This is a genomic window from Zwartia sp., from assembly GCF_049655405.1.
Classification (GTDB): Bacteria; Pseudomonadota; Gammaproteobacteria; order Burkholderiales; family Burkholderiaceae_B; genus Zwartia.
In genome coordinates this window covers 173,015-230,685 of sequence record NZ_JBASJR010000013.1, presented here as the reverse complement: position 1 = coordinate 230,685, position 57,671 = coordinate 173,015, and the positions used below count along the sequence as shown (strand labels likewise).

Below are 57,671 nucleotides of genomic sequence, written 5' to 3'. Positions count from 1 at the left end.
AGCAGGACGCAACACTATGCTGCCAGATATTCATTCCTACGAAGATCAAACCACACTCATTATGGGTAGCGGTGTTCAATTTCTGGACTTTGCTGCAACGTTTGTGGTGAAGGGTCAGTCCGGTGAGTTTGCAAAAATGGGCGAAGCAGGTCCGCTCGGTCGACTCGAAGAGGATGTCAGAACAGGCAAGCTCCACTTTTCCTTTGATGACAAAAAGGCACCTGTGCAGTCGCGGTTTGATGTCAGTCTAGATCAGTCGCTCAAGTTGTTTGCAGAGACATGGGTGCCGGTCCCTTATTTCCGCTTTAGCCCGCCCGCAAGGTTCGAAGAAGGTCCATCAAATTGGGCGCGCCTGCGGGTCACGGAGGTCAAGCCTGGTTCTGATCCGGATGGCAATACTCACCGCATTACGTTTGCTTTTGACACCAAGGTGTTACCGGGTCGAACAGATACCTCATATATGGGACCATCTGTCGATGACGTTAAGGCAGGTACGAGTTTTGCCTTTGCACACCGCTCACATGAGATGGGTTGGTTTCTCGATCAGCAATGGATTGATAGCTGGTTGAAAGAGCTTTATACAGAGCTTGCACGACCCAGGTTAAAAAAGGATGCAGAAGATATTCGCCTTGAGCTCGCAGATTTGCATCATCAGGCTCATTATTTGAATCTCTTACATTTGGTGGGGACTCAGCTGTCCTTGCCTGAGATCAAGGTGATTTCCAATGCACCGAATGATCTTTACAAGCCTATTCCTGTTGATCTTGTATTGGATATTGGTAATTCCCGCAGCTGCGGTATTTTGATCGAAGATCACCCCCAAGAAAGCGATGGTCTTCGCAGACGTTATGAACTTGAGCTTCGTGATCTGACAAAACCTGAGAATGTGTATAGCGAGCCTTTCGAAAGCCGGATCGAGTTTTCACAGGCCTCTTTTGGTAAGGATCATTTTTCAGTTCAGAGCGGCCGAAGCGATGCATTTTTATGGCCAACCATCGCAAGAATTGGTCATGAAGCAGGTCGTCTTGCCAGTCTGCGAAGAGGGACTGAGGGAGCAACAGGGCTATCGAGTCCCAAGCGTTATTTATGGGACCAGGAAAGTTTTGAGCCTGGCTGGAGATTCAATACGTCCTATGTCAAGACAGAGACAGAACCGCATGCAACGGCAGCGCCTGTGTCTCGTCTGATTAATGAAATGGGTGAAGCGCTTTACACGCTCGAGCCCGATGATCGGATGCCTGTGTTTCATCCGCATTATTCGCGCAGCTCTCTGATGACTTTTATGTTGAGCGAAGTATTGGCGCAAGCGCTCGCACAAATCAATAGTCCTGCACAGCGCTTGCGTCAAAGTCATGCGCGTGTTCCCCGACACTTGCGTTCGATTATTTTGACCGTGCCTCCTGCGATGCCGCAGCCTGAGCGAAAGATTTTCGAAACCAGGATGAAACAAGCCATCGGTTTGATTTGGAAAAGCTTAGGTTGGCATCCAGAAGATGCTGGCATGGATACTGAAGAGGATCGCGCCCTGGCGTTTCCTGCTTTTCCGGACGTGCACGTTCAGTGGGATGAGGCAACTTGCGGCCAAGTGGTCTATGTGTTTAGTGAAACCCACAACAATTTTGGCGGCCGTCCCGAGGAGTTTTTTGCCGCGCTGGCCAGACCCGATCAGCCGCCGAGAAATGGATCGACGGATCCTTATGTCTCGATTGCTACCATCGACATTGGTGGTGGAACGACAGACCTGGTCATCAATGAATACTCTTTGGATAAGGGTGTCGATAATTCGGGGCGCGAGGTAGGCGGAAGTGCCTACATTATTCCTGAGCAACGCTTTCGTGATGGTTTCAAAATCGCTGGTGACGATATTGTTCTCGATGTGATCCGTCTCGTGGTGCTGCCATCACTTTCGGCTGCGTTCAAAACGGCTGGTATTACTGAACCTGATGCGCTCGTGTCCAAACTCATGGGTAGCGAGTCTCTAGATGCGCATGTTGCCGTACTGAGACAGCAACTCACGTTGCAAGTGCTGTATCCAGCGGCGCTACATGTCATTAAGGATTATGAAAAGTACGACCCGCTTGATCCCGGCAATCTGGGTGTGATTACATTAGCGGAGTTGTTGAGCGATGCGGGTCAGCCCACAGCGGATGTGTTGGAGTACGTCAATACGGCAGTGCAGCGTTTAGGCGGACCGGCGGCCATTGGGTTTAGTCTGATGGATGTCGGTATCAACATTAATCTGCGTCGTTTGCATGAACAGTTTATTCGGGGTGAGCTCAATATTTGCAAGACACTGAAAGCGCTTTCCGAAGTCGTTTATGCCTACCAGCCAGATGTATTGTTGTTGACGGGACGCCCCTCACGCATGCCAGGTGTTTTGGCGTATGTCCGATCATTATTGGCGGTACCTTCCGCCAGAATCTTGCCAATGCATCAGTATCGAACAGGTCCGTGGTATCCATTTCACAAGAATGGACGCATCGATGATCCAAAGAGCACGGCTGCTGTTGGTGCCATGCTTTGTTTGTTGAGTCGTAGTTTGCGTTTACCGAATTTCTTTTTCCGTTCGGCGGCCTTCAAACCCTACTCGACGCTACGCTTTATTGGCATGATTGATAACAACAATGCGATCAAGGATTCCAACGTCTTTTATCGAGATATCGACCTCGATCACGATGACTATGCGTTCCCTGACACCACGTTCGAGATGCGTGGCTCAATGCGTTTAGGTTTCAGGCAGCTTGAAACGGATCGTTGGCCAGCTTCGCCCCTCTACACACTCACAGTCGATGATCGTGATCTGCGAGAAAAACTGGCCTCTAAGGGCGTAGTGCTTAAAGTGTCTTTGCGTCGCAGCGAGCGTGCAGGCGCGGAAAGCTTTGAACTTGCTTCGGTAGAAGGGGGCTCAAAGAGCAAAGTTAAATTCAGACTCAACACGATGATTGATGCGGGCTTGGGTGATTCTCAGTATTGGCTCGATAGCGGCAGCGTGAGGTAAGCACCATGACAGATTTAACAGAGAAATTATCCCAGGGCTGGCAGACGATTCGTGACGAGTCTGGACAAGCGATCGATTGGATTGGGCGAGTGCGTGGTAACGCCAGAAGCGTCGATAACGAAGCCGACAGCCTGATTACGAAGTTACGGCGTGTGCGCAATCAGGCTAAGAGTCTGGCGATTGCCTCGCGCCTGCCATCGACAGTCGGATTTTTTGGTCTTTCACAAGCCGGTAAGTCTTATTTGATCTCCGCTTTGGCAGCGGGTGGGGATGGCAAGCTTGAAACAGAGGTTGATGGCAAACGTCTTGATTTTCTCAGTCACATCAATCCACCAGGCGGCGGCAAGGAAGCGACTGGTTTAGTCACGCGTTTTAGTTTTAAAGCAAAGCAAGGACCTGCCGGCTTTCCTTTAGAACTCAAATTATTCGATGAAATTGAACTGGTCAAAATTATGTCCAATTCATATTTCAACGACTTTAATTTTGAAAAGATTGGCGACCCCATTGATCTGACTGGGGCAAGACAGCAGTTGACTGAGCTTGAGGCTAGACGGCTTGCGCAGCGTGTTCCAGGTGTCACCGAAGACGACATGGTGTCTCTGTGGGATTATTTGCGAGAAAGCTATGCGTCTTCGATTCGAGGGCTTGAAGCGGATTTTTTACCGCGTGCCGTTGGGCTCGCACCCTATCTCTCCCTCGGTGATCGTGCGCTTCTATTTTCTTGTTTGTGGCGTCAATCGCCAGCTTTAACTCAAACATTTTTGATGCTGTCCCAGACCTTGGCAGCGCTGGGCTATCCGACGCGCGTCTACGCCCCTATTGAGGCAGTGGTTCGCCCAACAGGTCCGGGTGGCTCGCTTTCGCAAGCCGATAGCATCATGAACGTTGATATGTTGGAACGTTTGGGTCGCACAGAAGATTTGCCGATTGATGTGTTGCCGTTATGTGAGGGAAAAATCGGTGTCGCACAGCGCTTAACGATGGCACAGTTGGCTGCGCTGACAGCTGAGTTGATCTTTCCTCTGATTAATGTCCCGCATCAAAAGATTTTTGAAGAAGTCGATCTGCTTGATTTTCCGGGTTATCGCGGACGTTTGGGGTTGGATAATCTGGTTGATATCTCGTCTGCGCAGGGCAAGGAAAAGTCAGGTAATCCTGTGGCGCAATTGTTATTGCGCGGCAAAGTTGCTTATCTGTTTGAACGCTATACCGACACGCAGGAAATGAATGTGTTGGTCGTGTGCACGGCCTCACACAAACAGTCGGATGTCACAGAGGTTGGACCCGTCCTGACTGAGTGGATCCGCAAAACTCAAGGTGCGACGTCCTCAGAGCGCGCAAAGCGTTTGCCTGGATTGATTTGGGCCGTCACGATGTTTGACATCAAGATTGCTGACTCGCTCACGAAAGACGAGGATATGTTGCACACCGTTTGGAATAATCTCGTCAAAATGACGATGCTAGAGCGTTTCGGCAGTTTTGACTGGATGCAAGATTGGGCCAATGGTAGCGCTTTTAATAATACGTTCTTAGTCCGTAAGCCACGTATGCCCGTCGCGTTTTTAGAAATGGAAAACGGACAGGAAAAGGCGGCGAATGCCTCCTCTGCGAGCCAATTGGCCTTAATGGAACGTATTTTTAGTCATGCTGAGTTGATTCAAAGTCATGTGTCCGAGCCTGCAGCAGCATGGCAGGCAATGATGGCACTCAATGATGGTGGTGTAGAGCGTTTGAGCGAATACCTGGCTAAAGTATCTGTGCGTCAGGTCAAGTTGGAGCGTATCGCTGAGCAAATGGATGCGGTGCTGCATGACTTGATGAGTAATCGCCTGGGTCGTTGGTTTCACCAGGATGGCATGGGTGAGATCGAGGCAAAGCGAAAAATTGCCCAGCAGGTCGTGACGGCTTTAAAACCGCGTATTCCGCTTCTTGCTGAGTTGCAAGAAAAATTACGACTGCCAGATTCCGTGTTGCAAGGCTTGTATATGGGCGCCGAAAATTCCTCTCAGCCCACCGAGTCAACAGAAAACATCGACGTGCCTGGTGCTCTTAATCTAGGCGATGATATTTTTGGATTAGACGATGCACTCGATATTTTTGGTGACCAGAAAAAATCTGTCACTGCCTCGAGCATGCAAACAAAATCTTCGTTAAGTAGTGATGCGCGCTTTGCTCAGACTGTTTTGCGAGAGTGGATTGAGCACTTACGAAACATGCCAAGCGAAACGACGATGCTGAGTTATTTTGGCTTGTCAAAAGAGGCCACTGAGATGCTGTGCGACGAAATGATCACGGCTGCCACGCGCCTGGATGTGCAAAAACAGCTGTTGGGAGCGTTAAGCGGAGCAGATCAGGTCGGCACAAAACGGGAACGCCTGGTCGATCGGCAAGTGATGGCTGCAAAAACTCTGTTGGGTGACTTTGTGGCGTGGTTAGGCTACATCAATGTGCCTCTTGCTGAGCGCCCAGACAGTCGCATTCATTCAGGACATAAGCTCTTTGAGCATCCTGTTTTGATTCCAAGAGGAAAACTGCCAGCCATAGGAAACGAGGCGATTGACCATACGCGTATTTACATGGGTGATTGGCTCGTAGGCTTTGCACAATTGGTTTTAGACAACGCAGGCCATGATGGAGGTCGTGAAATCAAGCCCGAACAAAATGCTGAGCTAGGTGCCATCATCGCTAAATTAAATGCAGCAAAAGTGAATCCTGAATAATGAAAAAGATTAGACCTGAATTAAAACCAGCTGCCAGTGGTCGCCCGGGTGTGGGAGTATTGGTTCTGACAAGCTGGGATCGTGAGAGTCTAGAGTTTGGTGCAGGTGCTGAGGTGTGTGTGCAGCGCAATCAAGATCACCGATATTTAGGTGAGCACGGACAATGGACTGCCACGCAGACGTGGCATCAGGTGAGTTTGTCCGAAGAGCTTATTGATACTTCAGTGGTGTTGGCACTTGATGCGCGCTTGGTTGACCCGCTTGTTGAAAATCCTCAGATGACCTATCAGCTGCAGGTGCGCATAGGCTCCGAGGAAGCAATAGGCGTTCTGCGTTTGCGCGATGGCGTGTTGTCTTCTCGCGCTGCGGGTCAGAGTGCGGATCCTGTTAACCATGTTGCGGATGCGCAGAGGGTGGCGGCCGCGGATAGTCTTGTGTCGCCATTGCCAGAGGTCGCTGAGCCTGCGCCAGAACCAATTATTCAGCCTAGTCAGAAACAATCAAAAATTGGCTTGTGGGTCGCGCTGATTGCTTTATTGATATTAGTGGTCGCAGGCTATTTTGCCTGGAAATATTTTGGCTCAACTGCTCAGCCTGTTATCACATCAAGCACAGTGAATCCTGCACTCACGAGTCCTCCAGTGGCACCTGCAGAGCCTGCTCCCTGCAGTACGGAAGCATTGACTGCCACAAAGGATGATTTGCTGTTTATCCAGGCTTGCCTAAAAACCAATCCTGACTCGAATCAAGTTTTAACTGTTATTGCGACAGCCAAAGAAGCTAAACGTTGTGATGTTGTTCAGCGTCTCTACGCATTTAAAGGACAGTCTGGCGATGCCAAGGTGGCGCTTGCGTATGCCCGCGAGTTCGATCCTGCGACTTTCGTGGCTGGCTGTTTGAGTGCTGCGGATAAAGACACGGCCATCTACTGGTATGAGTTGGTGCTGTCCAAAGAGCCCGAAAATACTGATGCGAAAACGCGTCTTGAAGCCCTAAGGAAATAAGATGCAGATCAAAAATATTTTGTCATTTTTCTTCTGTGTGTCGAGTGTATTGTTGACGCCGCTGAGCTACGGTCAAGCGGCAAACAATAAGCCACTCTTGCAGGAAGGAAAAAAAACGCTTTATCAGCGTGTGCTGACCACACCGACCTGCAAACTCTATGCCAAGCCCGGTGATCAGAGCGGGGCTGCACAAGAAGCCTTCAGTCGTTACTACGTTTATCAGCGCACGGAAAGCGCAGGTAAAACATGGCTTGAAGTTGGCGTTGACACGGTTGGTAAGAAAATCGGTTGGTTAGATGCTGCTTGTTCTGTTGAATGGAAAATGCAGATGTCTTTGGCCTTTACCAATCCAGCCAATCGCACACTTGCACTCTTTTTTAAAGATCGTGAGAGTATCGAAAAAATTATCGACGCTGCCGATCCTGCCTTAACCTATGCCCCTATCTTGGATAGCATGGCTAAGGTCGGACGTAATCCGCAAGTCCTTGCACGTGAGCCTGAGCTATACGTAGACTTCCGAAAAAACTTTTACTTGCTGCCAATTTTGCAAGCTGAAGAGGTCATGAGTGATGCGGGTTTTAATGTTCGCTTGCTTCAAGTGGCTTCGGTGAGTCGTCAGGATCCCAATGCCAATCCTGCTGTAAGTCCGCAAGCTGTTCAAAGCTCAATCAAGGCTTTCAGTGCAGGCGTTGTGTTCGTGATGGACTCGACCTTGTCGATGGATCCCTATATTGAGCGGATGCGCGCAGTCATGAAAAATATCTATGCGCGTATGGAAAAGGAAAAAATTGACGATAAGGTCAAATTTGGTTTGGTGGCATTTCGTTCCGCACTCTCAGCCGTACCGGCGATTGAATACAACACACGCATTTATGCGGATCCCACACAAGTCAAAAATGGTGCAGATTTCTTTGAAAAAATTAAAGATTTAAAAGCAACGAAAATCTCAACACCGAAGTTTGATGAAGATCCTTATGCAGGCGTCAAAGAAGCCTTAGAAAAGATCAATTGGAATGAGTTTGGTGCACGCTACATTGTTCTTGTGACGGATGCCGGTGCGCTGGACGCCAACGATCCGCTTTCAGCAACAGGGTTAGATGCACAAGCTGTGCGTGAGTTGGCGAAAGAGAAAGGCGTGGCGCTTTATGTCATGCACCTCAAAACACCAGAGGGAGCCAAGAATCACCAGTCTGCTCAACGTCAATACGATACGCTTGCCTTTAATTCGATTGCCAATCGTCCCCTTTACTACTCGGTTGACGCAGGACGTGTGAACGTTTTTGGTGAAACGATTGAAAGTCTCGGGCAGTCACTCGTGACACAAATCAAGCAAGCCTCCATGGGGGAGGTGGTGGCGGGCAGTGCATTGACAGCGACCCAATCTACGCCTGCAACGCCTCCTGCTCCAGCTGGATCGACAGCTGCTGCGATTGCACGTGATTCGGCGTTGCTCGGTCGTGCCATGCAGCTTGCTTATCTTGGTGGTGCAACCAACACTAAAGCGCCACCATTTTTTAAAGCATGGATTAGTGACCGTGATCTGGTCAAACAAAATATTCCAACGACTGAAGTACGTGTGCTGTTGACAAAATCTCAGCTGAGCGACCTGAGTTCAGTCGTGACGCAAATTGTTGAGGCGGCGAATGCTTCGCTGGTGTCGCCTACCGACATGTTTGACCGGTTGCGCTCTGTCGCGGCGACCATGGGACGCGATCCTAATGATTTGCGTCAGGGTAATGCTCAAAAACTTGGTCAGATGGGTTTGTTGGGTGAATACCTCGAGGGTTTGCCTTACAAAAGCGATGTGATGGGTTTGGATGAAGAGGGCTGGAAAGCGATGTCTGTTGCGGCGCAGACCCAATTCATGATGCGCCTCAACACAAAGCTGAGGCAGTATCAGAGTTTTAATGCTGATACAGGTTCTTGGGTTTCTCTTGCTAAAGGAAGCGATCCAAGTGAAGCTGTTTATCCAGTGCCTTTAGAGTCTTTACCTTAGCGTGACTGAGCCTATTCTCGATGTGAGCGATATGGAAGTCTCGCGTGGACGTGAAGGTGAGTCCTATGCAGTGGCCCTATCTGCATGTCGACTCAATGCTGGAGATGTTGCGGCCATTGTTGGACCCAGCGGGTGTGGGAAAAGCACCTTGCTAGAGGCCCTTGGTTTAATACTGGAGCCAAAGTCAGTTACGCATCATCGTTTGGGTGCTGTGGACTTGACGGGGGATTTGCACCTGAGTGCTTCAGAACGTGAGACGCGTTGGGCCAGATTACGTCAGCATTACCTGGGTTTTGTGCCACAAAGTGGTGGCTTACTCCCGTTTTTAAACGTCAAGCAAAACATTGAATTACCAAGGAAACTGGTTGGACTGCAGGGTAGGGATTCCTTTCTCGAACAAGTCATTGAGCGATTGCGTTTAGAGCCGTTACTCGGGCGCATGCCTGCGCAACTGTCAATTGGAGAGCGTCAGCGCGTTTCTTTTGTTCGCTCCATTGCGCATCGTCCCGGCTTGTTGTTGGCGGATGAACCGACTGCCGCGCTTGATCCAATATTAGCCAAGGAGTTGTTCACATTAATCGTCGAGATTGCCCGTGAATTTAGTATTGGTGCATTGATCGTGACGCACGAGTGGTCTTTAGTGGAGGATGTAGGGATCAGGCAGATTGTAGGAACTGTGAGCGCACAACGAAGGACTGTTTTTAATGAGCGCCTCTAAACAGTCTTCAACTTTTTCCGCACCTCCACTCAAGGTGCTGTTGTCGCTTGGTTTAAGTGACCTGCTGCACGATCGCAAAGTTTCGATTTGTATTATGGCCTCGATTGTGGCTGTTGTGGCGCCTTTATTGTTGTTATTTGGGTTGAAGTTTGGAATTGTGAGTCAGATGCGTGCGGAGTTGCTTTCTGATCCTCGTAATCTTGAAATTCGCATGCTCGCAAGTGCAAAGCTTGAGCCCACTTGGTTTGAAAAAATGCGCAACTTAGAGGGCGTGGGTTTTGTGATGCCTTTGACGCGGTCTCTCAATACGATTGCAGATCTCTTTGTGGATAGTCGACGTTTTGCAGAAAATGTCGAGTTGATTCCAACAGCTATCAACGATCCTGTCCTGGATGGGATCTCAATTCCTCAAGGTAGGAACGATGTCGTACTGTCGTCTTCGGCCGCCTCTCGGCTCGCGGTTAAGCCAGGAGAGAGGATTCAACTTAGAGTGACCCGTTTGCACGAAAGTCGCACAGAGCGTGCGCAGATTGAGGTGCGTGTTTTAGCTATTTTGCCCCCCGAGTCTTTTTCTCGCCCCGCTGTTTTTTTGACATTGCCTCTTCTCATTGAAGTGGAAGACTTTCGTGATGGCTTCTACGTTCCCGGCTCTGGTGTAGAAACAGGTTCGGCCCTTCAGCCTCGCACCCATTTTGCTCGAGCGAGAATATATGCCGACAAAATAGAGAATGTTGAGGCTTTGGCAAACCGTCTGTTGAAGGAGGGCATCGAGACGTCTAGTCGACTGGCTGAAATTAAATCCGTACAGTCCATTGATAAGGTGCTGGGAATTGTTTTTGGCGTCATTGCCTGGATTGCAGTGCTGGGCTGTGCCGCATCGCTGATCGGTGCATTCATGGCCAATATTGACCGTAAGCGTAAGGATCTTGCGCTATTGAGATTGATGGGTTATGGACGACTGGCCATGCAAGGGTATGTGGTGATGCAGTCCGCTGTGTTGACGGTGACGGGGTTTACCGTGGGCTGCTTGATGTATTTGTTGGGGAGTCAATTGTTTAATCAAATGCTGGGCGAATATATGAAAGCGGATCGTTTCGTCTGCCGACTTGAGCCCATACATTTTGTGATGGCGCTTGCAGGCGCTCTAATGTTGGCCCTAGTCGTGGCGGGTGTAGGAGGTGTTGTGGTGACAAAAATTGAACCAGCGGAGAGTTTGCGTGATCTTTAGAAGCCTATTTAATTTGTCCTGTGTTCTTGGCTTGTCGCTGTGTAGCGCGTTGGCTGTTTCTGCCCCTTGGGAAGCACGTTTTTTTAATCCAAAGCCAACGGAGGACGATGTGGTCTTGCCCATGCCTTGCGAGGGCTCCATGGTTTTTCGTCGTGTGCATGTTCCTCTCAGTAAGCCGCTCGAAGATTTTGGCGTGACGCTCGGTTCTGAGGGTGCAGCATTGCGTTATCTCGAACAAGCGCATCCTGCTCACATTGCCGGTAGCTTTACAACTGACAAGCCCAATCCTGGTCGCTACTATTTGATGGCAAAGTATGAGGTCACCCAGCTTCAATACCAATCGGTGATGCAGGAGACTTGCCCAAGACCTTCAGTCAAGCTGATGCTGCCTAAAGTTGAGCTGAGTTGGTTTGAAGCGATGCAATTTGGTGACACACTCAACATCTGGTTGCGTGCGAATGCACTCAAGAGTTTGCCTGTTGAGGACAATGTTGCCGGGTTTGTGCGCTTGCCGACTGAAGTGGAGTGGGAGTTTGCAGCACGTGGTGGCAACAGCGTATCGAGCACCGAGTTTCGTGAAGCAACGTTTCCGATGCCCGACGGGATGAATAAATATGTTTGGTTTGCAGGATCACAATCTGCAAACGGCAAACTTCAACTGGCTGGTTTGCTACAACCTAATCCTCTAGGTTTGCATGATATGTTGGGCAATGCAGATGAAATGATGTTTGAGTCGTTTCGTCTAAACAAACTTGATCGATTTCACGGGCAAGCGGGTGGCTTTATCGTTCGAGGTGCCAACTATATGACGCCTGAGAGTGACATTCGTACGTCTTGGCGCCAAGAGCAAACCTATTACCGAGAGGCTGCACCCAACAAACAGAAGACCTCAGGATTTAGGCTTGTCGTGGTGGCACCCTCCTTAACATCGGCAAATCGTAGTAAGGAAATTGAGCAGGGGTGGGCTGAGCTCGGTACGCGTGAGAATGCACCCAATGCAAGTGCGAATGCGCAAGGCCCAGCCGCGACGAGCACAGTCGAGCGTCTTAGCAATCTGATGTCAGGTTTAAAAGACGACAAGCTAAAAAAGGAACTTGAAGCATTGCGCACTGAGTTGCGAAGTAGCAACCAAACACGTGATGAGCAACGAGGGATTGCAATTCGTTCTGCGCTCCAACAGGGCGCTTTTATGTGCGTTTTGTTGAATCGAGAAGGTCGTTTTTATGACGGGCTTAAAAAGAATTATGACGAAGGGTGTTCCAAGGTTGAGACTCTCGCAAAAGAAGACCAAGCACGTTGTTCGCTGATCAAGCGAAATGTGGATACTCGCAAAGTAGCACAGGAGCTTGCCTTGGGTCTCTATTCGGACAGTATTGTCGAGGCAGGTGCCATCTATACCGCTCCGATGGTGTCGCCAGAGGTTGCCATTAAGCGTCAGCAGTTATTGGCAAGAAAAAGCAGCAACCTCGATGCATATGTCGATACGTATTGGTCACATTTAGGTCAGTATCTGAAAGATAGGAAGATCACTCAGTCTGAGTGGCTATCCGCATGTAAAAAAGTCTCAGTTAACTAAGGAGTCGTCACGTGTTTTCACAATCAAGCCTTAAATTACGCTCAGCATTTATTGCATTAGTCAGTTGTTTGTTCTTGGCAGGTTGCCAAAACATGGGTGGAGGTGATGTTGATCCGCGCCTGACAGAGGGCGAAGAAGCGAAGTTTTTTAGTAAGTCAGGTGCACAAGCTTGTGCGGCGGGTGCTTTGACGGGTGTACTGGCTTGTGCGCTGAGCAACTCTGGTAATAAGGCTGCCTGTATGGCGATTGCTGCTGTTGCAGGTTGTGGTGTCGGTGCTGGCGCCAATTATTTGCTTGATCAACGTCGTGCAAAATATGCCAATAACGAGCAGCGGATTAATTCGTTCATTCAGGATGTGCAGGCTGACAATCAAAAATTGCAGACCCGTATGAAAAATATCAATGTTGTATTGCAAGAAAATCAGCGAACCTTAAAGACGCTGAATGCACAAGTTGCTGCCAAGCAGGTTGACCAAAAAAAGGCCAAGGCTGAGCTTGACCGTATCAATGCAAACAAGGCATTCCTTGAAAAGGAGTTAGCCAACATCAATACCCGTGTGGATGAGTATCAGGACATCATTGAAAAGGAGCGGGCAGTCGGTGCAGATGTGCGTCAATTGCAAGGTCAGCTTGATCAGCTCAGCCGGACACGCGATGCGATGAAAGGTCAACTTGATGTGGCTTATGGTTTGGCCTCTTCGATTAAAGTAACTGGTTAATGGTGAAATGATGAAACAAGTTTCTAAAGTAATCACTGTTCTTGGGCTCACGACCTTGTTGGCGGCCTGTACGATGGACAAGGCTGGGTGCGATCCTAAAGCGATGCGAGACGCAGGTTTATTGACCAAAATGAACTGCGATTTTTCTGGTTCATACGATGCACGTGCGCAGGACAAGGAAGCACAGCTTGCAGCTGAAAGACAAAATAATGTCTTGTTGCGTCAGGCAGTCGCTGACATGGAAAAGAAAAATTCTTTAGTCGCAGCTGATGTGGTCAAGCGTCGTGCTGACGTGACAAACATCACGCGCAGCGTCGGTGCTTATCTTCGATCCGTCCAGGCAAGCAATCCTTCCAACCAAGCCTTGACTGAGCAGATCAAGGTTGCGCGTGCACGTTTGGATGCACTACAAAAAACGCCTGTAACTTCTGGTACGACCAACGCTCAAGAGTTACAGACGCGCATTCAAGCGGTTGAGGTTGAGGTGGAAAAACTGCGCAAGCAATCTGCCATTCTGGAGTAGGTCAATGAATCGAATTGTGCAGCGTCGCTTTGCTTTCACGTCCGTTCAAGGCTTGGAGACGCTGCATGATTCTTTTATACGGGTATTAGGTGCTTCTGTGCCACCAAGTGTGGTGGCACTGTATGCCGCGCCTCGCGTGTCAACAGATGGTACGGTGCAGTGGCACACATCTTTTGCGGGCCAGCCCATTCCATACGCGGAGTTGCCTGAAGCCGCTGCTTTGCATTTGCGCATCGCGTTATTCGAGCGCTTGCGAGCGATTGGACAGTTCGCAGAATCATATGCTGCTCAGCCTACTCATGATCCATCTCTATTAAGTCTGTTGCGCGATGCGAGTGCAGATCCTCCAATTGATGCGATTTACTCAGTCGGTGGGCAGCCAGTTTTGCTGTATTGGAATCGAGCGATTGCGGCCGAATCTCCCCGAAAAATTTTAGCGGCACCGGTTGTTCCACTCATCGCATCACCGATTGCGTCCAGTCAGCTTTGGAAGTGGCTTCTGGGTGCATTGCTTTTATTATTGTTTGTATTTTTACTATGGTGGTTTTGGTGTCCGCGTTCACCCTTTAATAAAGTTGAACTGCCTATTCAAGTGCCTGTGACTGAGCCTGTTGCTGTGGTGACGCCTGAGCCCGAACCACCTCAGCCTGTTGTGGTACCTGAGCCACCAGAGCCCATTCATGTGCCCAAGCCAGCTGACTTGCCCGTGGTGGATCCTGAGCCTGTCTCCGAGCCTGAGCCAACACCTGAACCGGAACCTGAACCTATTCCTGTGCCAGAGCCTGTCAAGCCACCTAAACCTGTGCCACCACCACCTCCAAAGCCTAAGCCGGTAGTCAAGCCTCCTGCCACCATTACAACGGCTAAAAATCTTTGCCCAGAAGATCGTCCTGCTGCTCTCGCACCTGAAATGGTGGTGGTGTTTGATTCTTCTGGATCAATGATGGTCAATATCAATGCTTCGCGTCAGGACGAGCAATGGGTGTTTGCAAATTTAAATCGTGGGCCTCTGGCGATGCAGTTTATGAGCGGCCAAGACCGACAAAAACTTGAGTATTTGACCCGTCAGCCGACTCGTATGGTGACCGCTCAACAAGCGACAGTGGATGTTTTACAGCGCTTGCCCTCTGACGTGGGGACAGGGCTGGTCGTGGTCGACGCCTGTCCTGCCGCCCGTAATATGGGCCGATTCGCACCCTCGCAGCGAGGACAGATGATCAATCAGTTGAGAAGCTTACGTCCCCACCAAGGTACACCGCTTGCCGATGGCATTTTGGAAGCGGGCAGGTTAGTGGATGGGGTAAATAAAGAAAGTACGATTTTATTGGTCTCTGACGGTGGCGAGTCGTGCGGCGGAGATCCTTGTGCGGTCGCCCGAAATCTCGCCAGGCAAAAACCGCATCTTAAAATTAACGTGGTCGATATCGGTGGCTCGGGTGCCGCCGCGTGTGTGGCAGAGGCGACGGGCGGCAAGATGTATCGCGTTTCTAACATTGCCGAGCTCAATGCTGGCATCAATCGGGCAGCTCAGGACGCCTTGGGTCCTTCGACCTGTAAAAAATAGTAAGATTCAGATAACTTTAATCAAGGGGATTAGCGCATGAGTCGCCCATTTCGTATTGCAGTACTGCCTGGTGATGGTATTGGTAAAGAAGTGATGCCCGAGGGTTTGCGGGTATTGAAGACTGCCTCAGAGAAGTTTGGCCTCAATCTTGAATACCGTCATTTTGACTGGGCGTCTTGTGATTACTACGCCAAAACTGGCGAAATGATGCCTGCAGATTGGAAGAGCCACCTCCAAGATTGTGATGCGATTTATTTCGGTGCAGTCGGGATGCCTTCAATTGTGCCGGACCATACTTCTTTGTACGGTTCCCTGCTCAAGTTCCGTCGCGAATTCGACCAGTACATCAACTTGCGCCCAGTCCGCTTGTTTGACGGCGTACCTTGTCCCTTGGCCAATCGCAAGGCAGGCGACATCGACTTTTTTGTCGTCCGCGAAAACACCGAAGGCGAATATTCCGCTGTGGGCGGAAAGATGTTCGAAGGCACTGACCGCGAAATCGTTCTTCAAGAGTCAATCTTTACCCGCATCGGTTGCGATCGTGTGTTGCGTTTTGCTTTTGAAATGGCCTCACGTCGTGCGCGTAAACATTTGACGATTGCGACCAAGTCAAACGGCATCGCGATCAGTATGCCCTATTGGGATGAGCGCGCTGCAGAGGTCGGTAAAGATTATCCAACAGTGACCACCGATAAACAGCATATCGACATTTTGTCCGCACGCTTTGTCTTGCAACCAGATCGTTTTGATGTGGTGGTAGCTTCTAACTTGTTTGGCGATATTCTTTCTGACTTGGGTCCTGCTTGTACCGGCACGATCGGTTTGGCGCCTTCGGCTAACCTGAACCCAGATCGCAAGTTCCCTTCATTGTTTGAGCCTGTCCACGGTTCTGCCCCTGACATTTACGGCAAAAATATCGCCAACCCGATCGCGATGATCTGGTCAGGTGCCTTAATGTTAGATTACCTCGGTCGTGGCATGCCAGCGGCGGAACAAAAGCCTTATCTGGATGCGCATGATGCGATTGTGACGGCGATTGAGCAAGTGTTGAGCCAAGGCCCTCACACACCAGACCTGGGTGGAAAAGCCAACACGACTCAAATTGGTGAAGCCATCAGCAAAGTGCTGTCCAAGTAATCGAGCGTTTGACTAAGTGAGAGGATCAGATGCCTGATTACACCAATCGGTTTAAACAATCTCTGAAAGCAGGGGAGGCAAACATCGGCTTATGGGTGTCGCTTCCCGACGCTTTTGCGACCGAGATTTGCGCGACGGCGGAGTTTGACTGGATGTTGCTCGATGGTGAGCACACTCCAACAGACCCGCTGACAATTCTCAGTCAGTTGCAAGCTTGTGCGGCTTATAACACTCAGGTTGTTGCGCGTCCGCCGATTGGTCAGACACATTTGATTAAACAGTTGTTGGATTTGGGTGTTCAAAACCTACTGATCCCGATGGTCGATACCGCTGAGCAAGCGCGCGAGCTTGTTCAAGCGGTGCGCTATCCGCCTCATGGCATCCGTGGCGTGGGGTATGGCTCTGCGCGTGTGTCGCGTTGGGACTCACGCAAGGATTACGTCAAGGTCGCCAACGATGAGATTTGTTTACTCGTTCAGGCTGAGACAAAAACTGGCCTGAGCAATCTGGACGAGATTTGTGCAGTGGAGGGCGTTGATGGGGTGTTTCTCGGACCGTCTGACATTTCAGCTGCACTGGGACATCTCGGCAATCCTGGTCATCCTGAGGTTGTCGCGACGATTGAAAAAGGGATTGCAACAATCCTTAAGCACGGCAAAGCAGCTGGCATTTTGACGCCGGATCGCGTCTTGGCACAGCACTATCTCAACCTCGGTTGTACGTTTGTCGCTGTGGGTGTTGATGCGCGCGTGCTAGCAATGGGTGTGCGAGAGTTGCGTGAAGCTTTTAAACATCGATGAAGAAATCCGACTCCACCCGAGATCGCCTGACTGAGACCTCATCTAAAGCGGAGTTTGGCTCGCAACTTGGACTGACAAATCTAGCGTTACTTTCGCTGACGATTTTAGCGCTGCTGCTTTGCTATTTTATTGCAAAGCCTTTTATCGCCTCATTAGCTTGGGCCGCAGCATTTGCCATTTTGGGCTGGCCCCTTCATCGCAAGATCTGCCATTGGGTTCCTTATTCTACTTTAGCAGCGACTTTGTCTTGTACGGTGATAGCATTGGTGGTCATTATTCCCTCTGCGGTGGTGATTCCTGGCGCAATTGAGGAGGCCTTCAATGGGTACAAGTTAATTCGCGCGCAAATTGAATCTGGTGCTTGGGATCAAGCATTTGCAAATCACGTGTGGATTGCGACAACGTGGGATTGGTTGCGTCAAAGATTGGATATTGGTGATGTTTTACAGCGAGCCGGCTCGGCCTTAACGACGCTCAGTACGTTTGCAGTCAAGGCCTCTGTTGCCCGGATTGTTGAGTTCTTGATGACCTTTTTGTTTCTTTTTTATTTCTTGAGAGACAGAGATACTTTGCTTGTAAGCATTCGCGGCTTATTGCCAATGACGCCAACCGAAACAGGTCGCGTTTTTGGTGTCGTGAGTGACACAATTTACGCGACTGTTTATGGAAAGGTTCTTGTCGGGATTGTTCAGGGCGTGTTGGGTGGTGCAATGTTCTGGTGGCTTGATATTCCCGCAGCTTGGTTTTGGGCTGTTGTGATGGGCCTAATGTCAATTATTCCACTGCTTGGTCCTCCTATTGTATGGGGACCGGCGGCTTTGCTTTTGATGCTGAATGGCGAGTTGGGCGAGGGGGTTCTGTTGCTCGCCTGGGGGGTGACGATTGTCGGCTTGGCGGATAATTTTCTCTATCCGATCGTTGTTGGTAAATATCTAAGACTCCACACCGTACCATTACTCATCGCACTGATTGGTGGTGTACTGGTCTTTGGTGCCATGGGTTTATTTTTAGGGCCTGTTATTCTTGCGTTGGCTTTTGTATCGCTTCAGATCTGGCGTGACCGTTCGCATGAGTTGAAAAAATAATGTTTAAGTTGCGGGTTGCTGCATTGACTCGGAAAGCCCACGCATTAACCCGAGCATCAGTTCACAACGCGGCGCTGAAACGCCTTGTTCTTTAGCTAAGACCACCGCAATACCCAATATTGCCTCATGTTCGAGTGATCGTCCCGCCAGGACGTCCTGCAGCATCGAAGCACGATTTGAGCCTGAGCGCTTAGTGGGCGTGCAGAGTTCATCGAGATCGATTTTTCCGCGCAGATCGGTGCCACAAGCTAAGGCGATATCTGTGACCTCTAGCATCACGGCTTTTCTGAGCGCGATGATGTGAGGATTTTTATTCATCAGTGGAGTGGGCAGGCGAGTTAGAGCAGCCACTGGATTCAAACCGCAATTGATTAACAATTTGTACCAAATCTCGTAACGGAGATCGGTCGTGGCCACCCCTCGAATCCCGGCTGATTGAAAAATATCTTCAACACGTTTGAGGCGTTCGGACTCCGATCCATCAGGTTCACCAAGCATCCAGCGATCTTTGAGTGCGCTGCGAATCACGCCCGGCTCGATCACTTCATTGGGCGAATAAATCACGCAACCCAAACTTCTATCTTTAAGTCGATTCCAAAGTTCACCGTTTGGATCAAGCGGGAAAAGGGGAGTTTGTGGGACGTCGATCCCTTTATGCCACCACCAAGGAATGCCATTGGTTGCAAAGACTGCCACGCCATCAGGTGCGAGCAAAGATTCGATCGATGCTGCTGCATCCGGCAAGGCTTGGGCCTTAAGGGTCACGATCACAATATCTTGCGCAGCGAGCGAGCGTGGATCATCGGTTGCATGATCAGGGCGACCTGAATGGACTTCATCGCCGCGTGAGACTGTCAGGCCGCGTTGTTTGATGGCCTCTAACTGCGGGCCACGTGCAATGACTGAGATTTCGTGTTGTCCTGCGGCCGATAGCCGGGCAGCGAGATGTCCACCCACAGCACCCGCACCATAAATACATACCTTCATGAACTCGAATCCTTTACTTTACATAATATACATTATGCGGCAATTACGCATGGATCAAATGATCCAAAACCCTTTACTTCAACTCAACTTGTTGACCTAATAACGGCACCATTGCAGACCAACCCAAGCTGTGTTTGATCTCTAAACGAAGTGCGTCTGCCGCCTCAGGTTCTCCGTGATTTAAAAAGACAGTCTTAGGCGCGCGTTTGATCGTTTTTAGCCAAGTCATCAATTCGTGAGCGTCCGCATGGGCTGACATGCCGTCTAAGGAAACGACTTCTGCATGAATCGGCACATCTTCACCAAAAATACGGACAGACTTTTCACCTGCAACGATTCTTGCACCTCGCGTACCGCCCGCTTGGAATCCCGCAAATACGATTGTGTTGCGATGGTCAGAGGCAAAGGTTTTGAGGTGATGCAATACCCGTCCGCCAGTCGCCATACCACTGGCAGAAACAATGACTGAGGGATAACGTACTGCACTAAGTGCGCGAGACTGTTCTTGGGTTTTAACCATCTTGGCCACTGTGGCCATGCCAGCACATTCACGCCCGACTAAGCGATGCTCTTTGCAGTGCTTTTGATAGAGTGCGGTGGTATTGATCGCCATTGGGCTATCTAGGTAAATCGGCAAGTTCGGGATCAACTTGTCGATTTTGAGCTTGTAGATGGCCAACAGGATTTCCTGCGCACGTCCAACAGCAAAAGATGGGATCACCACAATACCTCCACGCTCAGCCGTCCTCCTGATGACTTCTCCTAGCTGCGCCTGCGCATCATCGGACCCGTGGGTTCGATTACCGTAGGTAGACTCCATGACAACATAGTCGGCACGCTCGATAGGTGCAGGCGGATGCATGATGGGATCGTTTGGGCGACCTAAGTCACCTGAAAATAATACTGTTTTGCCCTCGGCGGTGATTTCTGCTGAACTCGCGCCCAAAATATGGCCTGCAGGACGGAGGCGTACAGAAATCCCTTTGCATACCTCAAGTGCCCGATCAAACTCGAGTGGTTTAAACAGACGGAGTGTTTGTCTGACGTCTGCAACGGTATAAAGAGGGAGCGCCACTGGATGTTGTGTGGTGTGGTGACGATTGGCGAAATCTGCTTCTTCTTGTTGTAGCTTTGCGCTGTCTAGAAGCAAAATCTGACACATGTCGATGGTCGACGGTGTGGCGTATATTGCGCCTCGAAAGCCCTGGTTCACGAGCAAAGGCAAGGCACCTGAATGATCTAAATGGGCGTGCGTCAGCACCACCGCATCAATGTTTTGAGCGTCAAAGGGAAACGCTGTCCAGTTGAGCGCGCGCAGGTTTTTATACCCTTGAAACAAACCGCAATCGATTAAAACCTGTTGCTTGTCCGTGCTCAATAATGTTTTTGAGCCTGTGACAGTACTGGCCGCACCAAGAAATGTGAGTTTCATTTAACCACCTCGCGATCCATGATCTAGGCCTATCATACAGAGTTTAAGTCCCCTGCTTCGCTCTCATTTTCTGGTTCAGTCTAGCGACCTTCAAACTTAGGTTTTCGTTTCTCAGCAAAAGCCTGGACCGCTTCTTTATGATCATGTGTCGTTTGCACCAGCGCCTGCGAAGCTGCAGCCATGTCCAGCGCAATCGGTAAGCTGACTTGGTTCGAGTCGCGAATCAGACGTTTGCTCATCCGAATCGAGTGGACAGGATGTGCGGCAATCCGTTGGGCCATTGCGCGTGCCTCGTCCAGCAACGCTGCATCGTCCACGACTTTAGAGACCAAACCGATTCGAGCGGCCTCCTCTGCGTCGACAAAATCGCCCGTGAAAGTCATTTCATAGGCCTTGGATAATCCAACTGCTTTGGGTAAAAACCAAGCGCCACCATCTCCGGAGACCAAGCCCATTCTCGCAAAACTCTCGCCAAATTTTGCGCTGCGGCCCGCGATGCGGATATCGCACATTGAGGCCAAGTCGCATCCAGCGCCGATTGCTGCACCATTGACCGCAGCAATAATCGGAGCATCCAGTGTATGAAGTGCCAGTGGAATGCGTTGGATGCCAGTGGTGTAATAGGCACGAATATCAACAGGCGCTTTCTGGACCGCTGCGGTATTGCGATCCTGCATGCGTTTGACGTTTCCACCGGAAGAGAAGCCCTCGCCTGCACCCGTGAGGATGACACAGCCAACCGTCAGATCCGCATTGATGCGTGCGACATAGCCGACAATCGCATCGATGATGGCAGGTGACAAGGCATTGCGGGTATCGGGCTCATTGAGGGTGAGTGTGACAACACCACCAACTTGTTCGTATGTGACGGCTTCGCTCATTCTTTCTCCGGGTCTAATGTCAGTCAATATTTTTTAAAATTGTCTCTTGCGATACGATCATCGAAAAGCTTATACATTAGCGATAATACCGAATCGCCAGTTAAGATGCGCTTGACTGCAGCAACAATATTAGGAGTTTAAATGAACCACTATGATGACATTGGCAAACTGGTCTTGCGCTTGTCTGTAGGAATTTTGTTGTTGATGCATGGCTTGTTTAAGTTAATGCACGGGATCGCAGGCATTTCTGCCTTGGTCCAAGCCAATGGCTGGCCAGTGTGGATGGCCTATGGGGTGTTCATCGGTGAGATTATTGCTCCCGCCCTCCTCATCTTGGGTCTACTAACACGCGCGAGCGCTGTGGTGATTGTGCTGAATATGCTGATTGCTGTTTATTTAGCACACAGTCATCAGCTTTTTCACCTCACAAAATCGGGTGGATGGTTGTTAGAGCTCCAAGGACTGTATTTGTTTGGTGCTCTTGCGATTGCGTTTCTGGGTGCGGGTCGCTTTAGCGTGGGTGGTGCACGGGGTCGCATGAATTAAAGTTTGCAGGATGGCACGGGTGGCTGCAAAAGCCCTGCAGCGAACTACCGGGTGATCCCGAATTTCATTTTGATATCCGCCATCTCTTTCTCAAACTCTAACTTGGTCTGAGCCAGACATAAGGCTTGGTCTGAGATTGGCAGTGACTTGCAGTGGTCTAACGCGATTTGTTGGGCAGCCACGGCTTCTTTACGTGCCGTATCAAACTTTTGCTCTGGTGTGACGTCTTCTTGAGTCCAGCGCGCTGGGTCGGCCGAACGCTCATCGGGCCAAATAATCGGCGGAGGTGGAGGCAGTGGAATCACGCGTTGTGCATAGCTGTCCCGACCCGCAACCATGCCAGCCAATAACATCAAGCCAGATAACGTCATAATCAAGGATTTTTCGTATGGTTTAGCCATGAGATCCCTCGCTGCGAGTTGTATATTAAGCCCACTGATCTTACCTCTACTGTACGCTTTTTTTTTATACTTCTTTGGATCGCTTCCGCCTATGTTTAAGTATTTTCACTTTATCAGCGGGTTGGTACTTTATTTAATGTTGGGAACCGCACACGCTCAACTTAAAGCAGGCCAAGACGCACCTGCGTTCACCGCGGATGCGGCACTGGCAGGAAAGCCGTACCAGTTCTCACTGGTTGAATCACTTAAAAAGGGGCCGGTGGTCGTTTACTTTTACCCCAAGGCCTTCACCAGTGGCTGTTCAATCGAGGCCAATTTATTTGCGGAGGCTGCTGGAGAGTTTTCTAAGTACGGCGCGACGGTGGTAGGTGTCTCCGGCGATGATATCGCAACGCTTGAGCGTTTTTCTCTGGGGCCGTGTGGAGGCAAATTCGCGGTGGCGTCGGACGCCAATCATTCGATCATGCGTGCGTATGACGCCACAATGTTTTTTACCTCTAGCATGGCGAGTCGGATTTCCTATGTGGTCACACCGGACTCTAAAATCTATTTTGTACACAGCAGCTTAAACCCTGATCAGCATGTGAGCAGTACGCTTGCAGCAGTTAAACGCTGGCATGAACGGTAATTTTTGATGACAACACTATGTTGGTTTCGTACGGATTTACGATTGAGAGATCAACCTGCCCTCACGGCAGCAATGGCTGGAGGAGAGGCAATCGGGCTCTTTATCATCTCGCCAGAGCAATGGGCTGAACATGCAGACTCCCCGCACAAGGTCGATTTTTGGTTGCGTGCCTTGCGTGAACTCTCTGCCTCACTCAAACAACTCAACGTTCCGCTCAAAATACTCAATGTTCCGCGTTGGGCCGATGTCCCACAAGCTTTGCTGTCATTTTGTCAAAAGCACGGGGTAACGGAGGTGCATTGCAATCGAGAATTTGGCGTCAATGAGCGGCGCCGTGATCGTGCGTCATATGCACTGTTGGCTGAGCATGCCGTTTCAATGCAAGGACATCACGGCGGTACTTTGCTAGTGCCGGGCACTGTCAGGACCGGATCGGACAATTATTACCGTGTCTTTACGCCCTTTTCCAAAGCCTGTCGTGAAAAGCTTCGAACAGCGCCGTATCACCCCTTGCCTGCTCCAGCGTCTCAATTAAAAAATTCAACGCTGGCAAGTGATGAGGTGCCGGACAGTTTGCCAGGCTGGTCTCAATCTTCTGCTGCGATTCGGGCTGGCTGGCCTGCGAGTGAACATGTTGCACTTGAGCGCCTGGAAAAGTTTTCGAATGAGCGCATGACGCATTACAAGCGAGATAGGGATTTTCCTGCGATTGCGGGAACCAGTACGTTGTCCCCCTATCTTGCTGCAGGACTCGTGTCAGCCGCGCAGTGCTGGCAACAAGCCCTCCGCTTAAATCATGGAGAACTTGGTACGGGCCTTGAGGGCATTACGACTTGGATGAACGAGTTGCTGTGGAGAGAGTTTTATCAGCATTTATTGCATGGTTACCCCTCTCTTTCAATGCATCAACCCATGAGGCCCGAGACAAATGCCGTGCAATGGCGTGATGCCCCTACAGATTTCGAGGCCTGGTGCCAAGCCAAAACGGGTGTGCCGATCGTGGATGCCGCCATGCGTCAGCTTGTTCAGACTGGTTGGATGCACAATCGCCTGCGAATGGTGGTTGCCATGTACTTGACCAAAAACTTGCTGATTGATTGGAGACTAGGTGAGCGGTTTTTTATGCAGCATTTGATTGACGGTGAGTTGGCGGCTAATAACGGTGGGTGGCAATGGAGTGCCTCAACAGGCGCTGATTCGGCCCCCTACTTTCGCGTCTTTAATCCCGTCAGTCAGTCTGAGAAGTTTGATCCAGAGGGGGCTTTTATCCGTCATTGGTGTCCCGAGCTTGCCTCAGTGTCAAACCGTGAGATCCATGACCCGTCTCCCGTTACGCGCCAAGCCCTCAACTATCCTCAACAAATCGTCGATTTACGCAGCAGTCGTATGCGAGCGATTGAGGCATTTTCTTCACTTCGATAAGGAAAAAAACATGTCTCTTCCTGAGCTCAGTGTAAAAACGATTGCAGGTGAATCATTGCCGTTATCCACGTATCAAGGAAAAGTCTTATTGGTCGTGAACGTCGCCTCGAAGTGTGGTTTTACAAATCAATACAAAGGGTTACAAGCATTACATCAAGAATTTTCTGAACAAGGTTTGGTTGTTATGGGGTTTCCTTGCAATCAGTTTGGTCATCAAGAACCTGGTAATGAAGAGTCAATCAAAAGTTTTTGTGAGCTCAGTTATGGTGTGACCTTTCCGATGTTTGCCAAAGTTGATGTCAATGGCGCCCAGGCTGACCCTCTTTATCAGTGGCTAAAAAATAGCCGCCCAGGATTACTTGGAACCGAGGCCATCAAATGGAACTTTACAAAATTTTTGGTCGGGCGCGATGGCACAGTGTTAAAACGTTTTGCTCCCAATAGCGCACCGGATGCGCTGAGAGCAGATATTGAAGCGACTTTATTGCAAAAAGGCACATGATGTCGCGCCTACTGAGACAAGGACGGGCCTGTGCGCTGGTCTTAATGATGATCTGGGGTGCGTCTTGCGTAGCCTCTGAGGTTCCTCGTTATCGGGTGGTGAGTTTGGTGGCCAAAAAGCCAGATTGCCAAGGTGAGCTGTGTCCCTCGATTACGTATAAAAAACTGAGTTTTGAGGGGCATGAACGCTTTAATGCATTTTTAGATCGTTCTTTGCTTGGGCTGGCGCAGGTGGATCCCAGTCAGGCCAACACCAGTGGCAATACCAACTTTGCTGATTTGGCTAAGCAGTTCTGGAAAACAGCCGAAGACCGATATGAAATCGTACTGGGTGCCGAGGTGAGGCGCGCCACACCCTCTGTCATCGTCATTGAACTTCAGAGCTACTTGTACTCAGGCGGTGCGCATGGAATGTCCACCATGCAGTACGTCAATTGGGTCCCCAAAACAGACAGAATCTTGACGCTCAATGATATGGTGTTGCGGGGCCGTATGAAGGCCTTTGAGGTGGCGCTAAAAAAACAGTACGTGAGATGGCTCGAGACTAATGAGTTTGCTCAAACAGACAAAGCTGAATACAGCAAAATGTGGCCATTTCAGTTTTCAGACAATGCAGCACTGATGCAAGACGGTATCGCAGTGACCTTTGGTCACTACGTGTTAGGACCTTACGCACTCGGGATGCCAACAATAGTGGTGCCCTACTCCGAGTTAAAAGGGATTCTCAACAGTAGCCTATTAGCAAAAATTCAGCCTTAAGGTTGAGTTTTACGTCCAGCCACCACTTTTTCTAGCGCCGTCGCAAGTGAGCTGCGCCCTTCGGCGCGCGCAGTTTCAATGGCATTTTGAGCTTTAAAGTTGGATAGCATCGGATCTGCACCTGCGCCGATCAATGCCTGAACTGTTGGCACGTCCCCTGATTTGACAGCCAGAATCAGGGGCGTATCTCCATCTGGGGAGGGTTCGTTGACCAGGGCTCCTTTTGAGAGCAGCAAGGTGACAATCTTGGCGTGTCCTTTGATCGCAGCGTAATGAAGGGCTGACCAACCAGGCTGATTGACCTTTGCACCTTTTGACAGCAAGCGTTGAGTGCGAGGGAGATCCCCCAAGAGTGCTGCATACATCAAGGGTGTTTCTTTGTAGGAATTTGGCAGGTTAACGTCGACTTTAGGGCTGTTTAGCAGCGCATCAAATGCTTTCCAAGAGTTCTCTCGGGCCGCCATGGTCAGAGGTGTCTGTTGATTCGGACTCTTTTGATTTGGATCCATCCCTCTGCGTAGAAGCTCTTTTAATTGATCGTCACGGTCGTTAATGATATAGAACCAGAAGTCCTTAGCATCGGCTGCCTGGGCAGTCGTTAAAAAAACAGTCCCCAACGCACTGATGAGCAGAAACGCTGCAAGGACATTTTTTAAAAAGAATGGGATTTTTTGGTTAATCATTTTATCCGGATAGTAAATTATTAAATATCGTTTAATTTCAGTAAATTAAGTAAGTAATATCAAATTCTTATTGAATAATTTACTTTAAACTAATGATTAATGTTTATCGTTTAACTTATTGAATAAATTGAAGAAATTTCTTGTAGAGGCTTCTTCGATCTCATTAACTGTCACGCCTCGCAAGTTTGCAATCATTTCAGCAACGTGTATGACCTTTGACGGGTCATTTAGTTTTCCTCGGTGAGGTACGGGTGCGAGATAAGGTGAGTCTGTTTCAATTAAAATGCGATCCAAAGGCATGCGGCGAGCGACTTCTTGAAGCTCTGTCGCTTTCTTAAACGTCACAATGCCAGAGAAAGAAATGTAAAAACCCAACTCCATTGAAGCTTGAGCGACTTCCCAGGATTCTGTAAAGCAATGCATGACGCCACGAGCCTCTTGCGCACCCTCTTCTCGCATGATGTCGAGGGTATCTTGTGAAGAGGCGCGTGTGTGAATAATCAGTGGAAGCTTCGTGGCGCGAGCAGCGCGGATATGACGCCTAAAGCGCTCCCGCTGCCAAGTGAGATCACCGGTGAGGCGAAAATAGTCCAGTCCGGTTTCACCGATGGCAATGACCTTTGGGTGCTGGCTACGTTCGATCAGGTCCTCAACGGTCGGCTCGATCGTGTCTTCGTAGTCTGGGTGAACTCCAACAGAGGCGTAAAGAGCATCGTGCTGCTCGACCAGCGCAATGAGTCCAGGCCAGTCTGGCAAATTGACGCTTACGCAGAGTGCACGCCCAACGCCGTTGGTTTTCATTCGCTCGAGAATATCGGGCATTTGCACCGCAAGATCAGGAAAGTTGACGTGGCAATGTGAATCGACAAACATTTATTTATATCCGGATAGTTTTATTTGGCAGGCTTGTGATAGCCGTTGCATGACGGCTTGGGCAAACAGCTTGGCATTGAGGGGGTGACCTGCTACGCGCTTTTGCTCATTGAGCCATGTAGCGAGTTGAGCAAACTGTAACGTGCCACCATGTTTGCCAATCGCAGAGAGCTGTTTGTGTTGCCCGGGGTAATAGCGGCAAGCCAGTCCGTGGGCACTCAAATTCAGGTCAATCGCCAGTCGTTGGCACGCATCCAACCATACTTTAGGGCTGGACTTTGCAAGTTTGTCTGCCAAGTTGCTTAAATCAGGGATCCGTCCCTGCTCAAGGGATGCGAGAAGTTCAATGATCCAGTCTGGGCATGGGCTCTGTTCTGATTCAGACTGATGCTGAGCGAGAAGCGGTGCGCCTCCCGCTGCGGCCAACCATTCGTTCGCCTTTTTAACCCCTTTGCCTTCTAGCCACTGTTGGGCAATGTCCAAGCTTGGCGTGGAAAGAGGCAAACGGCGGCATCGCGATAGTAGTGTGGGCAGCAGTCGATCTGGCGCATCCGCGACTAATAAAAATATTGTCGACGGGGGCGGCTCTTCAAGAACCTTGAGTAAGGTGTTGCCAGAGATCGTCGTGAGCGCTTCAGCCGGATAAATCAAGGCCACCCGCCAGCCCCCCCTGTGCGTGGCATTGTTGAACCAAGGCTCAAGCGAGCGAATTTGTTCGACACGAATATCTTTCGAGGGGGCTCTCTTACTTGAACCTCCTGCTTCTACTATTGCCTCGTCCGAAGCCGACCCGTCTTCCTCGGCCCCAAGCTCCGCACCCTCTTCGGCTGCAACCGCCTCTGGACGAATACGTTTTAAGTCCGGATGATTGCCTCGTGCTATCCAGCCGCAAGCGGGACATTGCCCGCAGGCAAGACCTTGTAGCGGGGCTTCGCACAGAAGTGAGGCGGCCGCGGCAAAGGCGAATTCCCGTTTACCAATCCCGGCAAGCCCATGGATGAGCCAAGCGTGCGCAAACCGGTCTTTGTTGCCAAGCCAGTCGCGCGCGACTTCTGTGTGCCAAGGTAAAAAGTGAGGTTGCATCAGGCTGTGAGGCTCCGAGCCACAAGTAGATTGATTTGTTCAGTGAGCAAGAGGCGTATGTCATCGATAGGAACAGTGGAATCTATGACACTAAAGCGCTCTGGGTATTGGGCGGCACGCGAAAGATAGACCTCTCTAGTACGCAGAAAAAAAGCACTGGCTTCCTGTTCAAAACGATCTTTCTCTCGAGTGCGGTCTAGTCGTTCGCGCGCCACTTCGAGCGGCACATCAAACAACCACGTGCGATCCGGCTGGCAATCTGGATGCACCCACTTCTCAAGTGTGGCGATACGCTCAACGCCTAGCTCACGCCCGCCGCCTTGGTAGGCAAATGTGGCGTCAGTAAAGCGATCACACACCACCCAGGATCCCGCCTCAAGTGCGGGCTGAATCACTTCTTTTAGGTGTTGGGCACGGGCAGCGAACATGAGTAAGGTCTCGCATTCAAGTCCCATAGGCTGATGCAAAAGCAACTCGCGAAGTTTTTCTCCAATCTCGGTTCCACCGGGCTCTCTCGTCGAGATGACTGTGAGGCCGCGTGCTCTGAGTTGATCGACAGTCCATTGGACATGGGTGCTTTTACCTGCACCATCAACGCCTTCAAACGTGAGAAAAAGCCCTCTTTTGACCGTCATCATGGCTTTCGTCCCAAAATGTACTGAGAGACATTTTTATTGTGCTCAGGAAGCGTTCGTGCAAAAGCACTGCTGCCATCGCCTTTGGAAACAAAATATAAAAACTCATGTTTTTCGGGGTTCAGTGCAGCATTGAGCGAAGCTTGACCCACGCTAGCAATAGGGCTGACAGGCAATCCCCCCCGTGTGTAAGTGTTCCATGCGTGGTCTGTTTGCAAATCCTTTTTACGGATTTTGCCGTCGTAGGCCTCTCCCATGCCGTAAATGACGGTGGGATCAGTCTGGAGTGGCATGTTGAGTCGTAATCGATTGATGAAAACCCCTGCGATGCGCGCTCGGTCAGATGCTTTTCCAGTCTCTTTTTCAACAATGGAAGCCAAAATTAGCGCTTGGTAAGGAGAGCGTAAAGGGAGGTTGTCTTGGCGGGTGGCCCAAGCGCGATCGAGCATCTGTTGCTGGGCACGCGCTGCTCGCTGCAAAATCTCAAGATCAGTGGTGCCGATTGGGAAAATATATGTATCCGGAAAAAATAAACCCTCTGCGTAGGGGGCATCCAAGCCAACTTGGGCACGTAACTCTGCATCAGAGCTTGTTTGGAGGCTTTGCTTAATGTCTGGGTGCTGTGCAAGCGCGGCACGAATCTGACGCAGGTTCCAGCCTTCGACAAGCGTAATTTGACGCGAAGTGACATCGCCTTGCGCCATACGACGCAAAATACGCAGGGGCGAGTCGCCTTGAACAAGCTGATATCCACCTGCTTTGATTTTTGTGTCGAGTTCCGTCAGTCGAGCCATCAGGACAAATGCTGCGGGACTCAAAGCGACACGTGCTTGATTAATCTGTGCCGCGATACTTGCGGGTGTTGCTCCCTTGGGAACCAAAATATCAACCTTCGGACTAGGCAATATAAGGGGTTGGTTGACCCAATAGTAGACTGCACCGATAGCGCAAGCTATCGCCACAAGGATGGGCAAGACCACATAGATGAATAGTTTATTGACGGCGCTCATATGTCCGACAGTTTAATATGTCGAGAGGCAGTTGCGGACTGGATCCCCAGAATTTCCCGCACATCGTACGTTTTTAATACTCGTTATCTCGCCAGAGGCATCATGCATCCTTTTTTCGGTCATTCTTCGGTTCAAAACAAGGCATCTCATCTTTCTACTGCAACGGTATATCCGTTGAGTTCGCTGAGTGTCTTTGAGGCCAAGGGTCTGGATGCACTGACATTTCTTCAGGGGCAGCTTACCAATGACATCGTCGCGCCTGGAATCGGCCAATCTCGCTTGGCGGGATATTGCACGGCCCAAGGCAGACTGCTGGCGACCATGGTGCTTGGGCAGGTACCGAATACAGAAGAAGTACCGACCGTTAGAGGCATCATACGTACCGATATTCTGACAGCAGTTTTAAAACGATTGTCGATGTTTGTATTGCGTGCGAAAGTCACCTTGCGTGCCGAGGACTTACACGTCATGGGTGTGTCTGCTCCCGTAAGTCAACTTGCTGCTATGGCTTCGGAAATTGGCCATCCTTTGCCCACAGCACAATGGGAAACACTTCACTCAGCAACAGGTACCTGGATTGTGGCCCCCAGCGCTCTGCCCCCTTCACAAGAGGGCGAAGCCTTGAGCCGCTGGTGGTGGATTGCCGGAGCTGAACATCAAGCTGCTGTTGAAAAACTTCGATTAGGTTGGGCGGTCGCAGAAGCCTCTTCTTGGGACTGTCAGGACATTCAGGCCGGATTGCCCTGGATCGAGGCAAGCACACAGGATCTATTTATTCCTCAAACACTTAATCTTGAGTTGATTGGTGGTGTGAGCTTTACCAAGGGCTGCTACCCAGGTCAGGAGATCGTGGCCCGTAGTCACTATCGCGGAACCGTCAAAAAACGTATGGCCTTGGGGAAACTCATCCCGGCGACCGATCCAGCGCCTTTGCCAGGCTCGGATATTTTTGATGCCTCGCAGTCTGATCAGCCTTGTGGTCGCTTGATTAATATCTCGACCACTAAGGCTGATGGTAAGACTGCTCAATGGGTGTTGTTTGAGTCAAGCTTCGAAGCCTATGATCGACAGCAACTTAGAGCCATTGATGACAAGGGCCCCGTCATTGAAACAGTCGCGCTCCCCTACATTACCCGATAGATCTAGTGCGTGGGGGGGCATTTGTGCGCAGAGACGCAAGTGCTCAACTCACGGCTCGCGCTTAATCAAGTCCACGATGCTCGAAAAGTCCAGTTGACCGTTTCCCTGTGCGCTATGCAGCGCAAACAAATTGCGCGCAAGCTCACCCAAGGCAATGACCGAACCCGTGCTGATGGCGGCTTCGGATGCTAGACCTAAGTCCTTTAACATGAGATCCACCCCAAAGCCGCCTGCATAGCCTTTTGAGGCGGGGACATTTTCCATGACGCCAGGCCAAGGGTTGTATTTTTCAATCGACCAGTTGCAGCCTGAGCTTTTGGAAATAATCTCAGAGAGAACCTTGGGGTCCAGGCCGTTGGCCACACCGAGCGCAAGCGCCTCTGCTGTGCCCGCCATCGCAATACCTAGCAGCATATTGTTGGCAATCTTGGCGACTTGGCCTGCACCTGCTGCACCAGCATGGAAAATATTTTTGCCCATTTTTTCAAGTATGGCTCTCGCCCGCTCGAGGTCACTCGTGTGGCCACCCACGATAAAGGTCAACGTACCAGCGATGGCTCCGCCCGTCCCCCCCGAGACAGGTGCGTCGATCATGCTCAGTCCTCTTTGTGCGGCGGCTTCGGCCACGCGACGGGCGCTGTCGGCAGCAATGGTGCTGCAATCAATGATGAGAGCGTTTTTAGGACATTGCATGAGCAAGCCCTTTTCACCAAGGTAAAGTGCTTCGACATGCTTGCTCGCTGGCAACATGGTGATGACGATTTCTGCATCTTCGACGGCTTGGGCCGCAGAGGCTGCCCCTTGAGCACCCTTCTCGACCAGTGTGGCAACAGATTGCGTCACCAAGTCAAACACCTTGAGTGAGTGTCCTGCTTTCAAAAGGTTGGCGGCCATGGGGGCGCCCATATTGCCTAAACCGATAAACGCAATCTTGCTCATGCTGAATCTCCGAGACGATACAAAGGGTGCTGTTCTGCTGGAAAAGGAAGGGAAAAGAATTTTTTAACCCATTGCTCGTCGGCTTGAGCAAGCGTGGGTGGATTCCACTTGGGCTGTTTGTCTTTGTCAATCAACAAGGCTCGAATACCTTCGGCGAAGTCGCCATGAGCGGCTGCCATGAGTCCAGCAAGCCATTCGACACGGTAGACCTCTGCCAAAGACAGGAGTTTGTTGTGCGCAAGTAGCGCAAAGGTTAATCGTGCAGAACCAGGTGATCCGTGTGCCAGCGTTTTTGCGGCACGCTGTAGCCACGGATCTTGGTGATCGGCCAGTTTTAAAATACTGCTCACGATTCGCTCAAGATCTACGCCACCACACAATTGACGAATCAAGCCAAAATGCTCTTGCAGGGGTTTGTTGGCAGAATCAGGTAAGGTGCTCAGGCCTGAGAGCAATAGGTGCAGCTGATCGTGATTGCTTGCCAAGTCTTTGCGAGCATGTTCGGTCAAGGATGACGTCGCCGTCTCGGACACGTTTTTCCAAGATTGTGTGGTCAAGGCTTCTAAAAGATTTTTCCATTCATCTCTTCGGAGGTGATAATCCGCCATGCCAGCAAACAGTGCGTCATTTGCACCCAGTTGTGCACCAGTCAAGCCGAGAAACAAGCCTGCATTACCTGGTATGCGATTGAGCAGCCAGGTTCCACCCACGTCAGGAAACAGGCCAATCGAGATTTCAGGCATCGCCATGCGTGTCGTCTCAGTGACCACACGATGGCTTGCTCCCATCATGAGACCCATGCCCCCTCCCATCACGATCCCGTCTCCCCAAACCAAAATCGGCTTAGGGAAAGTGTGAATGCGGTAGTCCAGCGCATATTCTTCAGCGAAAAACGTTGCGGCATATGTATTGTTGACAGGAAGACCAGAAGAATTTTCAGTCATGCTGTGATGAAGCGAGTGCAAATCGCCACCAGCGCAAAATGCTTTGTCTCCTGAGCCCCTCAGAATCACAATTGCGATAGAAGCATCTTGAGCCCACTGATCAAGCCGCTGACTCAGCAGCCGAGTCATTTCTAGTGAGAGACCGTTGAGTGTTTTTGGTGCGTTGAGTTGGGCAATTCCAATCTTGCTTTTGCCGACACAGGTCAATTCCTCAAAAATCACTAAATCTGTCACGTTGTCCAATGCTGCGTTCATTTCAGGTCTCCATTTTTTTCTAATAATTGGCGCGCAATAATGACACGCATGATCTCGTTTGTCCCCTCTAAAATCTGGTGCACACGTGTGTCACGTACAAATCTCTCAAGTGGGTAGTCTTTCAAGTATCCATATCCACCAAGCAGTTGCTGCGCGTCCAGGCAAACAGCAAACCCGGTATCGGTCGCAAAGCGTTTAGCCATTGCGCAATAGGTTGAGGCGTCAGCAGAGCCTGCATCAAGCTTGCATGCAGCAAGGCGCACCATTTGTCTGGCTGCCACCGTGTGCGTCACCATGTCAGCAAATTTGAATTGCAATGCTTGAAAGCTGGTTAAAGCTTGATTAAATTGCTTGCGACCTTGCATATAAGTCCGTGCGGTTTCGATGGCACCTTGAGCTGCCCCAACGGAACAGCTCGCAATGTTGATTCGTCCTCCGTCCAAACCGCGCATGGCGATTTTGAAGCCCTCACCTTCTTGACCCAGTAAATGATCAATGGGGACCTCCACATTCTCAAAGCTAATTGCGCGCGTGCTTTGGCTGTTCCATCCCATTTTGCGTTCTTTACGACCATAGGTGATACCCGTGGAATGAGCAGGAACAGCAAAGGCGGAAATGCCACTTGCTCCTGCGGCACCTGTTCGCGCCATGACAATTAAAAGATCTGTCTCACCAGCGCCTGAGATAAACGCTTTAGAGCCATTGAGAACGTAACGGTCCTTGTGAAGCACCGCAGATGTCCGCAGGGACGCTGCATCAGAGCCAGATTCTGGTTCGGTCAGGCAATAAGAGGCGAGCTTTTCGCCTGTGGAGAGAAAGGGTCCCCAGTGTTCGCGCAAGCTTTGACTTCCCCACTGTCCCACCATCCACGTTGCCATGTTGTGAATTGTCAGAAAAGCAGTCGTTGATGGATCAATCGCTGCCATTTCTTCAAATATCAGGCTGGCATCCAAACGTGAAAGACCAAGTCCGCCAATTTCTACGCAAGCATATAGGCCACATAAACCGAGTGTGCCTGCCTCAAGGAGTGCATCGCGTGGAAATATTTCTTCTTGGTCCCAGTGGGCTGCATGTGGTGCAAAGACCCCTTGCGCAAACTCTCTTGCAAGCTGAACGAAGGCCTGTTGCTCATCGTTAAGTTCGATGTCCATCCTGATCTCCTGTTGTCAGTCGGGGGGCTGTTCCCTCTTCTGCGGCCAAGACTCATGACTGAGTCAGGTCATTGACTGGCATTTTCTTTTTGATATTTCTGGTTTTTTCGCGATGTGCTGCACGACGTCTTCTGGCAATTTTTGGATCAACGCGCAAGGGGGCGTAAATTTCGACGCGATCATTATCTTGAAGTTGCTGATGATGGGGGTAGTGCTTTCCAAAAATCCCAACAGATATCGACTCTAAAGTGCTTTCTGGAAATTCAACCAAATAACCAGCAGAAATAATGGATTGAGCAATTGTGCTGCCTGTTGGTAAAGAAAGCTGACGTTGCCATAACCGTCCAGCTGTCGAGGCAGCCACAGTGATGCGGATTATTCCGTCTAAGTGAGTAGGCTTTGTCACTTCATTCATTCGCCATAGCAAGACAGCGCTCGCTGAGTAAAAGAGTCAATAAAACTCGTCGCGATACGATTAAAAATGGGCCCGACTAATGTTTCAAGCGCACGATTTGAAAATGCATAGTTCAATGTAAACAGTACCTTACAGGCATCTTCTGATAAAGATATGAACTGCCACTTACCTGTTAATTCAGAGAATGGACCATCGACAAGCTGAAGTTCTATACAGTTTGGATACTGATGAACATTACGCGTGGTAAAGGTTTGCTTGATGCCAGCCAAGGCAATGGTGATTGAGGCTTGCATCCCCTGAGCGTCGCGCGCAGACACTGTAGCACCGCCACACCAGGGCATAAATTGAGGGTATTTCTCAACATCCGCAACAAGGTCAAACATTTGGCTGGCACTGTGCGGTACAAGAACAGAACGCTCTACGGAATGCATTGTTAATCACTATTGGCTAGAATGATGGGATTTTACCGTTAGACGTTAATCTTAGGGAGCGTCTGTCAGCTTGAATTAGGCTGAGTCACATAGGGCTGAACCACATGAATCGTTTCATGTCTTTGCGCATTGCGTGCGCAAATACGAATAAGGCCTTTCTTTCCGCCGTCTTTTGTTTTTTTATCATCCTTTCTGGATGTGCTTACATTGGGCAGTCCGCAGCGGATGATTTAGATGCCCAACAATTGACCGCATCGCAGGTGCAACCTGTCAGTATCTGGGTGGCCATGCAAGGCAGCTTTGCCTTGGCACCGCTTGATACGCCTCTTGTCGCGCGTCAAATCAAGCACTATTCGGCGAGCGGGACACATCTTCAACAATCGCTAACGCTTGCGAGGCCATACTTATTTTATGTATTAGAAGAGGTTAAAAAGCGCAACATGCCTGCCGAATTGGCTTTGCTTCCTTTTTTGGAAAGCAGTTTCAATGTGCGTCGTGGAAAGGGGCTTAATCCAGCTGGTTTGTGGGGCTTAATGCCTGTGGCAGCTCGCCACCTTAATTTGGCGAATACGCCGTTTAAAGATGACCGTCGTGACATCGTGCGCTCCACAGAAGCTGCATTGGATCTCATGCAAGAACTTTACGCAAAATATGGAGACTGGCATATTGCCCTCGCCGCCTATAACTGGGGCCCTGGCAACGTTTCTAAAGCGATCGATAACAACAAACGTAGAAAGCTTCCTATTCACTACCTCAGTCTGAATATTCCTGCAGAAACGCTTGTATTTGTCCCTAAGCTTCTGGCACTGCGTCAAATTATTGAAAATCCCTCTCAATTTAATGTGGCCTTGCCAGAGATTCCCAATGCACCTTATTTTGCACAAATCGAAGTCAAGCACGCCATTGATATTGGTGTTGTTTTAAAACTAGCCGATATCTCAAGCGATGAGTTTATTGACTTGAACCCATCTTTTAACAAGACTCTGATTCCTGCCGGACAAAATCAAATGCTGCTCTTGCCGGTCACAAAAATCGAACGTTTTGAAAAGCAATACCGTCAATACGATCAGCCACTTTCACAGTGGCGATCAATCATTGTGGATCAGTCTCAAACACTAGATGTCCTAGCAAAAAAATGGGGTGTGGATGCCAACCGGACTCGTCAAATGAATCACTTACGCATGGGAACTAGCTTGCAAGCAGGTGCAATGATCATGATTCCCAAACCAAGTTTGAAAGACGATTGATTAGTTCAACGCACCGGAACAAGCGATAGCGTGTGAGGTGTGCTGCGCATTTGCAATGCTCGCTCGGTAATGGCACGACTTGCAGAGTCGATCCAACTATCGGTAAAGTTTGTGTAGGTTGTCAGACGGACCGTGCCGAAATTGGGTAGATCTCTTACCCTATCAGGTCTCATCAGCATACGTAACTGATCTTTTTGATAGAGCATATCAAACAGACATTCAAAGTCATTTAAAAAGACATATTGGTCTTTAAGTGTACAAGCTTCAAGTTCGCGCTTTGCCAAAACTGAAAGTGTTTTTCGATTGGCATCTGACGGCATCACATCAACCCCTCTTGCGAGTTCAGCGCCTGAGAAGCGGCCCACATTGAAACCATCGATCTGCACAGCGTAGCGGGTGTTCTGCTCGAGTCCTTGTATACGCCAAGTCAAGCTCCTAAGAGCTTCTAGTGATTTGTTACCAAGGAGTTTGCTTTGTTCAGCGTTATAGAGCATTGGAACGGGGGGCAATGCACTGGCAACATTGACAGTGGCACCCGTATTGCGATCGACAGTACTGCGAATTTTTTGGATCTTTTTGGCGTCAGCCCCCACTTGACGAAACTCTGTCTCCATCGTGGATTGACTAACCGTGCTTTGAATCACACTCGGCTCAAGATCTGCACCGATCTGACGTAAGAACTCTGCGGCCATCACAGCATGACCTGCTGCGCTCGGATGAATACGGTCTGGAATCAGTTTGAAATCAGGCTTGGCAGCCGCTGCATTTAATGCTTGTTTCATTGGGTCTTGCCATTGCACCTTAATCACATCTGATTTCACCTGATGTGCACGCATTTCGGCAACAAGACGCTCAAGTTGTCTTTGGCGATCCCAGAGTTTGGCTTGAGCAGGAATACCTGCGGTGTGAGTGGGCGTAGGTTCAACCCAAATAATGCGCTGAACGCCACCTTGTCTGAGGCGCTCAATCGTGGCATCAATATTTTGAATAAATGCGGCATGCGGACTTCCTGCTGGATACGCTGCATCATTCATGCCAAAGTTCACGACAACAACGGAAGGCCGTTGTGACAACACATCTGAGTCAAGTCTGTTCAAACCATTGAGCGCTGAATGCCCCCCTATTCCAGCATTGATAAACGTCAGGTTCAAGTCTGGTCTTCTTAATAGGAAAAATGCTTCAACATAGCGGCCATAAGTATGAGCTGCAGTAATGCTGTCCCCTAGCCAAACAATTCGATCTCCGGGCACCAAAAGCAGTCCGTTAGTCGGTCTGGGGCCCGAAGGCAGCTTGGGCGTTTGGGCCTGTGATTCAGTCGTTGACGATTGTTGAGTGGTATGTGGTGAGGTGCGATCTGTTTGTGCACAGGATGCCATTGTAAAACTTAGGCTTGAGAGCAGACAGACGAGAACGGCTCTCCCGCGCTGAGTGTGTCTAACAGCGACTGAAGACTTTGACGGGGACATAACATTCTCCTGATAAATCGAAACTGATGTGTAGAGTAGCTGACTAAACTTATTGTGCTTTATCACTGACTGCAGCAGACGCTTGCGTTTTTCCCGCGGCATCCTCTTGCTGCTTGAGACGACGTTTTTCAGCTTCCGTGAGCCAAGCCGTTGAACTGCCTCGCGCAACTTGGCGCATTCTTTCCTGGTGCGCGCCTGAGTTAGCCGTAATGGTGGCGTTGACAAAAACAAGGTCAGTCACCCCGAACGTATCTACGATGTCCTGAATGTTCCGAGAAACGTAACGATAATCCAGCACGACAACACGATCAAAATGCGGAAGCAGATATGGAGCGAAAGCATTGCCATAAGAGTTTTTCACGACTAAGGCCGTACGACCTGTTCCAGCACTTGTATTCGAAACCAGTAAAGGGATGTCGCCACCTAAGAAAACGATATAACCCCTGCTCTTTTCAGCGAAAAAGGGCTGAGGCATCGGTGTTTTCTGTTGGGGACCGGCATATTGCGTGCCATCGAAGGTCACAGTTGTAGGAACGTAGTAATAAGATTCCTTGTCGGCATTTCTTAACTCCGGCGCTTGTGTCAAACTCCAAAAGGATCCAGCAACGCCTGGAACTGAGCGTTTACTAAAGGCGGATAACTCTAATGGCGTCACTCCATTGGCACGCGCCCAGGCTCGATAGGCATAATAAGCGCCAAGCCCCGTCCAGTGATGGTCTGATTTAAAAAAAAGCGCTTCGTCTTGATGACCTTCCATTTCCGTTACGACATCTGCAAAACGCACTTCAGGTAGTAACGCTGCGCGCATCGCCGCTAGATTTTTGGGTTCTGAAGTTGTTTTAGCGCGCGCTGCAGGTGGCAGATAAAAATGACTGCTTGTCGGAGTCACAACTACAGTCGATGTCATGCCAGGACGTTTTTTTGCAACGAGCTCCACCCAGGTGTTGACAGCATTCGCATAGCCTTGTGCACCGCGGTCTGTTCCTTGAAACATAAATAGCGCTTGTCCCTCATGCAATAAAACTCCACCTACTACATTCAAGGGCTTAGCCTGCGTAGCCTCCACGGGACTTGACTGCTTTGCTTCTGGGGGCTTAGGTGCGACGACAATAGGCTTGGTGGGCTGAGGAATGATGAGTTTTGGTGGTGCAGAGTCGATTGACGTGGGCGGAGCAACTGAAGCGATGACCTCAGGTGCTTCAATGGAGGGTTTAATAGAATCCGTAGGGGTCTCTAATGGAAGGTTCATTGGGGGAGTCATCTTCGTTTCCGTCTCTTCTTTTTTTTCATTTTCTGAGACTGGATCAACGGTTAATTCTTTGTCAGACCCCACATTTGAGATGTTGGGGATGATAGTTTGTTCATGCGAGATGGGTGTGTTGACAACGATAAGTTCAGTGTTCGCTGGTTGATCTGGCGCCTCAGATTCAGCAACATCATTCGTGTCATGCGTTTGAGTCGGTACATCGGGGGACGGATCTTCAGTGGCACTTGCCCACTTACTAACATCTTCAAAACCTGTTTCAGCACCTTTGAACTGAATGACGCGATCGCCAAGCTGAACTCCACGGTAAGTACGAATAGCAAATGCTGCTTCAGTCAACCAGCGTCTGCCTGGAAAATGGTCTGCGACGTATTTTTCAATATCTCTCGAATAAGAGCCGTCTAAAAGCGTTTGTGATGATAAGGTCGGCCAGTTGGCGAGGCGACGATTTTCAAGTTCGGAGACAGATTGATTGAGTCGCAAGGTCAGCGCAAACAAAACGCCAAATACGCTGATGAGTCCAATCACCATCAGCGCATGAAATGCGTGATGAGTCGAGCGTGATGTCGTGGCGTGATCGCTGCGATTTGTCATAACTAAAAGCGGAAATAAAGAAAAGGGTTGTAACTTTGCCCGACCAACAAGGCCGTTGAGCTCAACAGTAGAAAACTATCAGTCATCAGTAACGTCAGCGTTTGTGCAGATGCTGACCATTGATTAAAGCGACACCAGCGAAAATGCTTTTGTAGCCAATCACCAACGGGCATGCACCATAAAATAGCAATCAGTATCCAAACAGCGTGTGAAGCCAGATCATCAAGCGTAGAAATTCCGATTGTCGGAGTTTGGCTTGTTCCAAAGAGTATTTGAAAAAATGCCATTAAGCGCGACAAGTCCGTAAAGTAAAAGAGCGCCCAGCCAAGCGTCACAATCATCATCAAGTACAAATGACTGATTGCAATAGGTAGTGCATTTAATAGGCGTTCAATAAACAGTCTTTCTAGCGCAATCCAGACTCCAAAATAGAGTCCCCAGAGCATAAAGTTCCAGCTTGCGCCATGCCAAAAACCAGTTAACGCCCAGACAATGAATAAATTACGTAAGGCCCAACTTTTGTTTCCACCGAGCGGGATATAAACATAGTCTCTAAAAAAGGTCCCGAGTGAAATATGCCAGCGACGCCAAAAGTCTGTGACTGATTTTGCGATGTAGGGATAGTTAAAGTTTTCCCGGTAATGAAAGCCGAACATCATGCCCAAGCCAATCGCCATGTCCGAGTAAGCGGAAAAATCAAAATAAATTTGAATCGTAAACATAGCGAGACCCAGCCAGGCATCCGCAGTCGACAGGGTTGATAAGTCACTGCCTAAGGTACGTTGCGCCCATTCACCGGCAACGTTCGCGATAAACACCTTTTTAAACAAGCCCACGCATACGCGATGCAGCCCTTGGCTAAAGTCACTCCAGGTATGGATTCTGTTGTTAATTTCGTTCGCGATGTGGACGTAACGAACAATTGGACCCGCCACGAGCTGATGAAAAAGGCTCACATACAACAGAAAATCCAGGAAGCGACGCTGTGCCCTCACCTCACCACGATAAACATCCACAACATAAGAAAGAATCTGGAAGGTATAGAAAGAAATGCCGATCGGTAGAGCAAAGCCAGGGTTATTCAGACCAGTGACAAAGGCATAGTTAATGTTTTCGACAATAAAGTCGCTATATTTAAAGGTGGCCAATAAACAAAGATTTGAAAGAACAGCAAAAAACACAGCAATTTTTTTACCTGTCGTTGTTTTTGCTTGTTCGACCCAGATGCCGACCAACCATCCAACCCAAGAGCTCAAGACAAGTAGTGCGACCCAAACGGGTTCACCCCAGCCGTAAAAAAAGAAGCTGGCAGCAATCAAAATAAGATTTTGAGCTTTTGTTGCGTGTCCGCGAGTCGAAGTCGCCCCAGTTTCGCTTGGGCTACGAATCCTTGAGCCTATCAAATAGTAGATAATGAGACTGACTGGTAAAAACAGGTAAAGAAAAACCAGTGAGGAAAAAACCATGTCAGCCTATGATCGACTTTGTTGTATAGGCAATATGCCAGTGCGAAGTGTTTATTTTTAGAAATATTTAGTAACCAGAATTTTAACGATTATTAGTTATCATTGAGTGTTTTTGAGCAGTTTTGATAGATAAATTGCTTGTTGAAACTGATTTTGTTGCAATTGCGTCATTGACGCTGGGATCTTATGAGCATTATCGAAAACCGGAAGGCTTTCCACGACTACACCATCGAAGAGCGTTTTGAAGCTGGACTTGTCCTTCAGGGCTGGGAAGTGAAAGCCATTCGCGCTGGGCGTGCTCAACTCAAAGAAAGCTATGTGGTGGTGTTGGACGGTGCATTGTGGCTGCTCGGGATGCATGTCAGTCCCCTTCACTCTGCCTCAACGCACATCCATCCTGATGCGATGAGGACACGCAAGCTTTTGCTTAAGGCCGAAGAAATTAGCAAACTGATTGGAAAAGTCGAACAGCGTGGCTATGCATTAGTCCCGATCAATTTGCACTTTAAAAATGGTCGCATCAAACTTGATTTCGGTCTGGGCAAAGGCAAGAAATTGCACGATAAGCGGGATGCCGCGCAGGAAAAAGACTGGGCGCGTGAAAAAGAACGCTTAATGAAACACGATACGCGCACACGCGACTAGCGTATGCGCGCATTTCTCCATTGGCCCGCCTTGTCTTTGACGGGCCAAACATACCTCATACGCTCGCTAGTTTTTTCCAAGTCTCAACCACTGTGTCTGGATTGAGGGACATCGATAGGATGCCCTCTTCTTTGAGCCAAATCGCGAAATCAGCATAGTCACTGGGTCCTTGTCCACAAATCCCCACATACTTGTTTGCTTTTAAGCATGCTTGAATCGCACGTCTAAGCATGAATTTGACCGCATCGTCACGCTCATCGAAATCAGTCGCAAGCAACTCCATGCCTGAGTCTCGGTCAAGTCCAAGCGTCAGCTGAGTCATATCATTCGAGCCGATAGAGAAACCGTCAAAATGCTCAAGGAACTGTTCCGCCAAAATTGCGTTAGACGGGACTTCACACATCATGATGATACGGAGTCCATTCTCACCGCGTACCAAGCCGTGTGACGCCAGAAGCTGAATCACGCGCTCAGCCTGTTTGACTGTTCGGACAAACGGCACCATGATTTCGACGTTGGTTAAACCCATGTCATTGCGTACACGCTTAAGGGCCTCACACTCCATTTTGAAACACTCAGCAAAGTCCGCTGAGATATATCTCGATGCTCCGCGAAAACCCAGCATTGGATTTTCTTCCTCGGGCTCATAACGGGAGCCACCGACAAGCTTGCGATATTCGTTTGATTTAAAGTCTGATAGCCTGACGATGACAGTCTTTGGATAAAACGCAGCACCAATCGTAGCAATCCCGTCAGCGAGTTTTTCCACAAAAAAGGCACGTGGGCTCGCATGCCCGCGAGCAGCCGACTCCACTGCAATCTTGAGTTCAGCATCTACATTTGGATAATCCAAAACAGCTTTAGGATGTATGCCGATATTGTTATTAATAATGAACTCTAGACGCGCCAGTCCAACGCCGTCATTGGGGATTTGAGAAAAATCAAAGGCAAGCTGTGGGTTGCCGACGTTCATCATCACCTTAAGACCGACGTCAGGCATTTCGCCGCGTCTAACTTCTTCGATCTCAGTTTCGATGAGACCATCGTAGATTCGGCCCTCATCGCCTTCTGCGCATGACACAGTGACTTGTTGTCCTTCTGTGAGTCGATCAGTGGCATCTGCGCACCCTACTACTGCTGGAATCCCCAGTTCGCGCGCAATAATTGCTGCATGGCAGGTGCGACCGCCCCGATTGGTCACAATGGCGGAAGCTCTTTTCATGACAGGTTCCCAATTTGGGTCTGTCATATCAGTAACCAGCACGTCACCGGGTTGAACTTTATCCATTTCAGAAAGGTCGCTGACAATGCGAACTGGACCAGAACCAATTTTTTGACCAATCGAACGTCCGGTCACAATCACCTTGCCCGTCGCTTTGAGGCGATAGCGTTGCTGGACATCGTTATTGCTTTGTTGCGATTTAACCGTCTCAGGTCTTGCTTGGAGAATATAAATTTTTCCATCTACACCATCACGTCCCCACTCGATATCCATCGGACGCTGATAATGCTTTTCAATAATGACTGCGTAACGTGCGAGCTCAATGACTTCATCATCGGTCAGGGAGAAACGGTTACGTTCAGAAACAGGGACATCTACCGTGCGAACTGCTCGACCCTCTGTGCGCTCGGAGTCAAATTCCATTTTGAGTAATTTTGAACCAATGCGTCGATTGACGATGGGGTAATGCCCCGAGGCCAGTGTTGGTTTGAAAACGTAGAACTCATCTGGATTGACTGCACCTTGAACAACGGTCTCACCTAAGCCATAAGAGGATGTAATGAACACAACATCTTCAAAGCCTGATTCAGTGTCAAGGGTAAACATGACGCCAGCACTACCCTTGTCAGAGCGCACCATACGTTGAATACCCGCAGAAAGGGCAACATCCGCGTGTGCAAAACCTTTATGAACACGATAAGAAATCGCGCGGTCGTTATACAGGGAGGCAAAAACGTGGCGGATTTTATCAATCACGTCATCAAAACCGACGACGTTAAGATACGTTTCTTGTTGACCTGCAAATGAGGCATCAGGAAGGTCTTCGGCTGTAGCGGAAGAGCGCACAGCGAATGAACCCTTTCCATCGGCAACCAACGCACTAAAAGCAGATTTGATATCGTGATGCAACTGCTCAGGTAGTGGCGCATCAACAATCCATTGACGAATTTCAGCACCCGCGACCGCGAGCTCACGGACATCATCTGGATTCAGTGTTGAAAGACGATTTGCGATGCGCGTGTCTAGCCCCGTTCCAGACAAAAAGTCTCGAAAGGCCTGGGCTGTTGTGGCAAAGCCGCCCGGTACGCGCACACCAGCATCTGCAAGCTGGCTAATCATTTCGCCTAAAGAGGCGTTCTTTCCTCCAACAGAGTCAACATCCGACATGCGGAGCTGCTCAAAAGACACGACATATGACATGAAAGTCACCCTATAACAATGTGAGAAAGCGAGTTTGGTTAGAACTGCATCTCCCATCGACTCTAGTGAATAGAGTATGGTGCTGAAGGATGCATGCGCTAACCAAACTGGCCTGAGCTGTCTGGGGTGACTTATATACTAGTCTATTGTTGCACTGCATTATACTACTCAGGCACCCGACTTCGGATCAAAATTCATGACCTCACCCGCCACCGAACGCACTGTTTTTATTATCTCTGATGGCACAGGGATCACTGCAGAAACTTTTAGTCATTCTGTCTTGTCTCAGTTTGAGTCAGTGACCTTTCGACAAGTACGCGTTCCGTTTATTGACTCTGTAGAAAAAGCGGACACCGTTGTCCAGCGGATTAACCGGTGCGCCGCGGATCAAGGAACCCCCCCTATTGTCTTTACAACACTTGTTAACCCTGACGTTTTAGGGCGTGTCAAACTTGCCAATGCGTTGTTTTTAGATTTGTTTGGTGCTTTTGTCGAGCCGCTTGAGCACAACCTTGGCATGAAATCGAGCCATTCGATCGGCAAGTCTCACAAGGCGGTTAGCTCAACCCAATATCGCAATCGTATAGAAGCCATCAATTTCAGCCTAGCGCATGATGATGGACAATTTGTCTCTGGACTCGCGCAGGCAGATGTAATTTTGGTGGGAGTTTCGCGATGCGGAAAAACACCTACCAGTCTTTATTTAGCGATGCAGTACGGCATTAAAGCCGCCAACTTCCCGCTGATCCCAGAAGATTTTGACCGAGGCGCACTGCCCTCAACTTTGATGCCACACCGTGCCAAGTTGTTTGGTTTGACGATTCAGCCTGAGCGTTTGATGGAAGTTCGACATGAGCGCCGCCCCGATAGTCTTTATGCTTCATTGCCACAGTGCAGGCACGAGGTCGCTGAGGCCGAGCGGCTGATGCGACGTGAGTCGATTCCGATGTTATCGACAACAACTAAGTCGATCGAAGAGATTTCAACAACCGTGCTTCAAGAAGTGGGCCTCGATCGGCATTCGGCCTACTAAGCCTCAGACATTATTTGACTGAGCTGTGCTGACGTCGTTGCTCAAACAGACAGACACCTGAGGCAACAGTCACATTGAGTGACTCCACTGCTTTGTCATGCATGATTTTGACGCGTATGTCGGCGCGTGAAAGCAGATCTTCGGCAACGCCCTGCCCCTCATTGCCAAATACCCATGCTGCTTGTTTGGGCAAAACAGTTTTGTGAAGATCACTGGCATCCTCAAGCGTTGTCACGATCAAAGGAATCGCCAGTGATTCTGTCAGTGACATCAAATTTGACTGTTCATGCAATTTAAGGACAAAGTGTGCACCCTGCGCACTTCGCAAAACTTTTGGTGACCACAGCCCCGCTGTTCCAACAGACGCAAAGACGCGCTTGATTCCTGCCGCTGCACAGGTTCTTAAGATGGCACCAACATTACCTGGATCTTGGAGGCGATCAAGCATCACAATCGATTCAGAAATTTTCTCAGGGATAGGATGAATAGTGGGTTGTGCAACAAATAAAACCCCCTGATCTGTATCTACATTCGACAGGTTACCGAGCAACGAGCCAGACATGGTCAGGCAAACCTCTGGATTGAGCTTGTCGATCAGGCCGGTAAGGTGCGCTTGACCGACTCGCTCCAAATCAAAAATAGCATATTTAGGTTGTTTACCCATTCCGAGCCAAGACTCGCAAAGATTGACACCTTCGAGCAATACGGGCTCATCACGTCTGCCGGCACTAGATTGCCACTTATACAGTTGTTTATAGAGCGGATTAGAGCGAGACTCGATATGTTTCATTTTGATTCCAAACAGGCGCGCACCGGGGCAAAACTGCGGCGGTGCACTGGACTCGGGCCATACTGCTTGAGTCGTGCCATGTGTAAAGCTGTCCCATAACCTTTGTGTTGATCAAAGGCATATTGAGGATAAAGTAAGTGTAAGCGCTGAAGGTCTTCGTCTCGTGCCGTTTTTGCAAGAATAGATGCGGCAGAGATTGCAGGGATAAGTGAGTCGCCTTTAATGACTGTTTGTACCCGACAAGATAAACGCGGAGATTGGTTTCCGTCTACCCATGCAAGTGCAGGCTGAACGGACAACCCCTCAACTGCTCGTTTCATGGCGAGTAGTGTCGCTTGTAAAATATTGAGTCGATCAATTTCCTCGACCGTTGCAACGGCAATTGACCAGCTTAAAGCGTGAGCTTTAATTTGTTCGGCCAACAACACTCGTTTTTTTTCAGATAGAGTTTTAGAGTCTGCAAGACCTTCAATGTTGTAACCGGCATCTAAGATGACCGCAGCAGCATAGACATCGCCGGCAAGAGGCCCTCTGCCGGCCTCATCTACACCCGCTGCGTATGCGTCGCCCTCTACTTTTAAGTCAAACAGACTGACTTGAGATACTTGAGCAGAAAATTTTGGCATCGTAGGCGTCAAGTGCTTGAGCGCTGTTGCTGGATCACGGACTCAATCGCTTGAGCCACCCGCACAGGCGTATTGCAACGAAGTGTATGGTGCAATTCGGTAAAGCGGATGCGAATGCGTTCGCACCTCTGCTCATCACGTAACAGGCTCGATATCTCACGGGCCAGATTATCAGGTGTCGCATCTTCTTGAATAAGTTCTGGTACAGCAAAGTCATTGAGCAAGACATTCGGCAAACCCACCCAAGGAAGATAAGGTCGTTGTTGTCCGGATTTCCAAGCCATTACTTTTCTGACAAGTGGTGACACTGCATAGGAAATCACCATCGGTTTTTTGAATAGTGCTGTTTCAAGTGTTGCTGTTCCACTCGCAACAAGTGCAACATCACAGGCCTCTAAAACAGACCACGCGATCGGATCAGCGATACCGATGGCTTGCTCTTGCGCCATGACAGTTCGAATATTTTTAACTGGAAATTGTTTTAGATACTCTTCAAATTCTTTAGCACGATGAACATTGACCATCGGCACCACGAATTGAAGTGTAGGGTCAGTTTTTTGCAATAATTGCGCCGCTTGTAAAAAGCGTGGAGCAAGCAGCTTAATTTCAGAAGCTCTACTACCAGGCAAAATGGCCACAATACGTGCTTGTTGATTCAGTCCTAAACGCTCTCTCGCTGCAAACTGATTAGGTTCAATCGGGATAGCATCCGCCATCGGGTGGCCTACGTACGTAACAGGTATCCCTTCCTTTTCGTATATTGCTTGTTCAAAGGGAAATAGCACTAACATGTGTGATACCGCTTCGCGGATGTAATGAATGCGCTCATAACGCCAAGCCCAAATCGAGGGGCCGACAAAGTGGATGGTTGGCACACCTTCACGCCGCAGGCGATGCTCTAGGCGTAAGTTGAAATCGGGAGCGTCGACACCAAGAAAAACTGCGGGAGGTTCACGCAGCCAGCGATTTTTGACATCACTGTAAATACGAACGAGGGATGGGAAGCGTTTGATGGCATCAACATATCCAAACACGCTGAGCGCATGCATGGGATGCCAGATATCTAAACCTGCTGCGGCTAAATGCGGCCCTCCGATACCTTCGGGCCTAACCTGTGGGTCAATCAGTTTGAGGCCGGCTAAAGCCTTTGCTGCGATCAGATCGCCCGAAGGCTCGCCCGCAATCAGCCCAAGCCGCCACGTCATGGGCGAATAATGCCCCGAGCACTGGATTCAACAAAATCTAGAAGTGGTTGCAACGCTGCCGCCACCTCAGGCTCTTTTTGTTGTCTCGTACGAATTTCAATGCACGCCTCGCTGAGGGAAAGACCACGTCGATAAATCAGCTTATAGGCGTCGCGTAAAGCGCTAATTGACTCAGCACTAAAACCGCGCCGTTTGAGTCCTTCGACGTTGATCCCAACGGGAACACAAGGATTACCGGAACCCATGACATAGGGAGGAATATCCATGTGCAACGCACTCTGCCCGCCAGTCATGCTGTGAGCGCCGATTTTGCCAAACTGATGAACAGCGGCCAGTCCACCCACGATTGCCCAGTCACCAATGTAGACGTGCCCTCCCATCTGCACCCCATTAGCCAAAATGGTGTGACTACCGACTTGGCAGTCGTGCGCGACATGAACGTAAGCCATCACCCAATTGTCGGAGCCAAGTCGAGTAACGCCGACATCTTGAACGGTGCCGGTGTTGATGGTGACGTACTCGCGAACCATATTTCGGTCGCCTATTTCCAAGCGAGTGGGTTCGCCTGCATATTTTTTGTCCTGCGGCATACCGCCAACTGAGCAAAAGCGATAAAAATGATTGCCTTGGCCAATGAGGGTGTGCCCATCGATGACACAGTGGGGTCCCACTATCGTATCCGCGCCAATAGTGACATGAGGCCCAACGATTGAGTAGGCACCCACAGATACAGAAGGATGCAATTGGGCATTTGAATCGATGAGAGCGGTCGGATGGATCAGCGCAGTCATTTATTTTTCCATTGGTCTGATGGCGCACATCAGTTTGGCTTCAGCGACTTCTTGACCATCGACAAAAGCATGGCCTTGATATTTGCATATCGTACGACCGAGTCGTTCGGCCACGACTTCGATATGTAGTTGGTCGCCAGGCAAAACAGGTTTGCGGAAACGAGCACCATCAATACCGACAAAATAATAAAGTATTTCTTCGTCTTTTGGCTTGAGGCCAGTCTCGTCCGCAAACGAAAAAATAGCAGCGGCTTGAGCCATTGCTTCGAGAATCAATACACCTGGCATAACAGGATGATGAGGAAAGTGACCGGTAAAAAAAGGCTCATTGATCGAGACATTTTTGAGGGCCTTAATAGATTTACCTGGAACCATGTCAATCACACGGTCAATCAGCAACATTGGGTAACGGTGCGGAAGCCGTTCAAGAATACTTTTGATATCAAGTTGCATCGCTTATCCTAGGTGCTTCATAAAATTTTAAAAAACTTAGCAATAATAGCCAAAGTTCAATAGACACAGATACGTTATTCGCGTTCGAGTGCTCTCACGCGCTTGCGCAACGTAGAGAGTTGGGTGATCACTGCCGCATTGCGTTGCCACTCTTTATGTTCGGCAAACGGGTACACCCCGGTATATCTTCCAGGCGTATCAATACTGGCAATGACTCCTGTACCACCTGAAATATGTACGTCATCACCAATGATTAAGTGGCCAGAAATGCCGGCCATCCCACCAATCGTGCAACGCGAACCGATGATGGTTGAGCCGGCGACGCCCACGCATGCGGCAATGGCTGTGTGGGCACCAATCTGGCAGTTATGACCAATCATGACGTGGTTATCGATTTTGACGCCATCAGCGACAATGGTGTTGTCGAGGGCACCACGATCAATCGTCGTATTCGCACCAATTTCTACATCATGACCAATTAAAACAACGCCTAGTTGAGGGATTTTCCCCCATGCGCCTTTGGAGAGTGTTGGGTCAGGTGCAAAGCCAAAGCCGTCTGCGCCCAATACCACCCCACTATGAATGATGGCACGGTCACCTACTTTGACACCGTAATAAATTGACACACGGGGATAGAGTACGGAAGATGCACCGATTTCAACATCGTCACCAAGGTAGCACCCTGCTCCAATTTGGGTCATCGCCCCAACCGTACATCTCGCGCCAATGACCGCATGAGGACCAATCAATGCGCTGGGATCGATCTGCGCAGTAGGATCAACAATGGCAGAGGGGTGTATGCTGGGTTCGTAAGCTGGACGTCTCGCCCACTCAAACCATTGAGCAATGCGCGCATACAAAAGATAGGGGTGCTTGCAAATGACTCTTGCAAATGATGGAGGAGGAACAGCCTGTGAGAGTTTCTCTTCGATTTCTGGAAGCACAATCACCGTGCAGGCACGTGTTCGGGCTAAATGATCGAGGTATTTAGGATGAACAATAAAAGAAATCTCAAGCTCAGAGGCATGCGCAAGAGATCCCAACCCAGCAATGCGAGGATCAGTGTGATGCCCAGAGCCAGGCACCACACTCTGAACTAAGCCGCCAGGAACGGCACGCAATAGTTCAGAGAGTATGGGTGCCCGTGCCGGGTCTAACAGAACGGGCATAGATGCGGTTAGTTATTTTGTACCTAACGCCTGAATTACCTTGTCAGTAATATCAGCGCGAGGATTCACAGTGACAGCATCTTGCAAAATCATGTCGTAATCGTCTTTTTCGGCGATACGTTTAATCGCAGCATTTGCACGCTCGATAATGGTTGCAAACTCTTCGTTACGACGACGGTTAAAGTCCTCTTGAAGCTCGCGGCGCTTACGCTGCAAGTCAGCATCGAGACTAGCAAGTTCGCGTTGACGCTTGTTACGATCTGATTCAGACAGCACAGGGGCATCTTTTTCAAACTTTTGGGCGGCAGTACGTAAGCTGTTTCCCAAACGTTGGATTTCTTCTTCGCGCTTTTTGAATTCAGCTTCGATTTTGGTTTGTGCTGCTTTAGCAGGCACTGAGTCCCTAAGAATACGCTCAGTATTCACAAAACCGACTTTTGAGCCCTGAGCGCGCACAGAATGACTAAACGTCAACGCCAACGCCAAACAGGTCAGAGTCATCACCCAGACCATCGTTTGACGGGTAAAAGTCGCAAAGTGAGTGCGCATTGGAACTGGGGAAACTGAGGATGAAACCATTATGTAATTCTCACGATAAACAAAAGTACAAGTTAGTATTGTGCCACTAAACGATCGAGGAAAACTGCTTAGAATCCGGTACCGATTTGAAACTGGAAGATTTGTGTGTTGTCACCAGGTTTCGAGTTTAGAGGACGGGCAAAGGACAACTGGAGCGGGCCAAGTGGTGAAATCCAGGATAAACCGATACCTGCAGAGTATCTCATTTGACCAAAATCAATCGCTGTATCGTTGCCAAAACCATCAGTACCAAAAACCTGTCCACCATCTGCGAAGGCAAACCAGCGCAAGGTTCTGTCTTGTTGGCTACCTGGGAACGGAAGATAAAACTGTATGTTGCCCACTACCCGCTTAGATCCACCCAAGTAAGTTCCCGTGATAGGGTCAGTTGGGCCGAGCGAGTTTTGTGAGTAACCTCTTACCGTACCAATACCGCCGGCGTAAATGTTTTTAATGATTGGATAAGGCAAATCAGTTTTGTAGCTGTTACCAAAGTCAAACATTCCATTAAAGGCAAGCGTAAAGTCACGACCAACAGGAACGTAGCCCTGATACTGGGCACCCAACATGTAGTAATCGAGGCTGCCAGTGCCCACATCAAGCTTTAAGCGTGTGAAAGAACCTTTTGTCGGGCTGAGTGCGCTGTCTCGGGTATCCTTGGCCCAGCCTGTGTTCAGAATCGCAGCTGTTGTGGTTTCGCCGTAATCCCTCACATATTCGCGGTACGCCAGCGGAGAGTTATCGAACAAACCAATTGAGTTACGCTCAAGGCTGACACCCAGAAAGATCCTGTCAAACTCAGTAATTGGCACACCAAAGTTCAAACCAAGACCACCTGTTGTGACCTTGTAGTTTCCGGGGTTGTTGGAATAAGGTGTCACCGTACGGTAGTAAATGGACGAGGTTCGGCTGACGCCGTCATTAGTGAAAAACGGATCTGTATGAGCTAACACTGCGCTTCGGTTCGACGCGCTCGTATTGAGGTTGAGCGTCAAGTTGGTACCGCTACCAAAAACGTTTTCTTCAGTAATACCGGCTGACAGAATGACGCCATCGACTTGCCCGTAACCTACGCCCAAATTCAGCATGCCAGTGGGCTTTTCTTCGACAGTCAGGTTGATGTCAACTTGATCAGGAGAACCAGGAACGGGTTCGGTACCGACTTTGATGTCTTTGAAGTAACCCACTCGGTCGAGCCGGTCACGTGAAAGTTTGATCTTGCCAGAGTCATACCAAGCAGCTTCGGGTTGACGGACCTCGCGTCGAATCACTTCATCTTTGGATCTGTGGTTACCGACAATTTGAACGCGACGAACATATACGCGACGGTTGGGGTCTACGTAGAAGGTCACCTCAGCTGTTTGGTTTTCGCGATCCAGAACAGGATTGGGGTTCACGTTGGCAAAGGCATAACCCAAACCACCTAAGTAATCTGAAATCCCTTTAGCCGTTGCATTGGTTTTAGCACCAGAAAAAACTTGACCTGACTTTAACTGCACGAGCTCTTTGATTTCACTCTCAAGGCCCAGCAACTCGCCTGCGAGTTTGACTTCCGAAACAGTGTAGGGCTTGCCTTCAGTCAAGGTCAGCGTAATAAAGATGTCTTGCCGATCACCTGAGATTGAAACTTGAGGCGGTTCAATCTTGAATTCGAGATATCCGCGATCAAGGTAGAAAGACTTGATCGCTTCGACGTCACGCTCTAACTTTTCACGTGAATATTTGTCTGCATCGGTATACCAAGTGAGCCAGCCGGGAGTCGTCAAAGACATCAGGTCTCGTAAGCGGCTTTGAGAAAAGGCTGAGTTGCCAACGATGTTGATTTCACGAATACGCGAGACACCACCCTCAAAGAGGTCAAAGTTGATACCAACTCTATTACGTGGCAAGGGCGTGACAGTTGGGGAAATTTCGACAGCGTATTTACCTTTGTTGAGATATGCCTGACGAAGCTCAAATTGCGCTTGCTCAAGCATTGACTGATCAAAGACGCGTCCTTGAGCAAAACCTACTTGCTTGAGATTGCCCGTGATGGCTTCGGGCTCAAACTCTTTCATTCCTGTAAAGGTAATCGCGGCGATGGTTGGACGCTCTTGAACTGCAACGACCACCACTCGGTTGGCAGTCTGGATCCGAACGTCTGCATACAACCCGGTTGCATAGAGTTTTCGTACGGATTCTGTCGCGAGATCTTCAGTAAACCTTTGTCCGACTTTGAAGGGTAACTGAGCAAAAATTGAACCCGGTTCTGTGCGTTGCATGCCCTCGACTCTGATGTCGCTCACCACAAAAGGCTCAAATGCCTGTGCGGACTGTGGAGACATCAGCGATGCAATCAACAGCACCTGACACAATGCAAGCGCAAGTAAACGCAGGCTTTTGTCAAACATATAGGGCAATCGAGCGAGCATCCCGGGTAATCCTTAGTATTTATTTGAATGAGTAAAACAATCGCAAAAACAGCGAACAACGAATTTTAAGTCAAAATGGGCTAGTTAAAAATACGAATTAGATCGTTAAATAAAGCCAGAACCATCAGTCCTCCAAGCAGGCTCACTCCAATGCGCTGCCCCCACTCCATGACACGGTCAGTAACAGGCTTTCCGCGAACCATCTCGATGAGATAGTACATGAGATGCCCCCCATCCAACATGGGAATCGGCAATAGATTCAAGATTCCAAGACTCACACTGACAAGGGCTAAAAAGGCAATATAGGCCTCCCAGCCAATTTTGACAGACTGTCCAGCGTAGTCCGCAATCGTGACAGGCCCACTAATATTTTTGAGAGAGACATCGCCTGTCAGCATTCGTCCCATCATTCGAAGTGAAAACCATGCGGTATCGAATGTTTTGATAGCCCCTTGAACGAGGCTATCGATTGGCCCATAGCTGACTTCGACCATCGGTATGTCAGCCCCGAGCTGGATGCCTGCGCGCCCGATTGTTTGACCATTTTCTAGTGTGTGTGGGCTAGGAGTGACTATGAATTTGAGTTTTTCCCCATTTCGATCTACCTCAAGCTCAAGAGGTTTGCCGGCATTGTTCTGAATAATTTGGACTAGGCTTCCAATATCTGGACGGTTGGTCTCGCCAACACAAATAATAAGATCCCGAGAAATCAGCCCCGCGCGCTGTGCCACGCTTCCTTCGACAACCGAGCGCACAATAGGAGGGCCGCTAGCGAGACCCAAACCGAGGTCACGCATTGGATCCGCTTGCGAAGGATCGGCCAGGGTTGGCAGTTGGAGAGTTCGATGTAGTTGTGCACCACCTCGCTCGATTGTGATCTCTGCCTCGCCTCCGTCTGCAAGCCTTTGTAGCAAGTTCCAGCGCAATTGAGGCCATGAGGCGATGGCAGTCTGATTGATGGCCACTACTTTGTCACCGCCCTTCAGCCCCGCCATGGCAGCGGGTGAATTTGCTGTAGGGGGAGCCAAAACCGCTTCTGGTTCTTTGTTTCCAACAAAATTAATTGAGGCGTATAAAAACACAGCAAGAAGCAAATTAAATACAGGACCTGCAGCAACAATAGCAAAACGCTTTAAAACAGGTTGTGATTGAAAGCTGCTCCCCCTTGGGTCAGGAGATCCGGGTGGATTGGCATGTGTCGCCGCGCTGTGTTCTGAAGAAGAAATCTTAGATGACGGTGCCAAATCATCTTGATCAAGCATCTTGACGTAACCGCCCAGTGGAATTGCGGAGATCGCCCACTCAGTCCCGTTCCGATCGAACCGTTTAATGAGTACACGTCCGAAACCGACAGAAAAGCGCAGGACGCGAACTCCACACCAACGCGCCACCCAATAATGGCCGAGCTCGTGAAAAGTAATGAGTACGCCAAGCGTCACAAAAAAAGAAATAAGAGTTGTGAGCATATTCACAGCCAGAAAAATACGTTAACTGCTCAATCATTCGAAACGAGAGACGAATGACTACGACGTTAAAAATGCAACCGCTCGATGACGCACCTCGGCGTCTAGAGCCATGACATCATCGAGTGATTGAAAAGAGCGTGTAGGATGACCCGCATGCCAGCTCAGCGTCGATTCAATCACCGATGAAATCGAGGTGTAAGCTAATCTAGCATCCAAAAAAGCTTCAACGGCAATTTCATTTGCGGCATTCAGTGCAATACATGCGCCCTGCCCGCTTGATAACGCATCAAATGACAACTTCAGGCATGGGAATTGATTGAGATCAGGTTGTTCAAAATCTAGCCTGCCCGCGAGCGCTAAATCCAGTAAGCCAACGCCTGACTCTATGCGGTCAGGAAAACCTAGGCCATAAGCAATCGGCGTTCGCATGTCGGGTTGTCCAAGTTGGGCAAGCACCGAACCATCCTCATACTCAACCATTGAGTGAACAACACTTTGAGGGTGAATCACAACGTTGATGCGTTCTGGAGGCATGGCAAATAACCAGTGCGCTTCGATGACTTCGAGTCCTTTATTTAACATCGTCGCTGAGTCAACAGAGATTTTTTTGCCCATGCTCCAGTTTGGATGCGCGCAAGCCTGCTCTGGTGTGACAAGATGCAGCTCTTCCCAGCGTTTGGTGCGAAAAGGTCCACCAGAAGCGGTAAGAATCAAACGACGAACACCTGCTGCGGGTACTGTCGGTGCACTTGCCCGACCATCGTGCGGTAAGCATTGAAAAATAGCATTGTGTTCACTGTCGATGGGCAAAAGCTCTGCACCGTTCTCGCGAACAGCCGCCATAAATAATGAACCTGCAGCCACAAGTGCTTCTTTGTTTGCAAGCAGAACGCGCTTACCTGCTTGCGCAGCTGCCAAAGCTGATGGCAAACCAGCCGCACCAACGATCGCGGCCATGACGACATCTGTCCTGCTATCAGCTGCTGTTTGAGCAAGTGCATGGTTGCCCACTCTAATTTCTGGCATGACGCTCTCTGAACGCCAGCAAGACTTAAATATCTGCGCGGCGTGATCAGTAGGAACGACGACAACCTTCGCTCTTGTTTCTTGCGCTTGCGCAGCAAGTTGTGAAATACGTGTGTGTGCTGATAGTGCAAAGACAGAAAAGCGATCTGGGTGCCGCGCAATGACATCAATGGTGTTGATGCCAATCGACCCTGTCGAACCCAAAATTGTGACGTTGAGAGTTTTCAAAATTTCAAACCCTCTGTCAGTAAATAAGCAAGTGGCACAACTGCCACCACAGCATCAATCCGATCGTAAAATCCGCCATGGCCAGGTAGGAGTTGACTGGAGTCCTTGACGCCGGCCCTTCGTTTGAGCATGGACTCGAAAAGGTCACCACAAATAGAAAAAACTGCTAGCAATACCGATAATGCGATGGTGCTTATCAATCCCCATCGATCCATTAGATCGGCTGCAAAGCTTCCCTGCCATTGGAAAGAGACAAGTATCCAAATAACGACCCCGACAATTCCTGCTAATGCACCCTCGCGGGTTTTACCAGGGCTGATAGACGGAGCAAGTTTGTGACGACCAAACGCGCGTCCAACAAAATATGCGGCGATATCGGCAACCCATATGACAATGAGTAAAGACAACACATATGTCACTCCGTGGGTGCGATAAAGGATCGCAAGCACGCCCCAGGTCGCAAACAGTGTGAGTAGCGCAAAAACACTCCAAGCGATGGGTGCTGTAGGTGCTTGAACTTGCGCACGATAGATCGCGCCACCCACTGCAATAAACCAAAACAGGACACAGAGTCCCGCGCTTACTCGAACGGCCAGTTGGCTGGATAAATCGAGATTTAGCCAAGCAAAAGCTTGCGCCATCGTGATAGCAAAAAGACCTGCACCAAGCCAAATCGGATAGCTTGAGGAGCGGCCCAAAGTCAGACGTGTCCATTCCCAGCCAGCAATGCCACAGGTCACTGCCAGAAATACGAAGAAAGGCCAGGCGGAGTCAGATGAAAGCACGCCAGCCAAGATCATCAATAATACGATGGCTGTAAGGATGCGCTGTTTGAGCATGTATTTAGCTCGTTTTCTGAGATTGAAGTTGAGCGCTTGTTCGCCCAAATCGTCTTTCACGGTGACGATACCACTCAAACGCTTTTTTCAGCTCGTCAGAACTAAAATCTGGCCAGTAGCAATCGGTAAAAAATAGTTCTGTATAAGCAAGTTGCCAAATCAAAAAGTTTGAAATGCGCTGCTCTCCGCCTGTACGAATAAATAAATCAGGCTCAGGCGCCCAAGACATCGACAGGTGTTCTGAAAGAGCGCTCTCATCAATCAGTCCGGGTTCAGAGCCATACTTGGGGTGCGCAACCATCATTTTTTTCATGGCTTGCAAAATATCCCAACGACCGCCGTAATTGGCAGCAATGGTCAGGTGAAGATGATCGTTGTGTGCGGTTTTTGCTTGGGCTTGGGCAATCAGCTCTTGAAGTTTGGGTTCAAAAGCAGAAAGGTCGCCCACTACTCTCAATCTCACACCTTGATCAAGCAATCGTGTTACCTCTCTTTCGAGAGCCTGGACAAACAAGCGCATCAACAAGGAGACTTCGTCAGCAGGGCGACGCCAGTTTTCTGAGCTAAAGGCAAACAGGGTGAGATAGCGCACGCCTAACTTGCCGCAAGTCTCTACTGCAGCGCGAACGGACTGAACGCCCCGTGCATGTCCCGCAGTTCGGGGTAAAAAGCGCTTCGCAGCCCATCTGCCGTTGCCATCCATAATAATGGCAACGTGCTTTGGTACCGCGGATATATCCGGGATGTCAATTGTTGAGCTGATTGCC

General features: G+C 49.5%; 53 protein-coding genes (2 of these 53 running past the window's edge). 23 read left to right on the top strand and 30 right to left on the bottom strand.

Features of this window, described 5'->3' with window-relative positions:
* The 14 genes in view from WBJ47_RS12535 to WBJ47_RS12470 are tightly spaced (at most 36 nt apart) and all read left to right on the top strand, a layout consistent with a single transcriptional unit that may run on beyond the window.
* On the top strand, positions 1 to 2 hold a 2-nt sliver of the coding sequence (locus tag WBJ47_RS12535) for an SrfA family protein (protein WP_422244343.1). It extends 1,483 nt beyond the left edge of the window; a 2-nt sliver of its 1,485-nt coding sequence is all that appears in the window; its start codon lies beyond the left edge, outside the window; the stop codon is cut by the window's left edge — 2 of its three bases fall inside, at positions 1 to 2.
* Between the two features lie 14 nt (positions 3 to 16).
* Complete coding sequence (locus WBJ47_RS12530) at positions 17 to 2,998, top strand: virulence factor SrfB (protein ID WP_422244342.1); 2,982 nt, start codon at positions 17 to 19, stop codon at positions 2,996 to 2,998.
* A 5-nt stretch (positions 2,999 to 3,003) separates the two neighbouring features.
* Positions 3,004 to 5,718, top strand: a complete 2,715-nt coding sequence (locus WBJ47_RS12525; RefSeq protein WP_422244341.1) for a putative virulence factor — start codon at positions 3,004 to 3,006, stop codon at positions 5,716 to 5,718.
* Positions 5,718 to 6,722: a hypothetical protein gene (locus WBJ47_RS12520; protein ID WP_422244340.1), complete on the top strand. Its 1,005-nt coding sequence runs from the start codon at positions 5,718 to 5,720 to the stop codon at positions 6,720 to 6,722. The genes WBJ47_RS12525 and WBJ47_RS12520 overlap by 1 nt, the downstream gene beginning before the upstream one ends.
* A gap of 1 nt (position 6,723) precedes the next feature.
* Complete coding sequence (locus tag WBJ47_RS12515; protein ID WP_422244338.1) at positions 6,724 to 8,718, top strand: vWA domain-containing protein; 1,995 nt, start codon at positions 6,724 to 6,726, stop codon at positions 8,716 to 8,718.
* A 1-nt stretch (position 8,719) separates the two neighbouring features.
* On the top strand, positions 8,720 to 9,436 hold the full coding sequence (locus tag WBJ47_RS12510; RefSeq protein ID WP_422244336.1) for an ABC transporter ATP-binding protein: 717 nt from the start codon (positions 8,720 to 8,722) through the stop codon (positions 9,434 to 9,436).
* Positions 9,423 to 10,664 (top strand): ABC transporter permease, encoded by a 1,242-nt coding sequence (locus WBJ47_RS12505; RefSeq protein ID WP_422244334.1) that lies wholly within the window; start codon positions 9,423 to 9,425, stop codon positions 10,662 to 10,664. Before WBJ47_RS12510 ends, WBJ47_RS12505 begins: the two co-directional genes overlap by 14 nt.
* Positions 10,654 to 12,240, top strand: a complete 1,587-nt coding sequence (locus WBJ47_RS12500) for a formylglycine-generating enzyme family protein (RefSeq protein WP_422244332.1) — start codon at positions 10,654 to 10,656, stop codon at positions 12,238 to 12,240. Before WBJ47_RS12505 ends, WBJ47_RS12500 begins: the two co-directional genes overlap by 11 nt.
* 11 nt (positions 12,241 to 12,251) lie before the next feature.
* A complete protein-coding gene (locus WBJ47_RS12495; protein ID WP_422244330.1) occupies positions 12,252 to 12,959 on the top strand; it encodes a hypothetical protein in 708 nt (235 codons plus the stop codon).
* Between the two features lie 10 nt (positions 12,960 to 12,969).
* Positions 12,970 to 13,482 (top strand): hypothetical protein, encoded by a 513-nt coding sequence (locus WBJ47_RS12490; RefSeq protein WP_422244328.1) that lies wholly within the window; start codon positions 12,970 to 12,972, stop codon positions 13,480 to 13,482.
* A gap of 4 nt (positions 13,483 to 13,486) precedes the next feature.
* Positions 13,487 to 15,046 carry a hypothetical protein gene (locus WBJ47_RS12485; RefSeq protein WP_422244326.1) on the top strand — a complete coding sequence of 520 codons (1,560 nt, stop codon included), beginning with the start codon at positions 13,487 to 13,489 and terminating at the stop codon, positions 15,044 to 15,046.
* A 36-nt stretch (positions 15,047 to 15,082) separates the two neighbouring features.
* Positions 15,083 to 16,183, top strand: coding sequence for a tartrate dehydrogenase (locus WBJ47_RS12480; RefSeq protein ID WP_422244324.1), 1,101 nt, complete (start codon positions 15,083 to 15,085; stop codon positions 16,181 to 16,183).
* A gap of 29 nt (positions 16,184 to 16,212) precedes the next feature.
* On the top strand, positions 16,213 to 16,983 hold the full coding sequence (locus tag WBJ47_RS12475; protein WP_422244322.1) for an aldolase/citrate lyase family protein: 771 nt from the start codon (positions 16,213 to 16,215) through the stop codon (positions 16,981 to 16,983).
* Complete coding sequence (locus WBJ47_RS12470) at positions 16,980 to 18,068, top strand: AI-2E family transporter (RefSeq protein WP_422244321.1); 1,089 nt, start codon at positions 16,980 to 16,982, stop codon at positions 18,066 to 18,068. Before WBJ47_RS12475 ends, WBJ47_RS12470 begins: the two co-directional genes overlap by 4 nt.
* 3 nt (positions 18,069 to 18,071) lie before the next feature.
* On the opposite strand, the gene WBJ47_RS12465 is transcribed toward WBJ47_RS12470, so the two are convergent.
* The 3 genes from WBJ47_RS12465 to WBJ47_RS12455 all read right to left on the bottom strand — a co-directional run bounded on the left by WBJ47_RS12465 (position 18,072) and on the right by WBJ47_RS12455 (position 21,368).
* Entirely contained in the window at positions 18,072 to 19,055 is a 984-nt protein-coding gene (locus WBJ47_RS12465; RefSeq protein ID WP_422244319.1) for a ketopantoate reductase family protein, read from the bottom strand.
* Between the two features lie 73 nt (positions 19,056 to 19,128).
* Positions 19,129 to 20,487 carry an MBL fold metallo-hydrolase RNA specificity domain-containing protein gene (locus tag WBJ47_RS12460; RefSeq protein WP_422244318.1) on the bottom strand — a complete coding sequence of 453 codons (1,359 nt, stop codon included), beginning with the start codon at positions 20,485 to 20,487 and terminating at the stop codon, positions 19,129 to 19,131.
* A gap of 80 nt (positions 20,488 to 20,567) precedes the next feature.
* A complete protein-coding gene (locus WBJ47_RS12455; protein ID WP_422244317.1) occupies positions 20,568 to 21,368 on the bottom strand; it encodes a crotonase/enoyl-CoA hydratase family protein in 801 nt (266 codons plus the stop codon).
* 141 nt (positions 21,369 to 21,509) lie between these two features.
* On the opposite strand from WBJ47_RS12455, the gene WBJ47_RS12450 reads away from it, so the two are divergent.
* On the top strand, positions 21,510 to 21,914 hold the full coding sequence (locus WBJ47_RS12450) for a DoxX family protein (protein ID WP_422244316.1): 405 nt from the start codon (positions 21,510 to 21,512) through the stop codon (positions 21,912 to 21,914).
* A gap of 44 nt (positions 21,915 to 21,958) precedes the next feature.
* Here WBJ47_RS12450 and WBJ47_RS12445 read toward each other — a convergent pair whose 3' ends face one another.
* On the bottom strand, positions 21,959 to 22,315 hold the full coding sequence (locus WBJ47_RS12445; RefSeq protein ID WP_422244315.1) for a hypothetical protein: 357 nt from the start codon (positions 22,313 to 22,315) through the stop codon (positions 21,959 to 21,961).
* A gap of 91 nt (positions 22,316 to 22,406) precedes the next feature.
* Here WBJ47_RS12445 and WBJ47_RS12440 point away from each other — a divergent pair, with 91 nt between their 5' ends.
* Genes WBJ47_RS12440 through WBJ47_RS12425 form a run of 4 tightly spaced genes read left to right on the top strand, consistent with a single transcriptional unit; the run spans position 22,407 to position 25,625 of the window.
* A complete protein-coding gene (locus WBJ47_RS12440) occupies positions 22,407 to 22,943 on the top strand; it encodes a peroxiredoxin (protein WP_422244314.1) in 537 nt (178 codons plus the stop codon).
* Positions 22,944 to 22,949: 6 nt separating this feature from the next.
* Positions 22,950 to 24,365, top strand: coding sequence for a deoxyribodipyrimidine photo-lyase (phrB, locus tag WBJ47_RS12435; RefSeq protein ID WP_422244312.1), 1,416 nt, complete (start codon positions 22,950 to 22,952; stop codon positions 24,363 to 24,365).
* 10 nt (positions 24,366 to 24,375) lie between these two features.
* Positions 24,376 to 24,867, top strand: coding sequence for a glutathione peroxidase (locus WBJ47_RS12430; RefSeq protein ID WP_422244310.1), 492 nt, complete (start codon positions 24,376 to 24,378; stop codon positions 24,865 to 24,867).
* Positions 24,864 to 25,625, top strand: a complete 762-nt coding sequence (locus WBJ47_RS12425) for a DUF3298 domain-containing protein (RefSeq protein ID WP_422244309.1) — start codon at positions 24,864 to 24,866, stop codon at positions 25,623 to 25,625. The genes WBJ47_RS12430 and WBJ47_RS12425 overlap by 4 nt, the downstream gene beginning before the upstream one ends.
* Here WBJ47_RS12425 and WBJ47_RS12420 read toward each other — a convergent pair.
* From WBJ47_RS12420 to mltG, 5 genes are all read right to left on the bottom strand, one after another.
* Positions 25,622 to 26,308 (bottom strand): ankyrin repeat domain-containing protein, encoded by a 687-nt coding sequence (locus WBJ47_RS12420; protein ID WP_422244308.1) that lies wholly within the window; start codon positions 26,306 to 26,308, stop codon positions 25,622 to 25,624. The two genes, WBJ47_RS12425 and WBJ47_RS12420, sit on opposite strands and share 4 nt — an antisense overlap.
* Before the next feature lie 96 nt (positions 26,309 to 26,404).
* Positions 26,405 to 27,181: a TatD family hydrolase gene (locus WBJ47_RS12415; protein ID WP_422244307.1), complete on the bottom strand. Its 777-nt coding sequence runs from the start codon at positions 27,179 to 27,181 to the stop codon at positions 26,405 to 26,407.
* Entirely contained in the window at positions 27,182 to 28,267 is a 1,086-nt protein-coding gene (gene holB / locus WBJ47_RS12410) for a DNA polymerase III subunit delta' (RefSeq protein WP_422244446.1), read from the bottom strand.
* Positions 28,264 to 28,902 carry a dTMP kinase gene (tmk, locus tag WBJ47_RS12405; RefSeq protein WP_422244306.1) on the bottom strand — a complete coding sequence of 213 codons (639 nt, stop codon included), beginning with the start codon at positions 28,900 to 28,902 and terminating at the stop codon, positions 28,264 to 28,266. The genes holB and tmk overlap by 4 nt, the downstream gene beginning before the upstream one ends.
* Positions 28,899 to 29,909, bottom strand: a complete 1,011-nt coding sequence (mltG, locus tag WBJ47_RS12400; protein WP_422244304.1) for an endolytic transglycosylase MltG — start codon at positions 29,907 to 29,909, stop codon at positions 28,899 to 28,901. Before mltG ends, tmk begins: the two co-directional genes overlap by 4 nt.
* A 102-nt stretch (positions 29,910 to 30,011) precedes the next feature.
* Here mltG and WBJ47_RS12395 point away from each other — a divergent pair, with 102 nt between their 5' ends.
* Positions 30,012 to 31,049 (top strand): YgfZ/GcvT domain-containing protein, encoded by a 1,038-nt coding sequence (locus WBJ47_RS12395; protein ID WP_422244303.1) that lies wholly within the window; start codon positions 30,012 to 30,014, stop codon positions 31,047 to 31,049.
* Between the two features lie 48 nt (positions 31,050 to 31,097).
* On the opposite strand, the gene mmsB is transcribed toward WBJ47_RS12395, so the two are convergent.
* From mmsB to WBJ47_RS12370, 5 genes are read right to left on the bottom strand one after another with little or no spacing between them, the layout of a single operon-like run.
* Positions 31,098 to 31,988, bottom strand: coding sequence for a 3-hydroxyisobutyrate dehydrogenase (gene mmsB / locus WBJ47_RS12390; RefSeq protein WP_422244302.1), 891 nt, complete (start codon positions 31,986 to 31,988; stop codon positions 31,098 to 31,100).
* A complete protein-coding gene (locus tag WBJ47_RS12385) occupies positions 31,985 to 33,187 on the bottom strand; it encodes an enoyl-CoA hydratase/isomerase family protein (protein WP_422244301.1) in 1,203 nt (400 codons plus the stop codon). Before WBJ47_RS12385 ends, mmsB begins: the two co-directional genes overlap by 4 nt.
* Complete coding sequence (locus tag WBJ47_RS12380; RefSeq protein ID WP_422244300.1) at positions 33,184 to 34,338, bottom strand: acyl-CoA dehydrogenase family protein; 1,155 nt, start codon at positions 34,336 to 34,338, stop codon at positions 33,184 to 33,186. Before WBJ47_RS12380 ends, WBJ47_RS12385 begins: the two co-directional genes overlap by 4 nt.
* Before the next feature lie 52 nt (positions 34,339 to 34,390).
* Positions 34,391 to 34,744 (bottom strand): RnfH family protein, encoded by a 354-nt coding sequence (locus tag WBJ47_RS12375; RefSeq protein ID WP_422244299.1) that lies wholly within the window; start codon positions 34,742 to 34,744, stop codon positions 34,391 to 34,393.
* A 5-nt stretch (positions 34,745 to 34,749) separates the two neighbouring features.
* On the bottom strand, positions 34,750 to 35,184 hold the full coding sequence (locus WBJ47_RS12370) for a type II toxin-antitoxin system RatA family toxin (protein WP_422244298.1): 435 nt from the start codon (positions 35,182 to 35,184) through the stop codon (positions 34,750 to 34,752).
* Positions 35,185 to 35,288: 104 nt separating this feature from the next.
* Between WBJ47_RS12370 and WBJ47_RS12365 the strand changes: the two genes are divergently transcribed.
* On the top strand, positions 35,289 to 36,431 hold the full coding sequence (locus WBJ47_RS12365; protein WP_422244297.1) for a transglycosylase SLT domain-containing protein: 1,143 nt from the start codon (positions 35,289 to 35,291) through the stop codon (positions 36,429 to 36,431).
* 5 nt (positions 36,432 to 36,436) lie between these two features.
* Here the strand turns inward: WBJ47_RS12365 and WBJ47_RS12360 are convergent, their stop codons facing one another.
* From WBJ47_RS12360 to WBJ47_RS12350, 3 genes are read right to left on the bottom strand one after another with little or no spacing between them, the layout of a single operon-like run.
* Positions 36,437 to 37,897, bottom strand: a complete 1,461-nt coding sequence (locus WBJ47_RS12360) for an SGNH/GDSL hydrolase family protein (protein ID WP_422244296.1) — start codon at positions 37,895 to 37,897, stop codon at positions 36,437 to 36,439.
* 49 nt (positions 37,898 to 37,946) lie between these two features.
* On the bottom strand, positions 37,947 to 39,755 hold the full coding sequence (locus tag WBJ47_RS12355) for a DHHW family protein (protein ID WP_424585320.1): 1,809 nt from the start codon (positions 39,753 to 39,755) through the stop codon (positions 37,947 to 37,949).
* A gap of 2 nt (positions 39,756 to 39,757) precedes the next feature.
* Positions 39,758 to 41,221 carry an MBOAT family O-acyltransferase gene (locus tag WBJ47_RS12350; RefSeq protein WP_422245372.1) on the bottom strand — a complete coding sequence of 488 codons (1,464 nt, stop codon included), beginning with the start codon at positions 41,219 to 41,221 and terminating at the stop codon, positions 39,758 to 39,760.
* 186 nt (positions 41,222 to 41,407) lie between these two features.
* Here WBJ47_RS12350 and smpB point away from each other — a divergent pair, with 186 nt between their 5' ends.
* Positions 41,408 to 41,866, top strand: a complete 459-nt coding sequence (gene smpB, locus WBJ47_RS12345) for an SsrA-binding protein SmpB (RefSeq protein ID WP_290239684.1) — start codon at positions 41,408 to 41,410, stop codon at positions 41,864 to 41,866.
* A gap of 55 nt (positions 41,867 to 41,921) precedes the next feature.
* On the opposite strand, the gene ppsA is transcribed toward smpB, so the two are convergent.
* Positions 41,922 to 44,288, bottom strand: a complete 2,367-nt coding sequence (gene ppsA, locus WBJ47_RS12340; RefSeq protein WP_422245370.1) for a phosphoenolpyruvate synthase — start codon at positions 44,286 to 44,288, stop codon at positions 41,922 to 41,924.
* Positions 44,289 to 44,484: 196 nt separating this feature from the next.
* On the opposite strand from ppsA, the gene ppsR reads away from it, so the two are divergent.
* Positions 44,485 to 45,321, top strand: coding sequence for a posphoenolpyruvate synthetase regulatory kinase/phosphorylase PpsR (gene ppsR, locus WBJ47_RS12335; protein WP_422245368.1), 837 nt, complete (start codon positions 44,485 to 44,487; stop codon positions 45,319 to 45,321).
* A 10-nt stretch (positions 45,322 to 45,331) separates the two neighbouring features.
* Here ppsR and WBJ47_RS12330 read toward each other — a convergent pair whose 3' ends face one another.
* The 12 genes from WBJ47_RS12330 to uppS all read right to left on the bottom strand — a co-directional run.
* Positions 45,332 to 46,111 (bottom strand): TrmH family RNA methyltransferase, encoded by a 780-nt coding sequence (locus WBJ47_RS12330; protein ID WP_422245367.1) that lies wholly within the window; start codon positions 46,109 to 46,111, stop codon positions 45,332 to 45,334.
* The gene (gene rnhB, locus WBJ47_RS12325) at positions 46,108 to 46,737 is read right to left on the bottom strand and encodes a ribonuclease HII (RefSeq protein WP_422245366.1); all 630 of its coding nucleotides are present in this window, start codon (positions 46,735 to 46,737) and stop codon (positions 46,108 to 46,110) included. Before rnhB ends, WBJ47_RS12330 begins: the two co-directional genes overlap by 4 nt.
* Positions 46,738 to 46,745: 8 nt before the next feature.
* A complete protein-coding gene (gene lpxB / locus WBJ47_RS12320; protein WP_424585319.1) occupies positions 46,746 to 47,942 on the bottom strand; it encodes a lipid-A-disaccharide synthase in 1,197 nt (398 codons plus the stop codon).
* The gene (gene lpxA / locus WBJ47_RS12315) at positions 47,939 to 48,733 is read right to left on the bottom strand and encodes an acyl-ACP--UDP-N-acetylglucosamine O-acyltransferase (protein ID WP_422242817.1); all 795 of its coding nucleotides are present in this window, start codon (positions 48,731 to 48,733) and stop codon (positions 47,939 to 47,941) included. The genes lpxB and lpxA overlap by 4 nt, the downstream gene beginning before the upstream one ends.
* Positions 48,734 to 49,186, bottom strand: a complete 453-nt coding sequence (gene fabZ, locus WBJ47_RS12310) for a 3-hydroxyacyl-ACP dehydratase FabZ (protein ID WP_422242818.1) — start codon at positions 49,184 to 49,186, stop codon at positions 48,734 to 48,736.
* A gap of 74 nt (positions 49,187 to 49,260) precedes the next feature.
* On the bottom strand, positions 49,261 to 50,355 hold the full coding sequence (gene lpxD / locus WBJ47_RS12305; protein ID WP_422242819.1) for a UDP-3-O-(3-hydroxymyristoyl)glucosamine N-acyltransferase: 1,095 nt from the start codon (positions 50,353 to 50,355) through the stop codon (positions 49,261 to 49,263).
* Between the two features lie 12 nt (positions 50,356 to 50,367).
* Positions 50,368 to 50,856 carry an OmpH family outer membrane protein gene (locus tag WBJ47_RS12300; protein WP_422242821.1) on the bottom strand — a complete coding sequence of 163 codons (489 nt, stop codon included), beginning with the start codon at positions 50,854 to 50,856 and terminating at the stop codon, positions 50,368 to 50,370.
* A gap of 146 nt (positions 50,857 to 51,002) precedes the next feature.
* Positions 51,003 to 53,324 (bottom strand): outer membrane protein assembly factor BamA, encoded by a 2,322-nt coding sequence (bamA, locus tag WBJ47_RS12295; RefSeq protein WP_422242822.1) that lies wholly within the window; start codon positions 53,322 to 53,324, stop codon positions 51,003 to 51,005.
* A gap of 101 nt (positions 53,325 to 53,425) precedes the next feature.
* Positions 53,426 to 54,811 carry an RIP metalloprotease RseP gene (gene rseP / locus WBJ47_RS12290; protein ID WP_424585318.1) on the bottom strand — a complete coding sequence of 462 codons (1,386 nt, stop codon included), beginning with the start codon at positions 54,809 to 54,811 and terminating at the stop codon, positions 53,426 to 53,428.
* Between the two features lie 57 nt (positions 54,812 to 54,868).
* Positions 54,869 to 56,068, bottom strand: a complete 1,200-nt coding sequence (locus tag WBJ47_RS12285; protein WP_422242812.1) for a 1-deoxy-D-xylulose-5-phosphate reductoisomerase — start codon at positions 56,066 to 56,068, stop codon at positions 54,869 to 54,871.
* Positions 56,062 to 56,964: a phosphatidate cytidylyltransferase gene (locus tag WBJ47_RS12280; RefSeq protein WP_422242808.1), complete on the bottom strand. Its 903-nt coding sequence runs from the start codon at positions 56,962 to 56,964 to the stop codon at positions 56,062 to 56,064. The genes WBJ47_RS12285 and WBJ47_RS12280 overlap by 7 nt, the downstream gene beginning before the upstream one ends.
* Positions 56,909 to 57,671, bottom strand: partial view of a polyprenyl diphosphate synthase gene (uppS, locus tag WBJ47_RS12275; protein WP_422242807.1) — the 3' portion only. It continues 2 nt past the right edge of the window; 763 of the gene's 765 nt are visible here — the last part of the coding sequence; its start codon straddles the right edge of the window (only 1 of its three bases is visible, at position 57,671); its stop codon occupies positions 56,909 to 56,911. The genes WBJ47_RS12280 and uppS overlap by 56 nt, the downstream gene beginning before the upstream one ends.

What these genes read in the sequence shown, in the direction of transcription:
- WBJ47_RS12470 (WP_422244321.1), top strand. Translation starts at nt 16,980, where the DNA reads ATGAAGAAATCCGACTCCACCCGAGATCGCCTGACTGAGACCTCATCT.
- WBJ47_RS12490 (WP_422244328.1), top strand. Translation starts at nt 12,970, where the DNA reads ATGAAACAAGTTTCTAAAGTAATCACTGTTCTTGGGCTCACGACCTTG.
- lpxA (WP_422242817.1), bottom strand. Translation starts at nt 48,733, where the DNA reads ATGACTGCGCTGATCCATCCGACCGCTCTCATCGATTCAAATGCCCAA.
- WBJ47_RS12350 (WP_422245372.1), bottom strand. Translation starts at nt 41,221, where the DNA reads ATGGTTTTTTCCTCACTGGTTTTTCTTTACCTGTTTTTACCAGTCAGT.
- WBJ47_RS12520 (WP_422244340.1), top strand. Translation starts at nt 5,718, where the DNA reads ATGAAAAAGATTAGACCTGAATTAAAACCAGCTGCCAGTGGTCGCCCG.
- WBJ47_RS12355 (WP_424585320.1), bottom strand. Translation starts at nt 39,755, where the DNA reads ATGACAAATCGCAGCGATCACGCCACGACATCACGCTCGACTCATCAC.
- rseP (WP_424585318.1), bottom strand. Translation starts at nt 54,811, where the DNA reads ATGCTCACAACTCTTATTTCTTTTTTTGTGACGCTTGGCGTACTCATT.
- WBJ47_RS12475 (WP_422244322.1), top strand. Translation starts at nt 16,213, where the DNA reads ATGCCTGATTACACCAATCGGTTTAAACAATCTCTGAAAGCAGGGGAG.
- ppsR (WP_422245368.1), top strand. Translation starts at nt 44,485, where the DNA reads ATGACCTCACCCGCCACCGAACGCACTGTTTTTATTATCTCTGATGGC.
- WBJ47_RS12415 (WP_422244307.1), bottom strand. Translation starts at nt 27,181, where the DNA reads ATGTTTGTCGATTCACATTGCCACGTCAACTTTCCTGATCTTGCGGTG.
- WBJ47_RS12360 (WP_422244296.1), bottom strand. Translation starts at nt 37,897, where the DNA reads ATGTCCCCGTCAAAGTCTTCAGTCGCTGTTAGACACACTCAGCGCGGG.
- WBJ47_RS12395 (WP_422244303.1), top strand. Translation starts at nt 30,012, where the DNA reads ATGCATCCTTTTTTCGGTCATTCTTCGGTTCAAAACAAGGCATCTCAT.
- WBJ47_RS12485 (WP_422244326.1), top strand. Translation starts at nt 13,487, where the DNA reads ATGAATCGAATTGTGCAGCGTCGCTTTGCTTTCACGTCCGTTCAAGGC.
- WBJ47_RS12455 (WP_422244317.1), bottom strand. Translation starts at nt 21,368, where the DNA reads ATGAGCGAAGCCGTCACATACGAACAAGTTGGTGGTGTTGTCACACTC.
- lpxB (WP_424585319.1), bottom strand. Translation starts at nt 47,942, where the DNA reads ATGACGTGGCGGCTTGGGCTGATTGCGGGCGAGCCTTCGGGCGATCTG.
- WBJ47_RS12420 (WP_422244308.1), bottom strand. Translation starts at nt 26,308, where the DNA reads ATGATTAACCAAAAAATCCCATTCTTTTTAAAAAATGTCCTTGCAGCG.
- lpxD (WP_422242819.1), bottom strand. Translation starts at nt 50,355, where the DNA reads ATGCCCGTTCTGTTAGACCCGGCACGGGCACCCATACTCTCTGAACTA.
- WBJ47_RS12445 (WP_422244315.1), bottom strand. Translation starts at nt 22,315, where the DNA reads ATGGCTAAACCATACGAAAAATCCTTGATTATGACGTTATCTGGCTTG.
- ppsA (WP_422245370.1), bottom strand. Translation starts at nt 44,288, where the DNA reads ATGTCATATGTCGTGTCTTTTGAGCAGCTCCGCATGTCGGATGTTGAC.
- fabZ (WP_422242818.1), bottom strand. Translation starts at nt 49,186, where the DNA reads ATGCAACTTGATATCAAAAGTATTCTTGAACGGCTTCCGCACCGTTAC.
- WBJ47_RS12440 (WP_422244314.1), top strand. Translation starts at nt 22,407, where the DNA reads ATGTTTAAGTATTTTCACTTTATCAGCGGGTTGGTACTTTATTTAATG.
- WBJ47_RS12380 (WP_422244300.1), bottom strand. Translation starts at nt 34,338, where the DNA reads ATGGACATCGAACTTAACGATGAGCAACAGGCCTTCGTTCAGCTTGCA.
- WBJ47_RS12460 (WP_422244318.1), bottom strand. Translation starts at nt 20,487, where the DNA reads ATGAAACTCACATTTCTTGGTGCGGCCAGTACTGTCACAGGCTCAAAA.
- WBJ47_RS12425 (WP_422244309.1), top strand. Translation starts at nt 24,864, where the DNA reads ATGATGTCGCGCCTACTGAGACAAGGACGGGCCTGTGCGCTGGTCTTA.
- WBJ47_RS12365 (WP_422244297.1), top strand. Translation starts at nt 35,289, where the DNA reads ATGAATCGTTTCATGTCTTTGCGCATTGCGTGCGCAAATACGAATAAG.
- WBJ47_RS12370 (WP_422244298.1), bottom strand. Translation starts at nt 35,184, where the DNA reads ATGCATTCCGTAGAGCGTTCTGTTCTTGTACCGCACAGTGCCAGCCAA.
- phrB (WP_422244312.1), top strand. Translation starts at nt 22,950, where the DNA reads ATGACAACACTATGTTGGTTTCGTACGGATTTACGATTGAGAGATCAA.
- mmsB (WP_422244302.1), bottom strand. Translation starts at nt 31,988, where the DNA reads ATGAGCAAGATTGCGTTTATCGGTTTAGGCAATATGGGCGCCCCCATG.
- tmk (WP_422244306.1), bottom strand. Translation starts at nt 28,902, where the DNA reads ATGATGACGGTCAAAAGAGGGCTTTTTCTCACGTTTGAAGGCGTTGAT.
- bamA (WP_422242822.1), bottom strand. Translation starts at nt 53,324, where the DNA reads ATGTTTGACAAAAGCCTGCGTTTACTTGCGCTTGCATTGTGTCAGGTG.
- WBJ47_RS12505 (WP_422244334.1), top strand. Translation starts at nt 9,423, where the DNA reads ATGAGCGCCTCTAAACAGTCTTCAACTTTTTCCGCACCTCCACTCAAG.
- WBJ47_RS12300 (WP_422242821.1), bottom strand. Translation starts at nt 50,856, where the DNA reads ATGACTCTGACCTGTTTGGCGTTGGCGTTGACGTTTAGTCATTCTGTG.
- WBJ47_RS12330 (WP_422245367.1), bottom strand. Translation starts at nt 46,111, where the DNA reads ATGAAACATATCGAGTCTCGCTCTAATCCGCTCTATAAACAACTGTAT.
- WBJ47_RS12515 (WP_422244338.1), top strand. Translation starts at nt 6,724, where the DNA reads ATGCAGATCAAAAATATTTTGTCATTTTTCTTCTGTGTGTCGAGTGTA.
- WBJ47_RS12385 (WP_422244301.1), bottom strand. Translation starts at nt 33,187, where the DNA reads ATGAACGCAGCATTGGACAACGTGACAGATTTAGTGATTTTTGAGGAA.
- WBJ47_RS12530 (WP_422244342.1), top strand. Translation starts at nt 17, where the DNA reads ATGCTGCCAGATATTCATTCCTACGAAGATCAAACCACACTCATTATG.
- WBJ47_RS12465 (WP_422244319.1), bottom strand. Translation starts at nt 19,055, where the DNA reads ATGAAGGTATGTATTTATGGTGCGGGTGCTGTGGGTGGACATCTCGCT.
- WBJ47_RS12480 (WP_422244324.1), top strand. Translation starts at nt 15,083, where the DNA reads ATGAGTCGCCCATTTCGTATTGCAGTACTGCCTGGTGATGGTATTGGT.
- WBJ47_RS12525 (WP_422244341.1), top strand. Translation starts at nt 3,004, where the DNA reads ATGACAGATTTAACAGAGAAATTATCCCAGGGCTGGCAGACGATTCGT.
- smpB (WP_290239684.1), top strand. Translation starts at nt 41,408, where the DNA reads ATGAGCATTATCGAAAACCGGAAGGCTTTCCACGACTACACCATCGAA.
- WBJ47_RS12430 (WP_422244310.1), top strand. Translation starts at nt 24,376, where the DNA reads ATGTCTCTTCCTGAGCTCAGTGTAAAAACGATTGCAGGTGAATCATTG.
- rnhB (WP_422245366.1), bottom strand. Translation starts at nt 46,737, where the DNA reads ATGCCAAAATTTTCTGCTCAAGTATCTCAAGTCAGTCTGTTTGACTTA.
- WBJ47_RS12450 (WP_422244316.1), top strand. Translation starts at nt 21,510, where the DNA reads ATGAACCACTATGATGACATTGGCAAACTGGTCTTGCGCTTGTCTGTA.
- mltG (WP_422244304.1), bottom strand. Translation starts at nt 29,909, where the DNA reads ATGAGCGCCGTCAATAAACTATTCATCTATGTGGTCTTGCCCATCCTT.